This window comes from Enterococcus hirae ATCC 9790, from assembly GCF_000271405.2.
In the GTDB taxonomy this organism is placed as follows: Bacteria; Bacillota; Bacilli; order Lactobacillales; family Enterococcaceae; genus Enterococcus_B; species Enterococcus_B hirae.
Map to the genome: position 1 here is coordinate 2,558,089 of NC_018081.1, position 57,671 is coordinate 2,615,759.

49 protein-coding genes and 1 pseudogene (2 of these 50 only partly in view) are annotated in these 57,671 nt (G+C 36.6%); 9 read left to right on the forward strand and 41 right to left on the reverse strand.

Annotation, left to right across the window (positions count from 1 at the left end; all coding sequences use genetic code 11):
- The 5 genes from EHR_RS12150 to EHR_RS12175 all read right to left on the reverse strand — a co-directional run.
- Positions 1-1,225 carry the 5' portion of an AcpB/EbpR/MafR family transcriptional regulator gene (locus EHR_RS12150; RefSeq protein ID WP_010737406.1) on the reverse strand. The gene continues 260 nt to the left of window position 1, outside the view, so only the first 1,225 of its 1,485 coding nucleotides appear in the window; its start codon is at positions 1,223-1,225; its stop codon lies off the left edge, out of view.
- A 390-nt stretch (positions 1,226-1,615) separates the two neighbouring features.
- The gene (locus tag EHR_RS12155; protein WP_010737405.1) at positions 1,616-2,938 is read right to left on the reverse strand and encodes a dihydrolipoyl dehydrogenase family protein; all 1,323 of its coding nucleotides are present in this window, start codon (positions 2,936-2,938) and stop codon (positions 1,616-1,618) included.
- The gene (locus EHR_RS12160; protein ID WP_010737404.1) at positions 2,925-3,890 is read right to left on the reverse strand and encodes an ABC transporter ATP-binding protein; all 966 of its coding nucleotides are present in this window, start codon (positions 3,888-3,890) and stop codon (positions 2,925-2,927) included. Before EHR_RS12160 ends, EHR_RS12155 begins: the two co-directional genes overlap by 14 nt.
- Entirely contained in the window at positions 3,887-5,425 is a 1,539-nt protein-coding gene (locus tag EHR_RS12165) for an ABC transporter permease/substrate-binding protein (protein WP_010737403.1), read from the reverse strand. Before EHR_RS12165 ends, EHR_RS12160 begins: the two co-directional genes overlap by 4 nt.
- 448 nt (positions 5,426-5,873) lie before the next feature.
- Complete coding sequence (locus EHR_RS12175; RefSeq protein WP_010737402.1) at positions 5,874-6,161, reverse strand: hypothetical protein; 288 nt, start codon at positions 6,159-6,161, stop codon at positions 5,874-5,876.
- Between the two features lie 127 nt (positions 6,162-6,288).
- Here EHR_RS12175 and EHR_RS12180 point away from each other — a divergent pair, with 127 nt between their 5' ends.
- Complete coding sequence (locus tag EHR_RS12180; protein ID WP_010737401.1) at positions 6,289-6,954, forward strand: YitT family protein; 666 nt, start codon at positions 6,289-6,291, stop codon at positions 6,952-6,954.
- Positions 6,955-6,993: 39 nt separating this feature from the next.
- Here EHR_RS12180 and EHR_RS12185 read toward each other — a convergent pair whose 3' ends face one another.
- The 12 genes from EHR_RS12185 to EHR_RS12240 form a co-directional block, all read right to left on the reverse strand.
- Positions 6,994-8,046, reverse strand: coding sequence for a zinc-binding alcohol dehydrogenase family protein (locus tag EHR_RS12185; RefSeq protein WP_010737400.1), 1,053 nt, complete (start codon positions 8,044-8,046; stop codon positions 6,994-6,996).
- Positions 8,047-8,118: 72 nt separating this feature from the next.
- Positions 8,119-8,853, reverse strand: coding sequence for a hypothetical protein (locus EHR_RS12190; protein ID WP_010737399.1), 735 nt, complete (start codon positions 8,851-8,853; stop codon positions 8,119-8,121).
- Between the two features lie 98 nt (positions 8,854-8,951).
- On the reverse strand, positions 8,952-9,899 hold the full coding sequence (locus EHR_RS12195; RefSeq protein WP_010737398.1) for a LacI family DNA-binding transcriptional regulator: 948 nt from the start codon (positions 9,897-9,899) through the stop codon (positions 8,952-8,954).
- A gap of 521 nt (positions 9,900-10,420) precedes the next feature.
- Positions 10,421-11,185 carry an alpha/beta fold hydrolase gene (locus EHR_RS12200; protein ID WP_010737397.1) on the reverse strand — a complete coding sequence of 255 codons (765 nt, stop codon included), beginning with the start codon at positions 11,183-11,185 and terminating at the stop codon, positions 10,421-10,423.
- 4 nt (positions 11,186-11,189) lie between these two features.
- The gene (locus EHR_RS12205) at positions 11,190-11,579 is read right to left on the reverse strand and encodes a hypothetical protein (RefSeq protein WP_010719436.1); all 390 of its coding nucleotides are present in this window, start codon (positions 11,577-11,579) and stop codon (positions 11,190-11,192) included.
- A 1,308-nt stretch (positions 11,580-12,887) separates the two neighbouring features.
- Entirely contained in the window at positions 12,888-13,769 is an 882-nt protein-coding gene (locus EHR_RS12210; RefSeq protein ID WP_010737396.1) for a DUF1803 domain-containing protein, read from the reverse strand.
- Between the two features lie 228 nt (positions 13,770-13,997).
- Positions 13,998-14,924: a manganese-dependent inorganic pyrophosphatase gene (locus EHR_RS12215; protein WP_010719439.1), complete on the reverse strand. Its 927-nt coding sequence runs from the start codon at positions 14,922-14,924 to the stop codon at positions 13,998-14,000.
- Positions 14,925-15,198: 274 nt separating this feature from the next.
- Positions 15,199-16,608, reverse strand: a complete 1,410-nt coding sequence (locus EHR_RS12220; protein ID WP_010737395.1) for a glycoside hydrolase family 1 protein — start codon at positions 16,606-16,608, stop codon at positions 15,199-15,201.
- Positions 16,609-16,910: 302 nt separating this feature from the next.
- Positions 16,911-18,533 (reverse strand): extracellular solute-binding protein, encoded by a 1,623-nt coding sequence (locus EHR_RS12225; RefSeq protein WP_010737394.1) that lies wholly within the window; start codon positions 18,531-18,533, stop codon positions 16,911-16,913.
- Positions 18,534-18,565: 32 nt separating this feature from the next.
- Complete coding sequence (locus tag EHR_RS12230; RefSeq protein ID WP_371196538.1) at positions 18,566-19,477, reverse strand: carbohydrate ABC transporter permease; 912 nt, start codon at positions 19,475-19,477, stop codon at positions 18,566-18,568.
- A 10-nt stretch (positions 19,478-19,487) separates the two neighbouring features.
- Positions 19,488-20,441: an ABC transporter permease gene (locus EHR_RS12235; protein ID WP_010737392.1), complete on the reverse strand. Its 954-nt coding sequence runs from the start codon at positions 20,439-20,441 to the stop codon at positions 19,488-19,490.
- 33 nt (positions 20,442-20,474) lie between these two features.
- A complete protein-coding gene (locus EHR_RS12240; protein ID WP_010737391.1) occupies positions 20,475-21,821 on the reverse strand; it encodes an alpha-L-fucosidase in 1,347 nt (448 codons plus the stop codon).
- 256 nt (positions 21,822-22,077) lie between these two features.
- On the opposite strand from EHR_RS12240, the gene EHR_RS12245 reads away from it, so the two are divergent.
- The 4 genes from EHR_RS12245 (at position 22,078) to EHR_RS12260 (ending at position 26,829) form a co-directional block, all read left to right on the forward strand.
- Entirely contained in the window at positions 22,078-22,722 is a 645-nt protein-coding gene (locus EHR_RS12245) for a DUF624 domain-containing protein (RefSeq protein ID WP_010737390.1), read from the forward strand.
- Between the two features lie 422 nt (positions 22,723-23,144).
- Positions 23,145-25,013, forward strand: coding sequence for a beta-N-acetylhexosaminidase (locus tag EHR_RS12250; RefSeq protein WP_010737389.1), 1,869 nt, complete (start codon positions 23,145-23,147; stop codon positions 25,011-25,013).
- A 15-nt stretch (positions 25,014-25,028) separates the two neighbouring features.
- Positions 25,029-25,514, forward strand: coding sequence for a hypothetical protein (locus tag EHR_RS12255; RefSeq protein WP_010737388.1), 486 nt, complete (start codon positions 25,029-25,031; stop codon positions 25,512-25,514).
- Positions 25,515-25,524: 10 nt separating this feature from the next.
- Entirely contained in the window at positions 25,525-26,829 is a 1,305-nt protein-coding gene (locus EHR_RS12260) for an alpha-L-fucosidase (RefSeq protein ID WP_010737387.1), read from the forward strand.
- Between the two features lie 276 nt (positions 26,830-27,105).
- Here EHR_RS12260 and EHR_RS12265 read toward each other — a convergent pair whose 3' ends face one another.
- Positions 27,106-29,340 carry a helix-turn-helix domain-containing protein gene (locus tag EHR_RS12265; protein ID WP_010737386.1) on the reverse strand — a complete coding sequence of 745 codons (2,235 nt, stop codon included), beginning with the start codon at positions 29,338-29,340 and terminating at the stop codon, positions 27,106-27,108.
- A gap of 465 nt (positions 29,341-29,805) precedes the next feature.
- Here EHR_RS12265 and EHR_RS12270 point away from each other — a divergent pair, with 465 nt between their 5' ends.
- Positions 29,806-30,573, forward strand: a complete 768-nt coding sequence (locus EHR_RS12270; protein WP_010737385.1) for a DeoR/GlpR family DNA-binding transcription regulator — start codon at positions 29,806-29,808, stop codon at positions 30,571-30,573.
- 9 nt (positions 30,574-30,582) lie between these two features.
- Positions 30,583-30,807: a hypothetical protein gene (locus EHR_RS12275; RefSeq protein WP_014834732.1), complete on the forward strand. Its 225-nt coding sequence runs from the start codon at positions 30,583-30,585 to the stop codon at positions 30,805-30,807.
- A gap of 178 nt (positions 30,808-30,985) precedes the next feature.
- Here EHR_RS12275 and pflA read toward each other — a convergent pair whose 3' ends face one another.
- The 5 genes from pflA to EHR_RS12300 form a co-directional block, all read right to left on the reverse strand.
- On the reverse strand, positions 30,986-31,753 hold the full coding sequence (pflA, locus tag EHR_RS12280) for a pyruvate formate-lyase-activating protein (protein ID WP_010737384.1): 768 nt from the start codon (positions 31,751-31,753) through the stop codon (positions 30,986-30,988).
- 151 nt (positions 31,754-31,904) lie between these two features.
- Positions 31,905-34,136: a formate C-acetyltransferase gene (gene pflB / locus EHR_RS12285; protein ID WP_010719453.1), complete on the reverse strand. Its 2,232-nt coding sequence runs from the start codon at positions 34,134-34,136 to the stop codon at positions 31,905-31,907.
- A 273-nt stretch (positions 34,137-34,409) separates the two neighbouring features.
- The gene (gene parC / locus EHR_RS12290; protein ID WP_010719454.1) at positions 34,410-36,860 is read right to left on the reverse strand and encodes a DNA topoisomerase IV subunit A; all 2,451 of its coding nucleotides are present in this window, start codon (positions 36,858-36,860) and stop codon (positions 34,410-34,412) included.
- 11 nt (positions 36,861-36,871) lie between these two features.
- Complete coding sequence (gene parE / locus EHR_RS12295; protein ID WP_010737383.1) at positions 36,872-38,896, reverse strand: DNA topoisomerase IV subunit B; 2,025 nt, start codon at positions 38,894-38,896, stop codon at positions 36,872-36,874.
- 199 nt (positions 38,897-39,095) lie between these two features.
- A complete protein-coding gene (locus EHR_RS12300; RefSeq protein ID WP_010737382.1) occupies positions 39,096-39,530 on the reverse strand; it encodes a CoA-binding protein in 435 nt (144 codons plus the stop codon).
- A 103-nt stretch (positions 39,531-39,633) separates the two neighbouring features.
- Here EHR_RS12300 and plsY point away from each other — a divergent pair, with 103 nt between their 5' ends.
- Entirely contained in the window at positions 39,634-40,272 is a 639-nt protein-coding gene (gene plsY, locus EHR_RS12305; protein ID WP_010719457.1) for a glycerol-3-phosphate 1-O-acyltransferase PlsY, read from the forward strand.
- A gap of 163 nt (positions 40,273-40,435) precedes the next feature.
- Here the strand turns inward: plsY and EHR_RS12310 are convergent, their stop codons facing one another.
- The 12 genes and pseudogenes from EHR_RS12310 to EHR_RS12365 form a co-directional block, all read right to left on the reverse strand.
- The gene (locus tag EHR_RS12310) at positions 40,436-41,311 is read right to left on the reverse strand and encodes an aldose 1-epimerase family protein (protein ID WP_010737381.1); all 876 of its coding nucleotides are present in this window, start codon (positions 41,309-41,311) and stop codon (positions 40,436-40,438) included.
- A gap of 202 nt (positions 41,312-41,513) precedes the next feature.
- Positions 41,514-42,305 (reverse strand): GTP-sensing pleiotropic transcriptional regulator CodY, encoded by a 792-nt coding sequence (codY, locus tag EHR_RS12315; protein WP_010719459.1) that lies wholly within the window; start codon positions 42,303-42,305, stop codon positions 41,514-41,516.
- 15 nt (positions 42,306-42,320) lie between these two features.
- Positions 42,321-43,721: an ATP-dependent protease ATPase subunit HslU gene (gene hslU / locus EHR_RS12320; RefSeq protein ID WP_010719460.1), complete on the reverse strand. Its 1,401-nt coding sequence runs from the start codon at positions 43,719-43,721 to the stop codon at positions 42,321-42,323.
- A 12-nt stretch (positions 43,722-43,733) separates the two neighbouring features.
- Positions 43,734-44,282, reverse strand: coding sequence for an ATP-dependent protease subunit HslV (gene hslV / locus EHR_RS12325; protein WP_010719461.1), 549 nt, complete (start codon positions 44,280-44,282; stop codon positions 43,734-43,736).
- A 39-nt stretch (positions 44,283-44,321) separates the two neighbouring features.
- Positions 44,322-45,221 carry a tyrosine recombinase XerC gene (gene xerC / locus EHR_RS12330; protein ID WP_010737380.1) on the reverse strand — a complete coding sequence of 300 codons (900 nt, stop codon included), beginning with the start codon at positions 45,219-45,221 and terminating at the stop codon, positions 44,322-44,324.
- Between the two features lie 279 nt (positions 45,222-45,500).
- Positions 45,501-46,874: an FADH(2)-oxidizing methylenetetrahydrofolate--tRNA-(uracil(54)-C(5))-methyltransferase TrmFO gene (gene trmFO, locus EHR_RS12335; RefSeq protein WP_051092533.1), complete on the reverse strand. Its 1,374-nt coding sequence runs from the start codon at positions 46,872-46,874 to the stop codon at positions 45,501-45,503.
- Complete coding sequence (topA, locus tag EHR_RS12340; protein ID WP_010719464.1) at positions 46,843-48,921, reverse strand: type I DNA topoisomerase; 2,079 nt, start codon at positions 48,919-48,921, stop codon at positions 46,843-46,845. Before topA ends, trmFO begins: the two co-directional genes overlap by 32 nt.
- A gap of 120 nt (positions 48,922-49,041) precedes the next feature.
- Complete coding sequence (gene dprA, locus EHR_RS12345; RefSeq protein WP_010737379.1) at positions 49,042-49,899, reverse strand: DNA-processing protein DprA; 858 nt, start codon at positions 49,897-49,899, stop codon at positions 49,042-49,044.
- A 61-nt stretch (positions 49,900-49,960) separates the two neighbouring features.
- Positions 49,961-50,727, reverse strand: a pseudogene (locus tag EHR_RS12350) (ribonuclease HII).
- Complete coding sequence (gene ylqF, locus EHR_RS12355; RefSeq protein WP_010737377.1) at positions 50,720-51,580, reverse strand: ribosome biogenesis GTPase YlqF; 861 nt, start codon at positions 51,578-51,580, stop codon at positions 50,720-50,722. The pseudogene EHR_RS12350 and the gene ylqF overlap by 8 nt, the downstream one beginning before the upstream one ends.
- A 668-nt stretch (positions 51,581-52,248) precedes the next feature.
- Positions 52,249-52,680, reverse strand: coding sequence for a hypothetical protein (locus EHR_RS12360; protein WP_010737376.1), 432 nt, complete (start codon positions 52,678-52,680; stop codon positions 52,249-52,251).
- Positions 52,677-53,123: a LytTR family DNA-binding domain-containing protein gene (locus EHR_RS12365; protein ID WP_010737375.1), complete on the reverse strand. Its 447-nt coding sequence runs from the start codon at positions 53,121-53,123 to the stop codon at positions 52,677-52,679. The genes EHR_RS12360 and EHR_RS12365 overlap by 4 nt, the downstream gene beginning before the upstream one ends.
- A 343-nt stretch (positions 53,124-53,466) precedes the next feature.
- Between EHR_RS12365 and EHR_RS12370 the strand changes: the two genes are divergently transcribed.
- Positions 53,467-53,865: a VOC family protein gene (locus tag EHR_RS12370; RefSeq protein WP_010737374.1), complete on the forward strand. Its 399-nt coding sequence runs from the start codon at positions 53,467-53,469 to the stop codon at positions 53,863-53,865.
- A 90-nt stretch (positions 53,866-53,955) separates the two neighbouring features.
- Here EHR_RS12370 and EHR_RS12375 read toward each other — a convergent pair whose 3' ends face one another.
- The 6 genes from EHR_RS12375 to EHR_RS12400 all read right to left on the reverse strand — a co-directional run.
- The gene (locus tag EHR_RS12375) at positions 53,956-54,969 is read right to left on the reverse strand and encodes a lipoate--protein ligase (protein WP_010737373.1); all 1,014 of its coding nucleotides are present in this window, start codon (positions 54,967-54,969) and stop codon (positions 53,956-53,958) included.
- A gap of 224 nt (positions 54,970-55,193) precedes the next feature.
- Positions 55,194-55,745 (reverse strand): signal peptidase I, encoded by a 552-nt coding sequence (gene lepB, locus EHR_RS12380; protein ID WP_010737372.1) that lies wholly within the window; start codon positions 55,743-55,745, stop codon positions 55,194-55,196.
- A 120-nt stretch (positions 55,746-55,865) separates the two neighbouring features.
- Positions 55,866-56,087 (reverse strand): YozE family protein, encoded by a 222-nt coding sequence (locus EHR_RS12385; RefSeq protein WP_010719473.1) that lies wholly within the window; start codon positions 56,085-56,087, stop codon positions 55,866-55,868.
- A complete protein-coding gene (gene msrA / locus EHR_RS12390) occupies positions 56,084-56,602 on the reverse strand; it encodes a peptide-methionine (S)-S-oxide reductase MsrA (protein ID WP_010737371.1) in 519 nt (172 codons plus the stop codon). The genes EHR_RS12385 and msrA overlap by 4 nt, the downstream gene beginning before the upstream one ends.
- Positions 56,603-56,631: 29 nt before the next feature.
- Positions 56,632-57,333, reverse strand: coding sequence for a YpmS family protein (locus EHR_RS12395; protein WP_010737370.1), 702 nt, complete (start codon positions 57,331-57,333; stop codon positions 56,632-56,634).
- On the reverse strand, positions 57,333-57,671 hold the 3' portion of the coding sequence (locus EHR_RS12400) for an SGNH/GDSL hydrolase family protein (protein ID WP_010719544.1). The gene runs 555 nt beyond the window's last position; only the last 339 of its 894 coding nucleotides appear in the window; its start codon lies off the right edge, out of view; the stop codon is at positions 57,333-57,335. The genes EHR_RS12395 and EHR_RS12400 overlap by 1 nt, the downstream gene beginning before the upstream one ends.

Genomic DNA, 57,671 nt, shown 5'->3' on the forward strand with positions numbered 1-57,671 from the left:
TTTTTAAATGCCCGGCTGGTGCATCTAATAGCAATGCAGCGTGGATTTTAATCGTTGGCTTACGTATTTCCGAACGAAATTCAGACCATTGTGAAACTAAAGTATAAATGGATTGATAAATCATATTTTTTTTATCTAGAGAATGAACGGTTAGATCGTCATAAATTTCACTGAATTTAGCTTTCAAATTTAAAACGATATCTTGTCGATCATTCATTAATTCGCAGACAAAATTTTCTTCAACGTTATTTAAAATATGCGTTGGACCGATCGTACGAAATATCCGCCACATAACGGCCTGAAGTAGAGCTGTTTTGTTCTGGCATTTAATCTTAAATTCATAGCTAACTTCCAAAATCAGATTTTCCAGTCTTGTTTGTAAGATCGATTGACTAGTCCCTAGTTGTAAGCATCTTTCATTTAATTTGAATGGAGCATGAAAATACTCAAACAGGTTAAACAAAACTTCTTCTGATAGTTCGATACCAAACACAGCTTGCCACCTTTTGTTTAATTCTCGATCTCCAGTAATCATAGAATAATTAAAATAATCTTCCTCTTGTTTAAAGAATGAGCTAGATTTACAACGATAGGCAGCCACCCATAATCTCATTCGCATTTTATTCAATAAAAAATGATGTTGATCATCCATAACCATCTTCTCTTTATTTTGTTTATAAAAAATATCAAGTACTGTATCAATCAGTTGAAATTCTTCTGTTTTAAAAAGTAAATCGGGTGAAAGGTATTTTTCATAGAACAAACTAGAGAAAAGTTTACGGATATTTTTTTCGTGTCCGATCAATTTCAAATCATTTGTGATTTTTATTTCGTATTTTTTCATTAAAATATTCATTTTATTATGTAATCGATTGAGTTGTGTTTCTGAAATAAAGAGTTGATCGCATAGTTCCCCTCTTTTCATCATGGGATTGATGAATATCATTTCCAACATTTGACATTCGACACTTTTTTGTAAAAAAAGCGAATAAACATATGATTTTGAAACACCTAAGTCTTTACTTAAAAAAACGCCATATTTTACCGAAGTCTCTATTTTTAAAGGTTCAATTATTTCATTCAGTTGTTTGATGTCTGTTCGGATCGTTTTTTCAACCCCACCTATTTTTTTGACGATCTCTGCAATCGTCAGCCATTCGTTGCTCCAGAGTAACTCTAAGAGTGCTAGCTGTCTTAAATTTTGTTTCGTTAGTAATTGCTTCATTTTTCCCTCCTAATCCCTCAAAATTTACAAACGCTTTGTTTTCTCTATTCTCCTCTATTATTAATTTTAATGTACGAAAATAAGTATGTCTACCATTTCATTAAAATATAAGTATAATAATATTAAAAAAGTAGTGATCAACCTATAAGATTCGTGCTTTTCTGCGAGGTAATATTTTAATAAAAATAACACTCAAGATATCTATTATTAAAATATTTACTACCGGATCTTTTAGAGAACTCTATAAAGAGCCTTTCACTAAAATAATCTTTTTATCATTTTCACTACAATAGAAAAAACGCCTAAATTCGAGGACATTTTCAGCCACAGATTTAAGCGTTTATTTTTTATATTTAATCGTTTTTTTACATAATCAATACACTGTATTTTTTATTTCAATAAATAGGATAAATCACTCGCTACCGTTGGATAACCCATGATCCACTGCTCTAATTCTTCTTTTTTTGTATGTTGACTGATCAATAAATTCAAATCATTGATTAAATCATCTGCCTGTTCACTAAGGACACTGGCACCAATCAAATACCCAGCTTTGTCATAGATCATTTGGGATTTAGCAAGTGGTTCATTCACACGATGATAGGTAAACCAATTGGTCATATCAATTTCTACTACTTCTTCTTGTCCAGTGAGTTGTTTTTTTGTTACCCCGACCTGAGCCAATTTCGGACTAGTAAAAACGATCGTAGGGATGGAAGGGTAACTAATTTTTTCTTTAGTATTTCCTAATACATAGTTTGCAACATAATTTCCTTCAAAGGTAGCAACTGGCGTTAATTTTGGCTCTGTCCGTGAGATGATATCCCCGCAAGCAAAAATCATTGGATTACTCGTTTGAAGATAGTCATTAACAACAACACCATGTTTCGTTGTTTCTACCTTCGCCTTTTCCAGGTCTAGTCGCTCAACATTTGGCTGTCTTCCAGTGGCACAAAAAATCGCATCTGCCTGTAGTTCTTGATCGTTTGACTGCAAGGAATAGTGCGTTCCTTCTTGAATGATTCGCTGTGACTCAAAATCAAAAACAAATCGAATCCCGGCTGCTTCCATTTGTTTAACTAATTGTTTGACCAATTGTTCGTCAAATTCTTTTAATGGTCGTTGATTATGGTGAACGATCGTGACATTGCTTCCTGAAGCATGAGCGATCATCGCTAATTCAAATGCAATATAGCCTGCACCAATAAAAATAATGTCCTGAGGCAATTCACTTAATGATAAAAAGTCAGTACTTGTTTGTAAAAATTCATTCCCATCAATAGGTAAAATCGATGGTCGTTGACCAGTAGCAAGAATGAAATGTTCAGCTGAAATTTTTTCTTCTCCTACAATGATCGTATTTTCATTGATAAAGCGTGCTGTTCCAGCTAGATAATCAATGTCAGCTGCTGCTAATTCTTTTTGACGATTCTTTGAAACTGGATCTGTAAAACTGCGCTTAAATGCTTGTAGTTCTTGCCAATCAACAGTTGGTACTTCGCTGAATCCTTTACCCAACAACTGTTCAATTCGTTTTCTTGCTTCCACACTATTTAGTAGAATTTTTTTAGGGTCACATCCTCGATTAGGACAAGTACCACCCCAAAGATTTTCTTCGATGATCAAGACGTTCTTCCCTGCTTTTTTTAACCCATAAGCCACGCTCATACCAGCTACGCCAGAACCAATCACAACTTCATCATATTCTTTCATTTTCCCTTTCCTTTCTAGATAAATAAGTGAAGATATCTTTTCTTGTAATCTCCCCTAGATTTTCCTCATTTTCTCGAATATTTACTGCTTCATGTTGGATCAATAATTCGAATACTTCAGTCAGCGGTGTACTTAAGTAAACATCTGGAAAATCCGATTGATGAAGTCCTTTGCTGTAATCGTCAGCTACGATCAGCTCTTTTACTGTTTGTTGTTTTTGTTGAATCGTTTCATCAAAAAAGCTCCGTACAAATTCATTTTTAGGCTGAGTCAACAACTGGTCGGGTTGGTCACATTGAATTAATTCGCCCTCTTTCATGACAGCGATCCGATCTCCTAATTTTATGGCTTCATCCATATTATGCGTCACAAAGACGATCGTTGTGCCTAATTCTCGATGTAAGGAAAGTACAAGGTCTTGTAAAGAAGCTCGAGACAAAGGATCTAAAGCACTAAATGGTTCGTCCATCAAAATAACTTCTGGGCTAGCTGCCAAAGCACGGACGATACCGATCCGTTGTTGCTCTCCACCGGATAATTCCTGCGGCATTCTATTTCGATAGATTGTAGGATCAAGTCCGACTTTCTCAAGTAATTGGTCAGCTATTTTTTCTCTTTTTCTTCTTTCCCATCCTAGCATTTCTGGAATAACTTCGATATTTTGTTGGACAGTCATAGTTGGAAACAACGCAATTTGTTGTAAAACATAGCCCATTTTCCACCGCATTTTTTGTAAATCATAGTCTTTTAACGATTTACCCTTGAAGAATATCTCCCCTGCGCTCGGCTGAGATAGACCATTGATCATTTTAAGCGAGGTCGTCTTCCCGCTACCAGAGGGACCCACCAAAACAAAGATTTCCCCTTGTTCAATCGATAAGTTTAGTTCTTTAATTGCATATTTTTCGCCAAATTTCTTTTGGACTTGCTTGAATTCTATCAGATTATTCATTTATTCCCCTCCTTCAGTAGTCCTTCTTTTTCCAAGAATGCATGCGCTACTTCCGCAGGTTGTTGTTTTTCTACATTCACTTGATAATTCATTTCAATCATTTGAGATTCTGTTACTTTGCCAGCGAGCTTGTTTAGAGCTGCAACGATTTCTGGATGTTCCTTCGCAAAGGCTTTGGTCATCAAAGGAGCTCCTTGATAATCTGGAAATAATCCCTGATCATCTTCTAAGGTGACAAGGTCATATTGTTTTAGATCACTATCCGTCGAATAAGCATCTACTACATTGACATCTCCGTTATCGATGGCTTGATAGCGTAAACTTGGTTCCATACTTTGGACACTTGGAAAATTAAGCTTGTAAAGTTCTTGGATTCCTTTATAGCCATCCGAACGATCAATAAATTCTAATGTGAAACCGGCTTTTATCTGATCTTCAATCTTTCCCAAATCAGAAATGGTTTTTAGCCCATTTTCTTTGGCAAATGATCGCTTCACCGCTAAAGCATAGGTATTTTGATACGCCATTGGTTGAAGAAGTGTCATTTCAAATTGTTCACCTAATAAGCGATTCGCTTGATTATAGGTTTCTTTTTCATTCAATTCTTTATTTTTTAAGTCATCAGGTACTTTAACTAAGCTTTCTAAAACAGTTCCTGTAAATTCCGGATAAATATCGATCTGTTGATTCTCCAATGCACTAAAAAGAAAACTGGTTTTGCCGAAGTTCGGTTTTAATTCAACTTCAACATCTGAATTATCTTCAATTAATTCTTTATACATTTGAATCAAAATATCTGGTTCTGAACCTAATTTCCCAGCAATTGTCACCTTATCTTCTTTAAAGAGTCCGCTTTGATACAAAGATATTCCACCGATTCCCAAAAAGATAAGCAATAAAGTGATAACTGTATATCGAGGTTTCAAATGTTGAAGAAGTCTGATTAAACTACTGAAAATAATCGCTAACAAAGCTGAACTGATTGCACCGATCAGAGTCAAAACTGGCGTATTTCGATCAATTCCTAATAAGATAAACGTTCCTAAGCCACCGGCACCGATCAATGCTGCTAACGTTGCTGTTCCAATGATCAAGACAAGGGCTGTCCGAATACCTGAAATAATAACAGGTAACGCGATTGGCAATTCCACTTTGATCAACCGTCTCATGCGTGACATACCAAAAGCAACTGCTGCTTCTTCAATGGATGGATCAATTTCACTAAGTCCGATATACGTATTTTGAAAAATTGGTAATAACGCATAGATCACTAATGCGATCAACGCTGGCACTGTTCCGATTCCAACGAAGGGGATCAACAATCCTAATAAAGCTAAAGATGGGATCGTCTGTAAAACACTGGTTATCTGCAACAATACTTCTGCCATTTTTTTATGGTTCACTGCCCAAATAGCTAATGGGATTGCAATAACAATCGCAATCAATAAGGCAATTAATGAAATTGATAAGTGCTGAAATGTTGCGGAGATCAATTCTCCTTTTCGCTCAACAAGCGTTTGAAAAAAATTATTCATAGGATCTTCCTTTCCATTCTAATTTAAGTATAAACATAGACGAAAAAATCCCCAACTAAGTTGTCTGAAAAGAACAAAAAAGATGCATAGTTCATCATTTGTAAATCCAACACCCCGGCAATTCTCTGAATATGCTTCAAACTAGCAATAAAGTCCTTAATCAATAAATGGAAAGAAAATGGAAAGAAAGAAGAAATATATTTCTTCAAACTCTATGTATTTCTTTTATATAAAAAAAGACACATCTCACGAATTTGAACGAGAAATGTGTCTAATTTATTTGAATATAAAAAAACAGCCAGTAAAGCAGAAACCTCGTGGGGGAGATAATTTTTACTGGCTTGTTCATAAATTATTATACTGTAAGTTTTGTCCAAAGATAAAAAAAGTAATAAATGATCGTTTTAGAGTCATAAACGTTCAATTTTTCTCGAAATTCCTATTTTTCTCAAATGACTAGCTGGTTTGCTCTTTCTTTCACTCCGTATAATGGGTAAAATTCTTGACCTTTTTGATACAAAATTTCTTTTTCACGATTTTTCATCAAGAAAATAAGCAACTCTTTCATCGGCAGATTGGGTTTATTTGGTTCAAATAAAAACACACATTGAGTCTCACCTTTTCTTCGAATGCTCGTCAAAGCCTGCAGATTATCATGAAGATCACAATAGATGCCTTTATATTCTCTTTTCGTTGGAGAAGTTGTGATGAGTGTTAATAGATCAGCTGCTCGCATAGTTACTCCTTTCCTTGAACATCCTTTAAATGTTGAAAAAAATTTTCAAATTATCTATTGAAGATTCTTAACTAATAAGTATAATAAAGAAGTTGCTGAAAATTTTCAAAAGAAAAGAGGTTTGAGAATGAAAAAAATAAATCTATTAATTGATCTGGTTGGTATCAGTTTTGGCGCTGCACTTTATGGTTTAGCTGTGACCGGGATCAATATTCCTGCTAAATTAGCAGATGGTGGTGTAACAGGAATTGCCCTTTTACTTAATAATTTATTCGGTTTTGCTCCTTCCATTACATCACTTATTATCAATTTACCATTGCTATTGGTTTCATTATTCATTTTTGGTAAGCAGTCTTTTCTGCGAACGATTGTCGGAACCTTTGCCTTAGTGTTCTTTTTACATTTGTGGGAAGGTTTAAACGTCCATTTTGCTGTCCACAGTCTTTTACTCAATAGCCTGATGACTGGTGTATTATCTGGTATCGGTTGTGGTCTGGTCTTTCGCTTTGGTGGAAGCACTGGCGGAACAGACATTATTTACCAAGCCTTTGAAAAATATTTCCATATCAAGATCGGTAAAAGTCTATTCTTGATTACATTTGGTATCTTGGTTGTTTCTTTATTATATCTGGATGTAACACATTTTGTTTATACCTTACTCAGTTGCTCCATCTTATCTTATACGTTAAACAAAGTGAAATATCTCGAAGTAAAAGGTTCTCTCAATCCTTTTTCTGCAAATCGTTCAAAAGAACCTTTTGATACTCTTGATTCTGCAGAACAATTTGAATAACATTCTTAAATGATTGGTTAGCGACTGAAAAGTATATTTCTACTTTTCAGTCGCTATTTCGTTACTAGCAAAACCTCCAGTAATCACTACTTTACCATGTACTTTTCCAGTCTCTACTTCTTTCGTTGCCTGCTTTAAAGTCTCTTTGCTGATGCCTTCTCTGTATACTTTTCCTAAAGTAGTATGGATTTTTTCTTCTTCTACCAATGCTGTCAAATGTTTTAATATTTCCCCTTGTGTCTCGATTAGTTGACCATAATCCGTTTTAGTAAACATATACTCCCATTCAAATGAAACAGATAAATTTTTAAAACTTGCAATATCGATTGGTCCATCAAGTCCTACGATCATCCCAATTTTCCCCATAGGTTGAATCATTTCTGCCAGCTCAGTTAGATAGGGACGGATATCATGTAAAACCGCTACGACATCGACGGTGCTTATCCCAACCTTTTCTAGTTGAGGCTTTAACTCTTGATGGTAATCAATTGGATGATCGACCCCATTTTCTTTTAACCATTGAAAGTTTTTGGGGCTGGCTGTCGCAACCACCTCTAACCCACTCCATTTTGCTAATTGTGTGAGAATCGAACCGACACCTCCAGCACCGTTGATGACCAATATTTTTTTACCTTTATTCGCTGATTCTTTAGGAATCAATTGAAATTTCTCAAATAAGAGTTCATAGGCGGTGATCGCAGTTAAAGGTAATGCTGCACTAGCTTCGTCCGTGAGATTTTCTGGTGCTTTTGCCACAATTCGTTCATCTACCAACTGATGTTCTTGGTTACTACCTGGTTGTTTTGCTGAACCAGCATAATAAATACGGTCTCCTATCTCAAAGTTTTCAGATTGGGGACCTTTTGCAACTATTCTCCCTACCGCATCAAATCCCAAAACAGTAAAAGACTCTTGTTTTGGCGTCTGCATTCTAAATTTTACATCCACTGGATTCACTGAAACCGCTGAAATCTCCACCAATAACTCCCTTTTTTTAGGAACCGGAGTTTCTGCCAACTTTTCTAAAAAACTATTTTTGTCAGTCAATGGTAATCCCTCATAAAACCCTATTTGCTTCATTTGTTTTTTCATAGAAACCTTTCCTTCTTTCTTTATACAAAAAGACCTGGATCAATCCACGAAAGGAGTTATCCAGGCTTTCCATTATTTAAAATAGCTATTTTCTCCCAAAGAATTCCCTTGTTCTTCTATCAATCCTTTTAATGATCTTTCTAAAACACCATGATTTTTATCTTTTCTTTTTGATGTCGCACTGAGTGGTTCTTTCTCAGCTTTGTTAAAAGGTTGTACAGAAGGAGAGCCGGCTTTTTTTGTTTGGTAAGGTACCGGTTCATTATCAAATAACAAATATGAATCTTTCATTTTTTTCATTGAATCAACTAGTTCTGCGTCAGAAATACTAGATACTTTTGGATCAGGAATAATTGATGCTGGCACATACTTAGGTACAAAGTAAGAACGCCCACGACCATTTTTTTGTTGGTTCGATGTATAGGCTTTGGTACTTGTGTGCTGCTCTTGACTCTTCTGACTATTCATTGAATCAGCCGCTTTTCTCGTCCGCTGATTAGTCAATGGGCGATTACTTGCTTGATGCGTATGATAATCAGGAAGCTGTTCTTTGTGTCTGACTAAATTTTCTTTTGGAATTGTTGATTTTTTTGAATTGCTCAAATTTCGACGTTTGCGTTGTTCTCTAGCATCGCCTTGAGCAAAGTGAAATTCTTGCATTTGCTCAAACATTGGTTGATTATTGTTTTCGGTTAATAGATCATCCTGTCCATCAAATAAAACACGCCTTTGGTTTTTTGCTAGTTTGACGCCAATTTCGTCATCATAGGCAGGAAAACGAAAATGTTTCCGTCTAATTTCATTCATTTTAAACCATCCTTCTCATAAATGGAACTTTTCTCAATCATAGCATAATTTTTTCATTTTCCATAGTAACCATAACTAAATTTAACCTCTTTCGACAGTCATCTGGTCGTTTCTCGAATGACCAATTCAGGGAAAAATCGACGATATCCTTGACTTTCTCCTTTTTCGGTAATTTTTTTTAACAACATTTCACCACAAACTTCACCCATTCGTACGATATCTTGTTTTACCGTAGTTAATTTGGGTGAACTGATTTGGTCTAAAAATACACCATCAAAGCCAATGACTCCAAAATCTTCAGGAATTTTTCCCTTTTCTTTAGCAATACCTCTTACAATCCCTAAAGCTAGTCGGTCAGAGCTGCAAATAAAACAAGTCTTTGGTTTAATAGTTGACCAATGATCGGCAAGATATTTCTCTGCCATTGTCGAATGATTTGGGAAACGTAATATTTGCGGCTTCATGTTGGCTGTTTCCATAACTGAAAGGTAGCCTGCTTCTCTTGATAACTCAAATGGCTCATCCTCGTCAATCCCAATATAAATAATGGTCTCGTAACCGCATTCCATAGCATATTGTGAAGCCTTTGCTGTGCCATAATGATTATCGCTATCTACATAATCATAGCCAAAACGATTTTCACCAAAAAGGACGACTGGTTTTTCCAATCGGTCGATCCAGTCAAAATCTTTTTCTCTCACCCCTGTAATGATGTAGCCGTCGCAAGACCCTACGTCAAATGCATCATTGGTTACCAACTGCAAAGAATAGTGCGCTTTTCCAATACATTTTGCAATTCCCATCAATAAATTCATATAATACGGTTCTGTTGTATCAATCTCTTCAAGGATGGAAAGTTTGATGATTTGTGACCGATTAGAAACGAGTGCTTTTGCTGCAATATTGGGGCGATAATCTAATTCTGCCATCGCAGAAAAAACTAATTCTTTTAACTCATCCGTTACTTGTTCCGGGTGATTGATGACACGAGACACCGTCATTTTGGATACATTTGCTTTTTTAGCAACATCAGCTAATGTTGGCATAGATTGCTCCTTTCACAATAGAAAACTTTTTTCTGTTTTCTATTATTATAGCAAACTTGAAAGCGATAAAATGTAGAAATATCGTAAAAATCATCTGCACGCCAGCATCTTTTTAATAAAAGTTCACTAGAATCGAAAGCCAGTTACTCCATCTTATTAGAAAAATGTACGTTATCTCCATCTATTTTCTAGTTTCAGATATGAACTAGAAAAATAGCAAAGAATGAGACTAAGCCAAAAATAGCCTCCTCTTCTAGTATCTCTAAAACGAATAAACGGTGTTTAAGGAGCAACAACTTCAAAAAATTTGCCGAAATTGACTAAAAATTTGAGAAACACCTAGTAAGTATCCATCAATAACAAAAACCAGTGTTTGTGTTTCTTGTCAATTTTTGGATATTCTTTCGTATTTCTTGATGCTAAACGATTTTTTCTCAACCTCAACTTTGCTTATTTCATAGCATTGTTTACTTCTTTATCTATTTAATTTGTTATAAAAAATCAGAATACACCTGTCTTTTCTATTCTTTGGATTCATTCATCATTTGCACCAAAAATTTGGTTGCTGTATCCATCAATGGGATTTTTACCATATGCTTTTCGGTTTGCGAATAATCAAAAACAATTCCTTGACCATAACGTTCTTTTTGATTATTTTTCACAAAATCATTGGTTTGTTGAAAGGGAATTTTCTCGTCTTTTTCACCGTGCCAAAAATATAAAGGTCGCCCAGCTAGTTTTTCTGGCTGCAAAGATAAATCATATTTTTCGACCCAAGAAATTAAATCAAAATAATCGTTCGGCAGTATGTATTGGTACTGATGAGCTCTTTTGTAAATTTCTTTAGCATACTGTTCAGGCGCAGGGGAACCCATCAGACAAATACCACCAACCAAATGCGGATGTTTTGTTAACAACGCACAAGTCGTCATCCCCCCCATTGAAACGCCACCTACAGCTACTTTTTCATGAAGAACATCTCGTTTTTCTAAGTGCTTCAATAAAGTCTCAAATTCAAATAAATTTCCATAAATACTATTCCAAAAGGTAAAGGAAGGAATAGCAGAAACTACTTGCTTTCTTTCACCATGGTTCATTGCATCTGGTAGTAAGACACGAAATCCTTGTTTAGCAAACTTTCTTCCTTGTGTCAAAACTAATTCTTTACTCGTTTGCCAACCATGATAATAAATAATTATCGGAATTTTTTCAGCTCTTAATTCGGTTAGGACAACTTCTAATAATGGAATATTATTTACTTTACGTTTTAATATAATTGGATTCACTTCTTTAGTCTCCGATCTTCATCAAAATAGTCGAACGAAATATTTCCCATCCACTAACCACAATTTGAAATAAACAAATCGTACCAAACAAAATCAAAAATAAGCTCATCGTTCTTGAAAAGAGCAATAATGCTAAAAGACCAGCTAGTCCTAATCCTAAGGTAAGCAGTGGATAAATTGTGAAATTAAAAAAACTAGCAAAGCTGCCAAAAATATTTCCGATAAAGATCACGGAAAATAAAAAAATACTTAAAAGCAAGCTATCGGTCAATGATATCTGAAAGATATTATTATTGGCTACGATGGGCTGCTGAAGTGAATATAAATCTAAATATCCACAAGAGGCAACACTGAGAACATGAGTGACTCCTATGGCTCGGTTTATTATTTTCATTCGTATCACCAACTCTCTTTATAATTCTATTATAATCGTTTTATCATCATTTAGAACAAAAAAGGCTTAAATTTTAATTTTTCTTTTTTCTAAATAATTGTTCACAATCAAAATGACCTAACAACCTATAAGTACCTCTTGTTTTTTTGTCATGCTCCTCATTTTGTCTGTCTAGTTCTGAAAAAATTTAATTCTTTTTTCAGGCATTTCATGTTCAAACTTCTCCTTTTTTAAAATAGAGAATAAATATACTTTTGGGAAAATCTACATCAAACTGATCTATTATTAACTCATAAGTAATAATCAATGTTTTCACTAAAATTCTTTGTGAATAAAAACATTTAAGTGAGGCACATCATTAGTAAAACCTTTAATTAAATTAGTTTGAAAACTTGTAATTGAAGTTAAAATGAAATTTACCATATAAAAAAAGCCTTTATTTTTATTTCCATTAAAAAGCATCGACATATACTCATCATTTTGTTATCATATATCTGATTAACACTATTTTTATCAGGAGAATATATGAAAACGAAACGACAGACAAGTACATTTTTGCACATAGGGACGCTTTTCGCCCTATTGACACTTTTTTTGTTCTTATGCTATTCCTATTTCAGATCTTCCGATATACCATGTAATGCCTTTGGCTGGTTATTGTTAGATCACCCCGGTTTAAGTCAGGTAGATGAGAGCCTCTTCTTGCTAATTCTTTCATCTTTGTGTGGTTTTATTTTTTCATTGGCTTTTCGAACATATGTGAAAAAACAAATCCCCAAAAAGATGGATGAAGCTGCTACAATTTTTGTTGCATCTAGGTTGCTCGCATTGCTGACCGTTTTATTCTATTCCTTTAACCAAAATTCATTGTTCTTTTTATACTGAATGGACTGGTTATCATTTTATCCATCTTTACTTACTTTATTTTTCACTAATATTCAAAAAGTTACGCTTGCCACTTTTAATGCAACTAATCCCACTATTCTGCTTTGTCTATAGTGTCTTTTCTTTTCTTGTATTAGCGTTAGCGCCAACTTTTGATCCAGCAAATATTCAAATCACTAGTAATTTTCTTGAATTACTCTTCATTTCGTGTTTAGGAATGATGATGTGGCAAATAAGAAAAACAGTTCAGGACAAGTAAGTCTAAGTGCCTTGAACTGTTTTTTATTTTTCGGATGATATTGCTAATAAAGAATCCTTTACAATAGACATAAATGATTGAACTTTACATAAAAAACATCAAAGCTAGTCATTTCTGATAACTTTGATGTCTGAGGATTATTAACAGTTGAGTCTAAAAATTTTTCAGTTGATTTTTTCTATATAAGAAAAATCTGCTAAATTTAGTTCCTTGATAAGACGATCATAGACTTTTCTAGCAATATAAGCATGCTCTTCCACGGTTCTTCCAGCAGCGATTTTGGGTAGTTGTCTTCTGCTGTTTGCCGTTTTAACCAACGGCAATGCTAATTGATAGTTGAGCTGATCATCAGTTTTCACAACTTTAACAGTATTCGACAAGATCAGTGAATCAAAGAAGATACTGGAACGACGATTCTTATATTTTTGAGCTTGGATACGCTCAATGATTACTTCAACTTGATCAAAATAATAAGTTTCGTTGACGTCACCGATCAGTTCTACAAGTTTTAAAAATTCTGATGGCACAGGTAATTGTTTCTTTTGTAAATAAAAATAATTGGCAAGAGAATAAGATAACTTGTTATGATAATTTAAAGAAACAAATCGATAATTCTCATTGCCAGCAACCTGTCTCGTCACAGGAATAAGATCTTCTAAGGTTGCATAAAAATAGGTTGAATTAGACACGAAACATTCTTGCCAACATTCATTTCCCATAACCAACTGTTTTTCCGTTTGCGACAAATGACTAATAGCTTGTAAAATCTGGGCTGCAGCTTCTTCAATTTCTTTTTGATAAGTTTCTTCCTCAAATATTGGAAAATTCAACTTATAACGACGATTTTCCCGCTTGATTAGATTTTCATCAATCAACTGATCAAGAAAAGCTTCAAATTTCGGTTGATCAAAATTTTTTTTCAACTCTCTCAAAATAATGTCTTCTTCTTGATGATGATGCAAATACTCAATCAAAGTTGGAAAAACAGCATTGTTTACTAGTTTGCTAAGCAACTGCTGGTGATTTTGTGAATAAAAATAGTTCATTTTTTCCCCTTCTCGTTTTCCCTAGCTCAATTGGAAATAGGCCGAAGAATCCCAAAAATACGAGCAACTATTTTCGGATTCTTCGGCTTATTTTTTAAAGCTGGATCACTTCTGTTCCAACCTCATTTTGATCGAACAAGCTAGGCTGGCATTGTGAGCCTGGAACAAATAGCTGTCAGGCTCTTTAATAACTATCGAATAAAAGGTGTTAGCAACCCCTTAGCTAGCTTAGTTAAAAACTGCTGTTAGCTGAGGAACGACTTGTTTCTTACGAGAAACAACTCCTTTTAATAAGGCACGATTGTTCGTTAATTTAACTTGGAAAGCTTCTTCGACTTTATCTAATCCTTGACCTGCCACTAATAATTCCGAATCGCTATCTAGGATATTCGTTACCACTAGGACAAAGAGGTCATATCCATTTTTAGCCATTTCTTCAGTCATCGCTTCTTCCAGTTCCGTTTGACGAGCCATTACTTCGCTTAAATCGACTGTATTCACTTGTGCAATACGAACATTAGCTTCTCCCATTGGGAAGCTTTTGGCATCAAGATCAAGTAAGGTTGCAGCTGATTTATCGCTAAGATTTGTACCGGCCTTTAACATATCTAACCCATAGCTTGTCAAATCAACGCCTGCAATTGTTGCAAGTTCTTTTGCAGCTGCCTCATCTTCTGATGTGCATGTTGGTGATTTGAATAGCAATGTATCAGATAAAATTGCAGAAAGCATAATGCCAGCAATCTCTTTAGGAAGTTCTACTTGGTTTTCTTTATATAACTTCAAAATGATTGTACTTGTACAACCTACTGGTTCAGCTCGGTAATAAAGTGGATTTGCTGTTTCAAAATTTGCAATCCGATGATGATCAACGACCGCTAAAATTTCTACTTCTGCAATATCAGAAATACTTTGTTGAAATTCATTATGGTCCACTAGCATCACTTGTGTTGCTTCTTCTTTTGCTGATTGAACGACACGTGGGGCAGATAACTTAAAGTAATCTAATGCATATTGTGTTTCTTCGTTAGGTGTACCTAAAGCTACAGCTTCAGTTTCTTTTCCTAGTTGATTTTGCAAGTGCGAAAAGGCGATTGCCGCTCCAATTGCATCTGTATCTGGATTTTGGTGACCAAAAACTAAAATTTTTGACATTTGTCTCGCTCCTTTATGGTTTCTCCTACTTAATAATAGCAAAAAAACCGAAAGAAGCAATACTGACGCTATAATTTCTAGAATGGAAGATATTCCGATCCACCTTACTTTTATATCAAACAATCGTAAACAAAATTTTTGATAGCGCGAAGTACCATGGAACAGTCATTTAAAAAGTTGGCCATGCCATTACTTATTTCATTGCAGAACTCTTCGCACTGAAAGAAAAAGTTGGAAAAAGTAAATCATTTATCGTTTTTTTCTTTACTAGCCTTTAATGACTACTTGAGTTTTGAGCAAACGGTTCAACTAAGCGGTTTTCAGCGATTACCTGTGCCATCCATAAACTTGATTGTTTCGGTAACCGTTTATAGCCATTGTCCAGATCGACACGATAAAAACCATATCTATTTTTATAGGCATTCAACCAACTCCAACAGTCAGCAAATGTCCACATATGATACCCAAAGCAAGGAGAACCTTCTGAAATTGCCTGCTGCAGTTGCGTCAAATGTTCAAATAAAAAATCAATTCGGTAGTTGTCGTCAATCATATTCTCTTTATTGTTGAACCGTTCTTCTTGCGACACACCTATCCCGTTTTCTGAAATATACCAAGGGATATTGCTATAACTGTTTTTTAACCGCATCGCAATATCATAGATTCCCCGCGGATAGATCTCCCAGCCACGATGTGGGTTAATTCGTTTCTCCGGCCAATCATAACCTCGGAATAAATCTCTTAGTCCTGTGATTGGTCGTTTCTTTTCTTGAGGTGCTTGAACACGTAATGGCTGGTAATAATTACAACCAATAAAGTCTACTGTATTCTCCGCAAAAATTTCTTTATCACCTGTTTCTGTTTTAGGAAGCAAATCACTTTCTCGTAATACCTCTACCAGCTCTTCTGGAAAAGTACCTCGTACCGCACAGTCCAGAAAGCTGCGAATATAAAACAGGTCTGCCCACTTTGCAGCAGCCACGTCTTCAGCTTCTTCGCTTTTAGAGTAAACGGGTGCTAAATTGAGAATGATAGAAATTTGTCCGTCATTAAAAGAAGAGCGCCGGTACTCCTTTACAGCTTTCGCATGCGCTAGTAGTGTGTGATAGGCAACTTGTATAGCTCGTTTAAAATCATGCACCTTGGGCCAATGTGCATCTCCCATATACCCACATTCGATGTGTACAAGAGACTCATTGAACGTCGCCCATTTTTTTACTAAATCGCCAAAAGCTTCAAACGCAGTCTTTGCGTAAAATGCAAAATGATCAACTGACTCACGAACTTCCCAGCCACCTTTTTCCATCAGCCACCAAGGCATATCAAAATGGAACAAATTGATGATCGGCTCAATGCCATTATCCAGCATTTCCTGAAAATAGGCTCGGTAAAAATCAACAGCTTGCGGATTTAATGTCTTGCCATCCGGTAAAAGACGCGTCCAAGCAATCGATGTCCGATAGGAATTTAAATTCATTGCCTTCATACAGGCAACATCTTCTTTGTATTGATAATACGTATTAGAGGTATTTTCTGGTCCTGTTCCGTTATAAAACAATTCTGGTTCTATTTCAAACCACTTATCCCAAGTTGATGGGCTCTTGCCATCAACCAAAGCAGCTCCTTCTGTCTGAGGGGCAGAAGCCGCTGCTCCCCACAGAAAGTTTTGTGGAAATGTATCCATTTAAAATTTCCTTCCTTTTCTATCGTTTTATCCACTGATTCCCTTCAGTCAGTGAACCCAATGATCATCGTTTATGTTGGTTCATTCTTTTTCTCATTTATATTTACCATGATTTGGCAAAATTATTTAGTCAGTGTGATACTCGTTCTCTTTGATCTTTATCATGAAACCATTTGTTTGACCATCATCGCTATGCTAGTTGCTAATGATCTCATTTTGGTTTCTCCAAACTCTTGATATTTTGTTCAAACAAAGCTGGACGCTAGGAACATCCCAAACGTCCACTTTGATGTTAAAGATGATTATTCGGTTTTAGCCCAACGATCATATGCATTTTGATAAGTGCTGACAAAGTCATTTAATCCCATTGATTTTAATGTACTGACATATTCATCCCATTTAGCCAAACTTTCCACACCTGTAATAAATTTAGCTTCCATTTGCTCTACATAAGTCCGAATGTCCGTCGCGTTGATCGCAATTTGATCTGCTTCATCTTTCGTCATATAAACAATTGGGAAAGGTACCTCGGTATTGGGCATGATTTTCTCATTGATTTCTTTCATGCGAAATTCCGTCCATACACTAGGATCAGGATCGTTGACATTAGCTAAAACACTTTGGGCATAATCGTCTTCTAATCCCGGTACGACTAAGCCATAATCCATTGCAATTTTCCCACGGTCTTCTTCCATCTTTTGTTTATTTTCACCTGTATATACCCGAACTTTTTCTCCAGAATCGTTTGTTTCATATTTCCAAAATGCCCCTTCTGGACCTTTTGTCATTAAATCTTGGCCTTCTTCTGTGTAAAGATAGTCCGCCCATCGCATTGCTGCCTCTGGACTTTTACATTTATTGGTAATCGCAAACGTTCCAGTTGTTACACGAGGATGACCCGGTGCTAAAGGTGTATTTTGAATACTTGAAGTAACTGGTGAAAACATTGGATCTGATAAAGAATCCTCAGGCATTTTACCAGTAGCCATGTATGAAGCATACGCGCCAAATAAACCGACTTTATCTGTTTGTGTGTTTCCTTGATACTTTTCTTCTGACTGCGAGAAGACTTCTGGGTCCAGCAATCCTTCAGAATAAAGTTTATTCATATACGTTAAATATTCCTTATAGTTAGCCGATGCAGCAGCATAACGCACTTTTCCGTTAACTTCTTCGATTCCTAGAGATTTCATACCAAAAGCAGGTAGCAACCACGTACGAATAATGGCCAACTTGTTGCCGTCTGATAACGGAATCTCATCTTGTTTGCCATTACCGTTGGGGTCTTCTTCTTTGAATCGCTTCAACAATTTATATAACTCATCCGTGTTTTTTGGCAATTCGGTTACCCCTAATTTTTCTAGCCACTCGCCGTTATACCATAAAGGTGAGATATAAAGAGGGCTAGAGGTATCTTCTGGATATAATCGTGGTAAAGAATAAATGTGACCATCTGGTGCAGTAATTGATTTTTTGAACTCTGGGTTCTCATCAAGGATTTTCTTTAAATTTGGCTCATAGTCATCAATCAAATCCTCCAAGGCAATTAAAATTCCTTGTGATCCATAATCTGATTGTTTGGCATTTGAAAGACCACTTCCTGCACCAAAAATAACATCAGGTAACTCACCAGAAGCAAAAGCCAAATTCAATTTCGCTTCAAAATCTGTACTTGGCGGAGTAATATAATCAAAATTGATTCCAGTTAATTCCGCTAACGCTTTAGCCGAAGCTAACTCATCCCATTCTGCTTCTCCACCAGGAGCCATCATCGTCATGTTGATTTTTTCTTTGACGATTGGCATTCCGGTTTTTTCAACGGCAATAGTTTCTTCTTTTCCAGCAGTATTTCCCTTGTTCCCACAAGCACCCAAAAGAGTTGTTGTCAACACTAATGATGCAATTACTAAATAACATTTTTTCATTCATTCCACTCACTCTCTTATTTATTTTTTAGTTAGCCTTTCAAAGAACCAACCATGACACCTTTAACAAAGTACTTTTGTAAAAACGGATAGATCATAATGATTGGTAATGTCGAAACGATCATTACTCCATATTTAATGACTTGTGCAAGCTGTTGTTTACTATAAGCTACTTCTGCTACCGCTGCTGTCATCTCTGTTGTTCCTTTTGTTAAATCTTGATTCACTAAAATCTCTCGCAGGATTAATTGAAGCGAATACATTGATTTGTTTGTTAAATAGATTAACGCACTAAAATAACTATTCCAATGGGCCACTCCGCAAAATAGTCCCATTACTGCAATAATTGGCATTGATAAAGGTAAAACAATCTTCATAAATATCTGAAAGTCAGAACATCCATCAATCAATGCCGCTTCCTCCATTTCTCTAGGAATGGTGGATTGAAAGAAAGTACGTGTAATTGCAATATTATAAACTGAAACGGCCCCTGGAATAACTAACGCCCAAATCGAATCATTCATCCCTAGATTTTTAATCAATAAATAAGTAGGTACCAAACCGCCACTGATAAACATAGGAACCATCAAAAACTTCATAAATAGATTTTTCCCATAAAATTCTGCTCTTCCTAGAGCATATGCACAAGGAAGTGTACATAATAAATTGATAAATGTTCCTAGTAATGTGTAATAAATCGTGTTCCGGTAACCTTGCCAGATACTTTTATACGTAAAAATCGTTTTGTAACCATCCCAAGTGATCTTTTTTGGCAATAACCACATTTCTCCAGAATTGACGGAGGTCGGACTAGATATAGATGCGCTTATAACATAAATCAATGGATAAATAACCAACAAAAGGGCAATGGCAATAAACAAGTAGATGAGAAACATGAAAAATTTGTCACCTTTCGATGATCGGATCGCTTTTGAATACATTATTTTCCCTCCATTACCATAAACTTGTTTCGCTGACTTTACGCGAAATTTTATTTACTGTGATCAATAAAAATGCGTTGATTGCTGCATTGAACAGTCCGACAGCTGATGCATAGCTGTACTGTGCATCAAGCAACCCTTGTTTGTAAACAAACGTGGCAATCACATTTGAAGAATCCATATTCAACGCATTTTGCATCAACAGGATTTTTTCATAACCTAATGACATCAAACTCCCCACATTCATGATCAGTAAAATAACAATAGTAGGAATGATAGTCGGTAGGTTGATATACCAGATTCTTTGCCATCTCGTTGCACCATCAACAGTTGCAGCTTCATGAAGCTGTGTATCAACACCAGATAATGCAGCTAAATAAATCACTGAACCCCATCCTGTTCCTTGCCAAACCCCAGATAATACGTAGATCGTTTTAAACCAACGAGGATCTGTCATGAAACTAATTCGCTCAAAACCTAGAAAAACCAATAGATGGTTAATAATACCGGTGGAAGGCGTCAAAAAAGCAATTAACATACCGCATACGACAACGACTGAAATAAAATTAGGTGCATAAGTCACTGTCTGCGTAAACTTTTTAAATTTTCCATCTTTCAACTCATTTAGTGCTAATGCTAAAATAATCGGTAGCGGAAATCCTACGACCAAAGAATATATACTGATACCTAACGTGTTTTTAATTAGATCCCAGAAATAGTAGGAATCAAAAAAACGTTGGAAATGCTTAAATCCTACCCAAGGACTTCCAAAAATTCCTAATGATGGGATATAATCCTTGAATGCTATAATCACGCCGTACATGGGACCGTAAGAAAAAACAGCAACCACCACCAATGCTGGAATGACAAAAGCATACAGCTGTCGGCTTTTATATAATTTTTTTTTGATCTCTGACCATTTTGTTTTCTCTTTCTCTTTATTGACATCAAGTAATGCATCAGCCATTTTTTAACCTCCTTTTATGAAGTTCACTCATCTCTATCCTTGTGGCTTTTTTAAAATTTCAAGACCAATCAGCCCAATTGCTGGTTTCTCTAATTCACTGCTGAGGATATATATTTGATCTTCTTCCGTATATACTTCTAATTCTTTTTTTGTAGATAAATCTTTAATCACATGATGTTTATCGGCCTCAATGTCAGCTAAAAATATTTTTTCTTGTGTAAAGCGAATACTTTGAAAGGCATAATGTATGGTTTGATCTTTGCTGTATGTCAATTTCCACTGATTTTGCCATTCTTTAGGTTGTGAGCGAGTTTCATAGATTCCTTCTCCATAGATATTTAGCCAATTCCCAATTTCCTGTAAGATTTTGGTTTCTTCATCAGTAAAGGTACCATCTGGTTTTGGCCCAACTCCTAAGATCAAATTCCCACCTTTGCTGACCACATCGACAAAAGTTTCCAATAGTTCTTGGGAACTCTTAAAGCGATCATTTGGTACATAGCCCCAATCATCACCAATCGGGATATTACTTTCCCAAACTTTCTTGGGAATTTCAGCTAGTTCTGGCACCTTTCGTTCAGGGGTCACATAGTTCTCATGTCTGCCCCCCATCATACGATCCACAATAATTAATTCCGGTTGCTTCTCACGAGCGATTTCTGCTAATCGATCCATTTCCAGGTCTTCTTTTTTCTGTCCACACCAACCAGCATCTAACCATAAAAGATCCACATGACCATAGTTATGCGTGATTTCTTTAATCTGATTATGAACAAAACTTACGTAACGTTGCCAAATTTCTGGGTAACGTTCCGTATCATAGCTCGCATGACGCCCCTTGATCGTATCGTCATCTAACCAATAAAACGACGAATACCAATTGGCTTTTGAATAGTAGGCTCCTGTTGCTATTTCTTCTTTACGAAAAGCCTCAAAAACTTCTTTTAAAATATCTCTTTTAAACGGGCTTTGTTTACCGCCAACCTTATATTCTGTTTCAAGAGTATTGTACATATTAAACCCATCGTGATGTTTCGTTGTAAAAATACAATACTTAAAGCCTGCTTCTTTACATATACTTGCCCATTTCTTTGCCTGTAATTTTTCTGGGTTAAACTCTTTAATCAAATTCCAGTAGTCTAGTTGCAGTTGTTTAAAATCTTTCCGAAACTCACGCCCTTCTCTTGCCCAAAGGTCTTTTTCAGAAAGTTGCCAAGATTCTACGATTCCTGCTTGAGCATAAAGTCCGTAGTGAAAAATCACGCCAAGTTTTAAATCTTGAAACCATTCTAATCGTTCTTTTAGCATTTCTGTTTCTGGATAAGTCCTATGATCTAATTCAACCTCTTTAGGTACCTCGATATCTCCGCGTATCGCCATTTATGAAACCCCTTTCATGTTTGTGCTTTAAATTTACAAAAAAAGCAAGGCAACAGCAATATGTAAAAAGCATAAGCTATGTAAAAACAGCATAAAGCGTAACTTATTTAGAGGATATCTATATCTTATCTCTTAGTCGGAAAGTAACTATGTAAAAGTAGAAAAAGCTATGTAATAATCGCATACTGATAGAAAACATAAATAAACCTAACTATAATAAAAAGAGCTGTATGACTAATACAAGGAGGTTTTAGCTATGAATCAACATAAACGATCACCACATTCTATTTTTGATTTCACCTATTCTTTAGGAAAATTCTTGCTTTTTCTCATCAAGCTCCAAGTATTTTGGTTTTTATCGGTATTAAAAGGTTGTATTCTACTAGGAACTTTTCCCGCAAGTGTTACCGTTCTCAAATTTTTCTATCATTTATTTGAAGAAAAACAAATTCCGCAAGTCTTATATTCAGATTTTCAAACAAGCTTCAATAATCTGTTTATTTCAACAAATCAACTAGGCTATGCTGCTGGCATGTTACTAGGATTTCTATGGATGGATCTGAGAATTGCAGCTGTGTATTTACAAAACCCTTTCATTCATATGGGGATCTTATTATTATTTATCGCAACTGTCATAGTCATTCTTTATTTATTCCCAGTATTTTTACGTTATGATTTGTCATTCACACAATATTTCAAACAAGCATTATTTCTATCTTTGTGTAGCTTGATTGAAACCGTAGCGATTATTCTGGGGATCTTTGTCGTGACGGCTGTCTCTACCTTTTTCCCAATTTTGACAATCGTGGCTTTTGTGCCTTTATTCTGTTTGCCATTAAGTTGGTTCTCTTTGCAATCAATGATTAAAATTGAAGAAAAAAATCGTACGTTAACGCAATAACAAAAAACAAACCTTAAATCAAACAAACAGCTAAAAGCTGTAACAGAACTGCGAGGAGATTTTACAAGGAAACCTCAATAATAGCTCTTTTTTTAACTTACAATCTACAATGCGATTCGTCAGCCCTTTAGGTAAAAGTCAAATGTCTGTTTCACTCCTTATTCATAATTGTCGCCATCAAAGGGAACCTTCTGCCAATCGTTGACTCAAGCCTTTTTTCAATTTTTGCTAAGGCTACTACCTGTTACTTATCCCTTTAGCTTTTTCTTTCATTTATTATTTTCCAGAAGCTGATTGGCTATGTATATTCATCAACTTTCACTATGTCAAATAAACAGATTATGTACTTTCAAGCTAGTTATTTTCTTTTTTTACAAGTGCTATATACTGAAAATGAAAACGATTACTTCAAGGAGGTTATTATGCAAGTTTCAATCGAACTTACAGATGTCATGCGTGATTTTTTTGAAATTGCGACAAACGAATTAGCGTTAACTATTTCAGATAATGGAAAACCACTCCAACTGATTCAGCGTAACGGTTCATTAAAAATTGAAAATAAAGAAAACGAAACGTTTATCTATTTTCAGGAAAAAGCCCATCTTTTTCGAGCGCTGTCACTCTGGTTAGATCGCTGTGAAGAAGAATTTGTTTATGAAGAGTTTCCGCAATTTGAAAAAATTGGGCCCATGGTAGATCTTTCTAGAAATGCTGTGATGACTGTTGATCAGCTGAAACACTTTTTTGTTCTTTGTAGCAAGATGGGATTAAATAGCTGCATGCTTTATATGGAAGATACGTATCAAATCCCTGATTATCCTTATTTTGGTTATTGTCGTGGTGCCTATTCTCTTGAGGAATTAAAGGCGTTGGATGCTTTTGCAGACACAATAGGAATCGAGCTGATTCCTTGTATTCAAACGCTGGCTCATTTAACTAATCCGCTAAAATGGGGATTTGCCAATGGCATGAGAGATACAAGTGATATTCTCCTTGTGGAAGAGGAAAAAACATATCAATTTTTAGATCGTGCAATTTCTGTGATCGCAGCCGCTTTTAAAACGTCAAAAATTCATATCGGGATGGACGAAGCTCATGATCTGGGACGTGGTCATTATTTAACCCAGCATGGTTTGATCGATCGCTTTGATATTATGGAAAAGCATCTGAAAAAAGTAATGGAAATCTGCAGGAACTATCAGTTACAGCCCATGATGTGGAGCGATATGTTTTTTAGAATCGGTTCAAAGTCAGGAGACTATTACGATAAAGACGTATATTTTCCAGAAGATTTGATTGCAAAGATTCCTGAAATTAGTATGGTTTATTGGGATTATTACCATCATTCAAAAGAAGAATACCAATTGCATTTTTCAAATCATAAAAAATTGCAACGACCGATCGTTTTTGCGGGCGGTATCTGGACGTGGAATGGTCTTGCACCAAATTATGGAAAATCGTTTGAAACGACCAGTGCTAGCCTTTCTGTCGCAAAAGAGGAAAAAATCAACGAAGTTTATGCTACTTTATGGGGCGATGATAGTGCTGAAACACCGATCATCGCAAGTTTGTTAGGATTACAACAATTCAGCGAGGAACAATTTGCTCCTGAAGTAAGCATGGAACTGATTAAAGAGCGTTTCCGTCTCTTCCACCATCTTGAGGCTGATGATTTTTTACTGCTAGATGCTTTTGATCAGACGAAAGGTGTAGCAAAAAATAACCCTGATGGATCAAATAGTAGTAAGTTGGCACTTTATCAAGATCTATTATACGGTCTTTACGATGTTGATCTGCAAAATTTAGAACTTCCTTCGCATTATAAGGACTTAAGTGAGAAACTATCTAGCATAACAGCTAATGAGGACACACAAACGATGTTTACTTTTTATCAGAAATTAGCACAAGTCCTTTTTGTAAAAACAAATTTGATCGGTCGCTCTTATCGAGCCTACCAATCAAAAAGGAATGACCAGTTACAACTAATCCTTCACGAACTGGAAGTTCTCACCAAAAAGATCAATGAGTTGCAACACCTCCATCGCCAGCTATGGTTTGAATGGAATAAACCCTTTGGCTATGAAATTATCGATCTTCGTTACGGTGCCTTAAAAAGTCGGATAGAAACAACCGTTTGGCGACTGAAGAAATTTTTAACAGGAGAAATCAAGCAATTGCCTGAGCTTGAGCAAACGCCTTTACCCTTCGATGCTCCTTTCAAAACAGCAAGCGGTGTCGGGCGAAACTTGTTCCATGGAATTTATAGTGCTAGTAAACTATCAGATATCTAAAGGCAGGGATAAAAAATGAAAAAGAGAACTCTTTTTTTGGTCATTCTGAGTATTTTTTTGTTGGTCACTGCTGCTTCTCAGCTTGTCAGAAACGTGCCTCGTGTCGAAGCAAAACAGACATCTACTAAAATCACTGGGAAAATCAATAATCAAAGAACTGCGAACATCTGCCATCAGATTTTACAACAAAATTTAAAGGCTGCAACGGATAAAAATCTGAACGACTATTTAGCAACACTAGTCAAAGATGCACATAAAGCGACCACAAAAGAAATGCAGCAATTTTTTAAAGACTATGATGTCAGTCATGAACTGCTTTCTTTCGAAGTAATCAAACAAGCACCTCAATCGATGTTAGTAGTGGCAGAACAAAAAACAGTGAATCATGGGAAGAAGGCATATCGAGATCATATCACAACGGCATATCACACCTTTATTTTTGAAGAGAATAAATGGAAAATCAAAGAAACAACAATGACAAATACACAATTTTTAAATTAGGAGTGTTCATATGAAAAAATTCAATAATTGGCCTACCGACTATCCTGATCCTAACTGGTTTATCCATGATCGTTTTGGTTTGTTTATCCATTTTGGCTTGTTCAGTGTGGGAGCTAGACACGAATGGTTTATGACCACAGAACAAGTCTCTTTAAAGGAATATTCAAAAAAATATTTTCAGCATTTTAACCCTGATTTGTTTGATGCAGATGCTTGGGCAAAAGAAGCCGCTCGCTGTGGGGTGAAATACATGGTATTCACGACAAAACATCATGAAGGCTTTGCCTTATGGGATACGAAACAAACTGATTACAAAATCACCAATACTGCTTTTGGACGAGATCTTCTGGCAGAGCTACTCCCGGCTTTTCGCAAAGTCGGGATCAAAATCGGGTTATACCACTCACTGATCGATTGGCGCCATGAACATTTCCCACTGGACGGACTGCATCCTGAAAGAGAGAACCAGAAACTGCGAGAAAAAAATTCCGAAAGAGATATCAAGATTTATCAACGCTATCTTCGCGAACAAGTCAAAGAACTACTGACAGAATATGGAAAAATCGATTATTTATGGTTCGATTTTTCTTACAGCCACCGCGATTGGGGTTGGTCAAAAGGAAAAGGGCACATTGATTGGGATAGCGAAGCACTAGAAAAGCTCTGCTTAGAACTGCAACCCCATCTCCTATTGAATGATCGGCTTGATTTAGGCCATGGCATCACTACTCCAGAACAGTTTCAACCTGATAAACCATTAGAGAAAAACGGCATGCCTGTTATCTGGGAAGCCTGTCAGACAATGTATGGCACTTGGGGGTATGACCGTGACAATATGGAATGGAAAAGTAGTGAGATGCTTTTGAAAATGCTGATTGATACCGTTTCAAAAAATGGGAATTTCTTGATGAATATTGGTCCTAATCCACGAGGAATGATTGATACGAAAACGTTGGAACGGCTTCATGCTATCGGGGATTGGATGACCCTTCACAAAGCATCTGTCATTGGCTGTTCATATAGCGCCTTTGAAGCTCCTGACGATTGCCGATATACACAAAATGGAAACAAGCTTTATCTGCATCTCTTTTCTTATCCTTACCGCAACCTTCATCTTAAAGGATTAGCAGGTAAAGTTGAGTTTATTCGTCTGCTCAATGATGGCTCGGAAATTTTTTATCGAGGATTTGATCCGGACGAAGTGATTACTTCTACAGAAGCAGTCATTGCTCCAGAAGATCTTGTCATCACCTTGCCAATCATCAAGCCTGATGTGCTGATCCCAGTAATTGAAATTACCTTGAAAGACGATTAAAGAACAAATATAAAGCAGATGATACTTCCTTCGTCGATTCACAAAAAATACTGGCATCGAAAGCTTGTAAAAACATACTTTTAGTGAGAAATATAGTAAAACATTTGAATAACTACCCAAGTTATATGCTGAAAAAGCAACAATTTGGGTAGTTATTTCAGTCTTTTACAATTATTTGCTTTTGTTTTTTTAGTTAGAAGCTCAAAACTGGAAATAAAATGACTTCTTCGTCCTGCTCCAGTTCGATGCCCCCCTTAGTTTACTCCTATTTATTGCTTATAAAGTTCCTTCTCTATTCATTGTTCGGTATTGACCTGGAGTCACACCAACGTTCGTCCTGAATTTTCTCGTATAGTTTGAAACATCATAATAACCATTCTTTTGAATAATCGTTTTTATTGGCAAATCAGTTTCTATTAAGTCTTGCTTGATTTTTTCTAGCCGCAATTCTTGCAGATATTTTGAAAAAGTAGTACCTGTTTCTTTTTTGATAAAACGGCTAAGGTATGAAACTGAAAGTTGAAATTCATCTGCCAACTTTTCCATAGATAATTGGGAAGAAGCATAGTTTTTGTGAAGATATTCGAACAATTCTTTTTTCAGCACAGACTCTTGATTTTGTGGCTTAACTTGCATAACCTCACAGATCATTTTTGCGAGCATTAATAGTTGTTGCTTCAATTCGAGTAAATTACTAAACTTGGCACTTTTTTCTGCTTTTTTCAAAATTGTTTTATTTTGCAAATTACTACTTACTTTAGCAACTGCATTTAATAGATAAAAACCATACATTTTTTGTCCACTATAAGAAAAATGTTCTTTAATCCCCCGCTCAATCAACGATTCTATCGTTTCCGCAGCGATCGTTAAGTCTCCTTGACGCAGACTTTGAATCAATTTCAGTTTTTCTCCATCTGGGTAATTAATGCTGGTTGAAGACTCTTCACCTGGAATTTCATTATAGAAAACAAAGTTATTTTCTACTGTTGAATAGTCTAATGCGGCCAAACCTTCAATATAAGAAGCATTGATCTTCGTAAGGTTTTCAGTACTATTTCCTACTCCTATCCTAAAAGTACCGTAACACGCTTTTTTTAGTTGCTGAATCATCTCTATTACAACTTTCTTGTGACTAGTTTTTTCATAGGTACTAAAGATATAGGCGGTCACTCCTGCAGATAGGATCTCTGTACCATATCCCGAAAAGTTCTTTCCACTTACTTTCAGCGGTAACTCATTAGCTGTGTCGTCAATGCTCTGGATAGGATAATCAACTACGACGACAAAATAGCAAGTACCGGTAAAATGTACTTGGACAGAGTTCAGTAGAACTAATGAATCTTCTGGAGACTTAAATTTCCCTCCTAAAATTTTTCTAAGGACCTGTTCTCTCGCATGGGGAGTCTGTCGTTTAATTTCTTTATGTAGCTCTTCATGTTCGTTCAAAAATTGCGCCAACGTTTCATAGACATTCCCGTTGGAAACAGCTACACCGATTTTATTTCGATAATATTGATCAATCAATTTTTCAATGTTGCGGATTGGCTGTGAAAAACGAGTACCTATAATCACTACAAGCACTAGACCAAACACAAATATCACAAAAAAAAGTTTTAAAAACTTTTGGTGGATGGTATTGATCTTTGTCAAAGCTTGTGATGGATCCATTACAGAAACAAATGACATATTCAAATCCCTGCTATTCAAAGACTGGACAAGATAGTTTCGATGGTTGTAGTAAAAATTATCCTGTTGCAAGATCATTTGAATTTGCTTCGGCTGATGCAAATGCGCCGTTAGTTTGTTATTACTGGTATCTGCTGCTAGAATACGATACGAGTCATCAATCAGATAGTTGGTACTGATACCATCACTATTGGAAAGATTCAACAGCTTATTCAAAATCGAAAGATTGATTGAATAGATTGCTGCGCCATAAAAATGCATTTCTGCATCTTTAATTGGAACAATGTAAAAAAGTTGTGTGGAATTAGGTTCTTTTTTCAGGGTTAGTCCAGTTGGAATATCGTTATCAAGATGTGAAAGCAGCTCTTTTTTATCAAGCGAATGATTATTGATTTTTCGTTGCAAAAAATTGTCCACTGACAAGCTACCGGTAGATGAAAACAATGTATTTGGTTTTTCTTTGTAGTAAAGATAAATTTCCTCAACAAAATCATTACTTAGCTTATATTGTTGCAAGCTAAGCTGTCCTTCACGAGCATAATAACTATGGGAAAGCCTTCCAGGTGAAAGATTAGTGTTATAAGGAATATGTTGAGTGATATTATCCAATTGCAAAAACTTATTTTCAGATGAGTACTTCAATTGGAGTAACTGATTTTTGGCTGTCAAAACAACTTGCTGATTAATGCTTTCTTTAGCCGTATGAAACCAAATTAACGATACCATAAAAAATGGCACTAGAAAGACAAAAAGATAAGATAAAATCGACTTAGAAAGCTGTCTGTGCTGTTTATTTTTCCCGTTAGTAGCAACTTCTCGTACCATATGTCCCTCCTTGATTCTTTAGCTAATCCTGTCGTGTTATCTAGGGCTTTAGTTATAAATAGCAACTTTTCATTTCTATAATTACTCCTCACAATTCCATCCGCACTGGTCAATGAATAGATATCTACAGGCTGCTGATCCCGATGAAAATACCTAAAAAAGCTGATCCATCAACTTCATAGAACCATTTTCATTATCCTGACACCCCAGCTTTTTGCCGCCACATTTTATTTACATATATCACAAATCTAATTTTTATCTGTTATTCTTCCATCGTTTCCTTTTATTCCAACGTATGTATGCCTCGATTATAAAGCGCTTTCTAAACAAAGGAAATCCTTGCTTAAAATTTTGATCATTGTTCAAAAATTAGCAAGATTTTTGTTCAACTCATTCATTTTTATTCAAAAGCATTTTATTCGCAAAAAGAAAGCGCTATAATAAAAGAAAAACTTGGAGAAAAAAATGGAGACTAGACGTACAAGCGATCTTTTAAGCTATTTGGTAAAAAAGAAACAAGCAACTTCCAAAGAACTTTGTACTCACCTTCACTGTAGTATAAGTACACTTCGCAGAGAATTACTTGAGCTAGAAAAACGAAAATTGATCCGCAGAACTTGGGGCGGAGCGATCTTGAACGAAACGACAAACATGGAATATACTTATCTTCAAAGAGAAGCCAGTAATATCCCGGAAAAAAAGATCATCAGTGAATTAGCACGAGATTTTATTGCACCAGGTATGTGTATTTTTTTAGATTCCAGCAGTACGGTTCTACACCTTATTCCACTACTTGTTAAGATACCTAACTTAATTATCATTACCAATGGTTTGCGTACAGCTTTAAAGTTAAGTGAATGTCAGAACGAATCTTTAAAAATTTATTTGACTGGCGGTGAAGTCAAACTTAATGCTAGTACAGTTATTTCAAATACACTTGATCCCATTACCAGTTCCTTTCGTTTCAATGCTGCCTTTTTATCTTGTCGCGGGCTCGACCATGAAGGGATTTATGAAGCAAACTTCAATCAAGCACAAATCAAAAAAGAAATGATGAATAAAGCACAAGAGATTGTTTTATTGGCTGACGAAACGAAATTTGACTCTACTCATTTTTTCAAGATAGGTGATTATTATGATTATGATGCGATTGTTACCAATAAAAAACCGCCTAAGATTTATCATAGAATCATTGAAAAAAATGACATTCACTTGGTGTATCCCACTGAATGAGAAATATAAATGGACAAAAAACGATTGGAGCATCCAATATTTCTCATTGTCCAACTTGTTGATAGAACTTTTGCAACCAGCCAAATAAACGCCCTTGTTACTCACCCTTTTTCTTCTCAAAAAGCAGGTGAATCAAACAGCACTTATTTGCTTCATCAAAAGAAACAGCACACCTACATCAAGCTATTGGTTGACCTGAAATCACAGATCCTCAAACAAGACAATCCGCTATAAAAAGTGTTTTGGTATCACTAAAAAATGAACATACAGTATTGAGGCCATTGCTTAATTGTCTCTATCATTTATGTGACTGGAGGATTCTTCAGTCACATTTTCGTGCGCTTTGTGCGAAACAAAAAATCTGAGACAGAATATGATTCATTCTGACCCAGATTTGATTTTACACAGCTACTCAGTTCTTATTGCTGAGATATCCTCGATAGTCTTCTGTGTGAAGTAGTCGTTTGGCATTCTCGACTCTTTCTTTTGTTGGCGGTTCAATACCTTCTAGTGGATAATCTAAGCCAAGTGTTTCCCACTTATATTTCCCCATCGTATGGTAAGGTAGAATCTCTACTTTAGCTACATTGTTCAATGTCTTGATAAAGTCATCTAGCCGAATCAAGTATTCATCATAGTCACTGCGTTCAGGAACTAATACGTGTCTGATCCACACTGGCTTATTGATTTCAGAAAGATATTGCGCCATCTCCAGAATATTTTCATTATCCCAACGTGTTAACTTTTTATGCTCTTCGTTGTCGATGTGTTTGATATCAAACAGTAACAATTCAGTATACTTCATCAATTCTTGAAAACGAGAAAAGAATGGTTCGTCACGCGTGAAAGGCTTCCCACAAGTATCTAGCGTAGTATGCATACCACGCTCTTTCGCTTTCTTGAACAGTTCGATCAAAAAATCGATCTGTAATAAAGGTTCGCCTCCACTAACAGTGATACCGCCTTCTGAACCCCAATAGGAACGATAGCGCTCTGCTTGGTCTAATAGTTCATCCGCCGTATATTCTTTTCCTCCGCCTATATTCCATGTATCAGGATTATGACAAAATTCACAACGCATGCGACAACCTTGCATAAAAACGACGAATCTAACGCCTGGTCCATCTACAGAACCAAACGTTTCGATCGAATGAACATAGCCAATTGTTTTTTCTTCCATAAGGATCACTTCTTTTCTTTGATTTCATTTTATTTCAAAAGACACTTGAATCAACCGATTGCTAGGAAAAGACGAGGGCAAAGACCTCCGCCTTGCCCTCAACCTTTTTCAATCGTTCTTTTTAATGATAGATCGTATTATTTATTCCGCTTTACATTCTATCGTGTGATGTTCTCATCAATACGTCTAATTGTTGTTCTCTCGTTAGATCACGGAATTTAACAGCATAACCTGAGACACGGATCGTCAAGTTAGGGTATTTCATTGGATTTTCCATAGCATCACGTAATAGATCATTACTAAATACATTGACGTTCAAATGGTACGCTCCTTTAGAGAAGTAACCATCTAATACATTACGCAAGTTGCCGATACGTGTTTCTTCATCTTTTCCAAGACCGGAAGGATTGATCGTTTGCGTATTAGAGATCCCGTCACGTGCATACCCATAATTGATTTTAGCAGTTGAGTTAAGACTTGCCAACAATCCATTTTGTTCTGCATTGTAACTTGGGTTTGCCCCAGGAGCAAGAGGTTTACCTGCTTCACGTCCATCAGGTGTGTTACCAGTGTTTTTACCATAAACCACGTTTGATGTGATTGTTAATAATGACGTTGTTGGTGTGGAGTTACGGTATGTTTTATGACGTTTGATTTGTGTCATAAAGTATTCTAAGATCCATTCTGCTAACTCATCTGCTGCATCATCGTCATTTCCGTATTTAGGGAAGTCGCCAGTTACTTCGAAATCAACGGCAATTCCTTTTTCGTTACGGATTGGTTTCACATCTGCATATTTGATTGCTGACAAGCTATCCGCTGCATGAGAGATTCCAGCAATCCCTGTTGCAAATGTACGTTTCAAATCTGAATCCATCAATGCCAGTTGAGCTGCTTCATAAGAATATTTATCATGCATATAATGGATGATGTTTAATGTATTCACATATAACTCAGCTAACCAGTCCATCACATTCATAAATTTGTGTTTTACTTCTTCAAAGTCTAATACATCAGCTGTGATTGGACGATATTCAGGAGCAACTTGGGCACCAGTTACTTCATCAACCCCACCGTTGATTGCGTATAATAATGCTTTTGCTAAGTTCGCACGAGCCCCGAAGAACTGCATATCTTTTCCAACAACTGTTCCAGATACGCAACATGCAATAGCGCAATCATCTGAACCCCATTGTTCGCGAAGAAGATTGTCATTTTCAAATTGGATAGATGAGCTTTCGATCGCAATTTTACTTGCATAAGTTCTGAAGCCTTCTGGTAAATGTTCTGAATATAAAACTGTTAAGTTTGGTTCAGGAGAAGGACCCATGTTAGTCAATGTGTGCAATAGACGGAAATCATTCTTAGTTACTAATGAGCGTCCATCTAAGCCCATTCCAGCGATTGAAAGAGTCGCCCAGATTGGGAATCCTGAGAATAATTGATTGTATTCTGGTGTACGGGCAAATTTCACCATACGTAATTTCATGACTAAGTGATCGATCAATTCTTGTGCTTCTTGTTCGGTGATCACGCCATTATCTAAGTCACGTTGGATATAGATATCTAGGAAAGCAGAGATACGTCCGATTGACATTGCTGCACCATTTTGTGATTTGATGGCTGCTAAATAACCGAAGTATAACCATTGTACTGCTTCTTTTGCATTAGCAGCTGGTTTAGAGATATCATAGCCATATTTTGCAGCCATTTCTTTCATTTGTGCTAAAGCACGATATTGTTCTGTGATTTCTTCACGAAGACGAATGACTTCTTCATCCATTGTATGGAAACCTGTCATATCATGGTCTTTTTTCTTTTGTTCCATCAAATAGTCAATACCATACAATGCGATACGACGGTAGTCACCAATGATTCGTCCACGTCCATAAGCATCTGGAAGGCCTGTAATGATTTTGTTTTTACGTGCTGCACGCATTTCAGCTGTATAGGCATCAAATACACCTTGGTTATGTGTTTTACGCCAATCGCTAAAGATATGTGTCAACTCATCATTAGGTGTGTAACCATTACTTGTTAATGCATTGTTAGCCATATTGATACCACCAAATGGCATAAATGCTTGTTTCAATGGTTTATCTGTTTGTAAACCAACGATTTTTTCAAGATCTTTGTCTAAATAACCTGCATCATGTGAGGTAATCGTTGAAACGATTTCTGTGTCCATGTCATAAACGCCATTGCGTTCAAATTGAATATCATTTAGTTTTTGTAATTCTGCCCAAAGCTTTTCTGTTGCTTCAGTTGGTTTTTCTAAAAAGCTGTCGTCTCCACGGTATTCAGTGTAGTTATTTTGGATGAAGTCTCTTGTATCTACGCCTTCTTTCCATTTCGTTCCTTTAAATCCATTCCATTGCTCCATTGTATGGACCTCCCGTTATCTGTTTTATGTAACAGTTTTTACGTGATTAGTATAACACAGACGAGCATCTTTGCAAGGGTTTTCTTGTTTTTTATTTAACAAAAGATGGCGTTTTTATTCGCTTATATCAACAAACGCTAATATACCAAGATTTAGCAATTGTGAACACTTTCATATTTTTTATCTTAATATTTATAATTTTTTAATAATCAGAAAAAAGAAGGTAGTTCTGTATTAAAACAGATCTACCTTCTTTCAAAAAAACTATAACAGTTAATCGGTAATGGCTACTTCAGGTGGCTCAATGACTTTGATCACTTCGCCACCTTTTTTCTCGTCAACTGCAAATGAGCCATTAGAGGTTCGATCGCCAATCGGATAATCCGTTGGGTCAATCATTAGCTCTTGACCTTTTTGATTGATGATCATTATTTCTTTGGCGTTTCCTTCAGACATATGAATAACTCGATGTGGGTTTTTCTTTAGTTCACGTAGAACCGTAACACCACGTTTTGCTCGAGAGGTTTGACTAATTTCTTGCGCAAGCATCCGTTTTACCGCACCACGTTGAGTGACGATGATGATTGGCGTATCTCCTTCTGTCAAAACGAGTAACCCGTTAACGACAGTATCTTCGTCTTTGAGGTTGATTGAACGAACGCCAGCAGCTTTTGCTCCTACCACAGGTACTTCTTCTAATGGATATCGTAACCCCATCCCTTGGTAGGTGACTAAAAAGAGATCTAAATCTGTTTGACCTTCTACCAAGTAAGACGCAACTAATTCATCATCGTCACTTTTGAGTTTCATGCCACTTAACGGACGACTCTTATAAGTACGCCATGGTTCAAATTCAGTCATTCGAGTTTGTTTTACCCAGCCATTTTTACTGATGAAGACCAATGTTTTTTCTGCTTCGATTTTTTTGTATGGAAAAACAGCTAGAATCGATTCATCAACCGAAAGATTGACAATCGTTTGTGAAATATGTTCTCCAGCATCTTTCCATTTTAAATCTGGCAATTCATGGACAGGACGATAAATGACATTTGCCTTATTGGTGATCAACAACACATGATCCAAGGTATTTAGTTCACCAGAATACAAGAGATAGTCCCCTTCTCTCATGCCGATTTCCTCTGGTTTAGAAGCACTATATGAACGTAGACTAGTCCGTTTCACATAACCTTCCTTCGTTACGCTGACAATCACATCTTCTTGTGCTACTAACACTTTTGTATCAATTTTGATTTCTTCGATTTCGTCTTCAATTGTCGTTAAACGTGCATTAGCATACTTTTTCTTGACCTCACGAAGTTCTTTCTTCATGACTGAGAATAATTCTTTATCATTAGATAGAATTTTGTTTAATTCAGTGATTTGTGCTATTAAGCTTTCTGATTCTTTACGTAATTCCGTAATATCCGTATTTGTTAGACGATATAGTTGCAACGTCACGATTGCTTCAGCTTGTTCTTCCGTAAACTGAAAAACTTCGACTAAATTTTGCTTCGCGTTTTTCTTATCTTTACTTTCTCGAATCGTGGCAATGACTTCATCCAAGATCGACAAAGCTTTCATTAAACCTTCTACGATATGCTGGCGCTTTTGTGCTTTTTCTAAATCAAATTGACTTCGTTTCGTGATTACTTGTTTTCGATGATCAATATAACTACTTAAAATATCTTTTAACCCCACTTGATGCGGTGTCATGTGATCAATAGCTACCATATTGAAGTTGTAATTGATTTGTAGTTCAGTATTTTTAAACAGGTAATTGAGGATACCTTGTGCGTTAGCATCTTTTTTCAATTCAACCACGATCTGTAATCCAGTGCGGTCACTTTCATCTCTAACTTCAGCAATGCCATCGATTTTTTTATTTAAACGGATTTCATCCATTTTCTTCACTAATGTGGCTTTATTTACTTCATAAGGGATCTCGGAAATCACGATTTGCTGCTTGTTCCCTTTAATCGCTTCAATTTTAGTCTTTGATCGCAGAATGACTTTTCCACGTCCAGTTTCATAAGCTTTTTTGATCTCTGCTTTTCCTTGTAAGATTCCCCCAGTAGGAAAATCAGGACCAGGGATATAATCCATTAGTTTCTCTAAACTCGCTTGGGGATGATCAATGAGGTAAATCGTACCATCAATGACTTCTGCTAAGTTATGGGTAGGGATCTCCGTAGCATAACCAGCGGAAATTCCCGTTGAACCATTGACTAATAGGTTTGGATATCTCGCTGGCAACACAGTTGGTTCTTTTTCAGTATCATCAAAGTTCCATACAAGATCAACCGTATTTTTTTCAATATCTGCCAACATTTCACCACTCAATTGGGAGAGCCGTGCTTCTGTATAACGCATAGCAGCTGGTGGGTCACCATCCATACTACCGTTATTTCCGTGCATCTCTATAAGTACTTCTCTTAGCTTCCAATCCTGACTCATCCGAACCATGGCTTCATAAATACTACTGTCCCCATGAGGATGATAATTCCCCATGATATTTCCGACAGATTTGGCAGATTTACGGAATCCTTTATCAAAAGTATTGCCATCTTTATTCATCGCAAATAAAATTCGTCTTTGAACGGGTTTCAATCCATCTCGGATGTCTGGCAATGCTCTTTCTTGAATAATATATTTTGAGTAACGTCCAAAGCGGTCACCCATCACTTCTTCTAGGGTTAGTTCTTGGACTTCTTGACGTTCTTCCATTAGGTGACCTCCTATTCTTCTACTAATTCAGATTGTTTCTCTTCATCGAACAATTCATTGGACGTAGCTGTATTTTCAATATCTTCTTTTTTATCTAAGATACTACCATCTTCTTCTAACGTGAATTGCACATGATTTTCGATCCATTTTCGGCGAGGTTCAACTTTGTCCCCCATTAATGTCGTCACGCGACGTTCCGCTTGAGCAGCATCATCTATCCTCACGCGAATCAACGTTCGAGAGGCTGGGTCCATGGTAGTTTCCCACAATTGTTCTGCATTCATTTCTCCAAGACCTTTATAGCGTTGCAACATATAGCCTTTACCAATTTTTTTGATGGTCGCTGCTAATTCATCATCTGTCCAAGCATATTCGACCACTTGTTTTTTTCCTTGACCTTTAGAAACCTTATAAAGCGGTGGTAATGCGATATACACTTTTCCTGCTTCAATCAATGGTTTCATGTAACGATAAAAGAACGTCAGTAATAGCACTTGAATATGTGCACCATCGGTATCCGCATCGGTCATGATAATAATTTTGTCATAATTGCAATCTTCAATTGAAAACTCAGGTCCAACACCTGAACCGATCGTATAGATCATCGTATTGATTTCTTCGTTTTTCAAGATGTCTTGCATTTTTGCTTTTTCAGTGTTGATCACTTTCCCACGAAGAGGCAAGATGGCTTGGAATTTACGGTCTCTTCCTTGTTTTGCTGAACCACCAGCAGAGTCTCCCTCCACGAGGTATAATTCATTCTTTTTCGGATTTCGTGATTGAGCAGGTGTCAGTTTTCCTGAGAGTAATGATTCACCTTTTTTACGTTTTTTCCCATTACGGCTTTCTTCTCGAGCTTTTCGGGCAGCTTCACGAGCTTCTCGGGCTTTGATTGCTTTTCGCACTAACATTTGGCTCATTTCACTGTTTTCCTGTAAATAAAAGCCCATTTGTTCTCCAATGACATTATCTACTGCCGTACGGGCAATTGGTGTACCCAATTTTTCTTTTGTCTGTCCTTCAAATTGTAAGAGATTCTCAGGTACTCGAATGGAGAGAACAGCTGCTAAACCTTCTCTAAAATCACTACCTTCGAGATTCTTATCTCGTTCCTTCAGCAAGCCCACTTTTCGGGCATATTCATTGTAGGCTTTCGTCATCGCTGACTTCATACCGACTTCATGGGTGCCTCCATCTTTCGTTCGGACATTATTCACAAATGACAACACGTTTTCTGAATATCCATCATTATATTGGTAAGCAACTTCGACTTCGATACCGTCTTTTTCACCAGAAAAATAAACAACTGGTGTCAACGTATCTTTTTCTTCGTTTAGGTAGTCAACAAATTCTTTGATTCCTTCTTCGTAGTGAAAAACTTCCTTGATTGGTTCTTCACCACGCAGATCAGAAAGTGTGATTTTTACTCCTCTTAAAAGAAAAGCTGATTCTCGCAAACGTTCAGATAAAATATCATAAGAAAATTTAGTAGTGGAAAAGATCGTGTCATCTGGCAAGAAATGAACTGTCGTTCCATTGGATTTCTTGGTTTTCCCGATTTTTTTCAGTGTACCATCAGGCTTACCACCATTGCTGAATTTTTGTTGGTATTCAATCCCATCACGGACGATTGTAACAACCAACCATTTTGATAAAGCATTGACCACACTTGCTCCGACACCGTGTAGTCCCCCTGAGGTCTTGTATCCTCCTTGACCGAACTTTCCGCCGGCATGTAGTACAGTAAAAATCACTTCAACTGTGGGGATACCAGAAGCATGCATCCCAACTGGCATACCACGACCGCTATCTGTCACAGTGATACTATTGTCTTCATGAATGGTTACATCAATTTCATTTCCATATCCAGATAAAGCTTCATCAACCGCATTGTCAACGATCTCATAGACTAAATGATGTAAGCCCCGGCTATCCGTTGACCCGATATACATTCCTGGTCGTTTTCTAACTGCCTCTAATCCTTCAAGAACCTGGATCGATGCATCATTATATTCGTTCTTTACTTTTTTTGCCAAGGCAAACGCTCCTTCAATAATACTTTACGGTTAAAACCGCATCACGATAATCATACTAGAAATACGCATGAAAAAAAAGAGGTTAGGAAAGAATTAAAACTTAATTACTAACTAACCTTTGAGAATACCATCTTTTTTATTCTATTGTTCGCTTTTGTCTTGCCGATTAAATATTTCACGTTATTTAAAATGCAAACATTTAGTTATCTTTTTCGTTCATATTGTTCCACTCGATTTTTATACAACGATCCATGATGATGTCTTTGCGATTTGCTGATTGAAGCTTGTTTGCTGCTTCTTCATTTGCGATACCTAATTGCGCCCAAAATACTTTTGCTTGAGTCTGTAAAAAGTCAGCAGCTACCTCTGGCAAAAATTCACTACGCCGAAAAATATCCACGATATCGATCGGTTCTTGGATTTCCTGTAGCGATGCATAGACCTTTTCGCCTAAAATGATCTCTCCTGCTAATAATGGGTTCACTGGAATGATACGATATCCCCGTTCTTGCAGAAATCGAGCAATTTGGTAACTTGTTCGTTCTTCCTTGTTACTCAAACCAACAATTGCAATCGTTTTTGCTGTTTTTAAATAATCGAAGATTTTTTCTTGTGTTGGATTTTCAAATGACATAAATAATACTCCCTTTCCTTCACTCTTTCAAGTATTTCCAATTGTTCACGTACTTTATTCATGATAAAATAAATATTAGTTTCAAATTGAAAGAGGTAGAACAATGAAATTAATTTTATTATTGGTACTTGCCTATCTTCTAGGCTCGATTCCTTCGGGGGTTTGGATAGGTAAATTATTTTTCAAAAAAGACATCCGCCAACATGGTAGCGGAAATACTGGCACCACCAATACTTTTAGAGTTTTAGGAAAAACAGCAGGTACAATTGTGTTGTTCATGGATATCTTGAAAGGAACCTTGGCAACTTGCTTACCAGTTATTTTCCACGTTACAACCATTAATCCCCTATGGTTTGGTGTTTGTGCGATCTTAGGTCATACATTCCCTATTTTCGCTGGCTTCAAAGGAGGCAAAGCAGTTGCAACAAGTGCTGGAATGTTACTTGGATTCAATCCTCTATTTTTTATCTATTCCAGTATCATCTTCGTTGTTACGCTCTTTTGTACTAGTATGGTAAGTTTAACAAGTATGATCAGTGCAACTTTGATCACTTTATCAACGATTATCCTTCCTTACATCGCACCTGGTATCTTACCTAAGCAAAACTGGCTATTGACGATCATTGCATTTTTAGTTTCTGCCTTTATTTTCTATCGCCATAAAGAGAATATCCTACGAATCAAAAACCATACAGAAAGTCGTATCCCCTTCGGATTGAATAGTAGTAAGAAAAAAAATTGACCTGAGAGAAAAACAGTTGACTAATCAGCCAACTGTTTTTTTAGCTTTTAAATGATTGATTCGTTAAGAAGCGAAAAGAAACGATTAGCAAAATAAAGGGAACATGAATCATTATACCTGATTTCCTCTGATTAATTGAAATCAAACAACTTTAGGATAACCACTATTTTACCGTAATCGAATATTTTGTTTGAAAAATTTCATGTGCGCCTAGTTGATTGATTCCAGCTTTTTCCATCAATTCTCCCGAGCTGCTTACTGTATCTGCGATACCACACCAAGGTTCGATACAAACAAAAGGCGCTTCTTTTGGATAAGGTGACCAAATCCCAACATATGGCATATCTTTATAACTCAATGTCACACTGTGGCTAGATTTTTCACTACGGATGGCATAAGCGTTCAATCCTTTCGTTTCAAATACTAGTGCATCATTTTCAAAAAGATCGTGTACTAATGCAAGGTTGGTATTTGTTTGTCCAAGTGTTTTTTGTTCCATATCGATATATGGCCCACTTAAAGGTAAACGCAAACGTGATTTTTTAGGTGAAAACGCAAGATAAAAATCATCAAAAGTCAATCCTTCTTCCAGAGGAACATTAAAGGCTGGGTGACCCCCAATCGAAAAGAACATTTCTTCTTCTCCAGTATTAGCCACTTGATAATGAACAGTGATCCCATCTCCACCTAATTCATAAGAAATCACTAATTCAAAATCAAAAGGATAATTTTTTTTGGTCTCGGGTGTACTTCTTAACAAAAAGCTGGCTAATTCTTGACCATGTTCGATTACTTCAAAATCCATATCTCTCGCAAAGCCATGTTGCCCCATTGAATAAGTCTTTCCTTGGTACGTGTATTGGTCATCCTTTAATCTTCCAACAAATGGAAATAAAACGGGCGCATGTCTTCCCCAATACGCTGGATCAGCTTGCCAAATATACTCAAGATTATTATCCTTTGATTTTAAACTGACCAATTCTGCTCCATGTTCAGCAATTTCAGCAATCAATTGATCATTTTGAATGATTACAGTCATTATAATTCCTCCACCGTTAAATCTTAGGACCTGAGATAGCTAGTCTCAGGTCCTAAGCTATTCTTATTTTTTCCAACAAGAAGTATCCGAATCATCCTTGGCATTACTCGTGTGTTTCAGCGAAAAGAAAACCCAAAGGAGACTCTTTTTGTTTACTTCGTTCCTACTGAATAGATTCATCTAATCAATCGGTCATAGATTTTTAGTAACTGTGTTTTGTTAATTCTTCTTTGAATCTGGAATTTAGAACTTTTAAATACGTCCCTTTCATCCCAAGGGAGCGTGATTCAATGATCCCAGCTGACTCTAATTTACGTAATGCATTGACGATCACTGAGCGAGTGATCCCAATTTTATCCGCAATATTGGATGCTGTTAAACGTCCTTCATCGCCTTCTAAGGCATCAAAAATCGCTTGAACTGCCTTCAATTCGCTATAAGACAAAGTATTGATCGCCATTTGGACAGCTGTTGCACTTCTGACATCCGCTTCAATACTACGTGATTTTTGATAAAGGATCTGCATGCCGACTACCGTCGCACCATATTCAGCTAACACTAGGTCTTCATCGGTAAAGGCTTGTTCCATCCTTGATAAAATAATGGTTCCTAACCGCTCGCCAGCACCAAAAATAGGGACTACTGTCGTCAAACCAAATGGGTATTTTTCTCTTGCTTCAAAAGGAAAAGCAGTCATTTCACTACTGATCGGAATATTGGCTTCCGTTTTGTTCAATTGATCAACTGTGTCAGTATAAGAATCGGGAAATTGCTTTTCAACAAACATCATTTTTATCCGTTCATTGTTGACATCATGACGTTCATCATAGCCTAATAAAACTCCTTCACTGCTAATGATATAGACATTACTATCTAAAATAGCACCTAATGTCACAGCCATTTTATCGTAAGGTAAATCAGCTCGCAGATCGAAAGTATTTTTTTGTTGTAATAATTTGTTGATATTGCGGGTTTTTGTTAATAAATCCGTCATTTTCTTCCTCCGATTTTATAAAATAAAACGACTTAAATCTTCATTTGCTACAATCGAACCTAATTTTTCTTCTACATAAGCTTCCGTAATCGTGATTTCTCCCATTTGCATGTCAGGTGCTTCAAACAATAAGTCTTCTAACAATTTTTCTAAGATCGTGTGCAAACGTCTAGCTCCGATATTGTCTGTATCGCGGTTCACATCATAAGCGATTTGAGCGATTTTCTCAATTGCTTCTTTCGTAAAGATAACTGAAACATTTTCTGTACCAATTAATGCTACGTATTGTTTGATTAGTGCATTGTTTGGTTCAGTCAAGATTTTAATAAAGTCATCTGCAGTTAAATCATCTAATTCTACACGTATTGGAAAACGTCCTTGCAATTCTGGAATCAAATCACTTGGTTTTGATAAATGGAAGGCACCAGAAGCAATAAATAAGACGTGATCCGTTTGGATAACTCCATACTTCGTGTTCACTTGTGAACCTTCAACGATTGGCAGGATATCTCTTTGGACGCCTTCACGTGATACTTCACCAGATTGTTGTGATTTTGAAGTGATTTTATCGATTTCATCAATAAAAATGATCCCGCTTGATTGTGCTAATTGAATGGCTTCACTATGGATGTCAGCATCTTTGACTAGTTTACTTGATTCTTCTTTGATCAACAGTTCAAGTGCATCTTTTACTGCTAACGTGCGCTCAACCTTTTTCTTCGGTGTTAGCGCCCCTAATGTTTCATTTAAATCAATGCCCATCTGTTCCAAACCATTGTTCATCATTGGAGCTGGTTTCTTTTGTTCTTCTATTTCGATTGTTACTTGACGGTTATCAAGTAAACCTTTTTGTAATTGTTCTAGAACCGTTTTCCGATTGACACGGATTTCTTCAGTCACTTCTTCTTGCGGTTCTGCTGTATTTTGTTGCGCAACATTGAACATGTTCATCATTTGTTCAAATTGATTTCCTGTTTGTTTTTGTTCTTTTTTAATTCCAGGAACCAGCACTTTTACTAATCGTTTTTCTGCTCTTTTCTTAGCTTCAGTATATACACGACTATATTGTTCTTTTTCAACGATCTGGATCGCATTTTCTACTAGATCACGAACCATCGACTCCACATCTCGACCAACATAACCTACTTCTGTAAATTTCGTTGCTTCTACTTTCACGAAAGGAGCGTTGACGATTTTTGCCAATCGGCGAGCGATCTCTGTTTTCCCTACCCCTGTTGGTCCGATCATCAGCATATTTTTAGGTGTGATATCTTGTTGCATTTTTTCATCTAATTGTAAACGGCGATAGCGATTGCGCAAAGCAACCGCAACTGATTTTTTAGCTGCTTGTTGTCCAATGATATATTGATCTAATTCATTAACGATTTGTCTTGGTGTTTGTTTTAATTCATACATTCTTCTTCACCTCTATAATTCTTCCACAATAATATTATGATTTGTAAAGATACAAATGTCTGCTGCAATATTCAATGCATTCTCTGCGATTTCTTTGGCACTCATGTCGTTTTGTGCGTAGTTCTTCATTGCTCGAGCAGCAGCTAATGCAAAATTCCCTCCTGAACCAATAGCCAAAATTCCATCATCTGGTGCAATCACTTCCCCAGTACCTGAAACTAATAACATTTCTTTTTCATTCATTACGATCAACATTGCTTCTAGTTTTTGCATGGACTGTTGTGTCCGCCATTCTTGCGCTAATTCCACTGCAGCTCGCTGTAAATTACCATTGTATTCATTTAATTTGCCTTCAAATTTTTCTTCCAATGTAAATGCGTCTGCGACACTTCCAGCAAATCCTACGATGACTTCATCATTATAGATTCGACGGACTTTTCTTGCGCTTCCTTTCATCACCACGGATTCGCCCATTGTAACTTGACCGTCACCTGCCATTGCAAATTTTCCATCTTTTTCAACGGCACAAATCGTCGTTGAATGAAATTGTGATTCTACCATAGTTATTTCCTCCCAATTAAGATTACTGATCCTTTTCTATTACGCTCTTGGATGAAACGAGCGATAATTTTTTTGTAAACTTTCTTTTGTCACGTGAGCATAGATCTGTGTAGTAGATAGATTAGCATGACCCAACAGCTCTTGAACTGTCCGCATATCTGCACCATTATTCAGCAAGTGTGTAGCAAAGGTATGCCGCAGCATATGTGGATGGATCGAACTATCTAAACTACTCTTTTTAATCACTTGATTCAATACATACTCGATCCCTGTTGGCGTAATTGGTTCACCATGATGGTTCACAAAAACATAGTCATGACTCTTGTGGTATTTATCCATCAGCACCTTTCGCCCTTTTTCAAAATACTCTTGTAAGGCATCTTGTGCGAATGAACCAAGTGGTGCATACCGTTCTTTATTCCCTTTACCATGAATCAACATGACTTCGGAGTCGAAATCGATTTCTGCTAGTTTCAAATTACTGCACTCGCTTAATCGAATCCCCGAACCGTAAAGAACTTCTAATAGCGCTTGGTTCCTCAAATCTAAAGGTTTTTCTCCTTTGACACTGTCAAATAATACTTGCATTTCATTCTCATAAAAAAAGCGAGGTAGTTTCAAATTTTTCTTTTTTAGGTGGACATAAGAAAAAGGATTTTCTTTGATCACTTCTTCTTTTAAAAGGTATTGATAAAAAGAGCGCAGACTTGCAATCTTACGACTGATCGAATTTCTGCTATATCTTTCATCAGTTAGGTAACTTAAATACACTCGAACATCTAAGTGATTGATTTTTAATAAATCATCCTCTCCTGATTCTGTAAGAAATCTTTCAAAATTAGTGAGGTCTTCCTCGTATGCTTCTCGTGTTTTTTCAGAGTAACCACGTTCCACGATTAAATAACGCAAAAACTTATCTTTCCACGTTTGTTCTAGCATTTTATCACCTTCCTTTTAATCCCAGAGATAAATTTAGCATAGCAAAATTAAAAAACAAATAAATTGTCAGAATTTAATCAATATTTCTAAGTTTGTTCACAATTGAAACAATTAATTTGACAAATTTCTTAGATTACGACCTTTTTTTAATCTGATATTTACTCATTTTTTACCAAAAGAAAAAATCCTTTTGGAACACTGCAAATAAAAGATGCGTTGTATATTTGTTTTATGCCTAGTAAAGAGCCCGGAACACCTTTGTCCCGGGCTCACTTCATGTTACTGAGCTGTTACTTCATCAATTAATTCTTTTTTTATTTGTTCATTTGCCTGAAGTGCTCTTTGAGCAATCGCTTCATAACGTGTTTTTTTGTCACGAATGCGCTCTGGTAATTCAGGGAACAAACCATAATTCGCATTCATTGGTTGGAAATGTTTTCCTTCAGCATGTGTAATATAATACGCCATACTCCCAATCGCTGTTTCTCGTGGAAACTCAATCGGCTCACTTTCTTTAGCTAAACGAGCAGCATTGATCCCTGCAAGCAAACCACTAGCTGCACTTTCAACATAACCTTCCACACCAGTCATTTGTCCTGCAAAGAACAAGTCTTCACGCTTCGTTGATTGATAAGTTGGTTTCAATAATTCTGGTGAATTCATAAAACTGTTGCGGTGCATTACACCATAACGGACAAATTCTGCGTTTTCTAAACCTGGGATCATACGGAAAACCCGTTTTTGTTCTCCCCATTTTAAGTGCGTTTGGAAACCAACGATGTTATACAATGAGGCAGCGGCATTGTCCTGACGTAACTGGATCACCGCATAAGGGCGTTTACCGGTTTTTGGATCTTCTAATCCAACTGGTTTCATTGGACCAAACAGCATTGTTTTAAAGCCACGCTGAGCCATCACTTCGATCGGCATACAGCCTTCAAAGTATTTTTCTTTTTCAAATGATTTAAGTTCGGCTACTTCAGCTGTTGTTAAAGCTTCGTGGAATGCTTTAAACTCTTCTTCAGTCATTGGACAGTTTAGATAAGCTGCTTCCCCTTTATCATAGCGTGATTTTAAATAGACTTTATCCATATCGATCGTTGCTTTGTCTACGATCGGTGCTGCTGCATCATAAAAATAGAATCCGTCAGAACCATTGAATGCTTTAATACTTTCAGCTAACGGGTGAGAGGTTAAGGGACCAGTAGCAATGATCGTGATCCCTTCTGGAATTTCAGTGATTTCTTCATTGATGACTGTTACTAGCGGGTGTTCTTTGACTTTACGTGTGATCGTCTCAGAAAAAGAATCCCGATCCACTGCTAAGGCACCGCCAGCTGGAACAGCTGTTTCATCAGCTGAAGTGATCACGACTGAATTTAACCGTCGCATTTCTTCTTTTAATAAACCTACTGCATTTGCTAAACTATTCCCTCTCAAGGAGTTGGAACAGACTAACTCTGCAAAATTACTTGTATGGTGTGCTTCTGTTGATTTCACTGGGCGCATCTCGTATAGACGAACAGGAACACCTGCTTGAGCGACTTGCCAAGCTGCTTCACTTCCAGCTAATCCTGCACCTATTACATTAACAGTTTTCAAATAAAGACCTCTTCTCATTTTATTTTTGAATGTCTTCTTCATAGTCGCCATTGATACATACGACTTGTTTTCCGCCTTTGACTTTCTTTTCAACTAAATACTGGTCACATTTCGGACAATTTCGTCCTACTGGTTTGTCCCAAGAAGTAAAGTCACAGTCTGGAAAACGTGAACACCCGTAAAAGATTCGGTTTTTCTTAGACTTGCGTTCAATCACCTGACCCTCATGACAAACTGGACAAGTCACACCGATCTCTTTAACAATTGGTTTCGTATTTCGACAATCAGGAAAATTACTACATGCATAAAATTTACCATACTTTCCTAATTTTATAACCATCGGATGCCCACAAATATCACAGTCAAATCCAGCCGGTTCATCTTTGATTTGAATTTTTTCGATTTTTTCTTCTGCATTGGTCAATTCTTTTTCAAATGGTTTGTAGAAACGATCCACCACTTCGATCCATGCTTCTTTTCCTTCTTCAATTTTATCCAAATCACCTTCCATTTCAGCGGTAAAATGGATATCGACGATTTGGGGGAAGAAATCACAAATCAAAGAATTGACGATTTCACCCAATTCAGTTGGTTCGAAGCGTTTTTGTGTCAATTTGACATAGTAACGTCGTTGGATCGTATCCAGCGTTGGCGCATAAGTGGAAGGACGTCCCACACCATTTTCTTCCAAAGCACGGATTAAAGTTGCTTCACTGAATCTTGCTGGCGGTTGTGTGAAATGTTGCTTCGGTTCAATGTCCACTGATTGAACAATGTCCCCTTGTGCTAGTTCTGGTAAGATATTTTCTTTATCTTCTTTCCCATCATCTCTGCCTTCAACATAGACTTGCATGAACCCTTTAAATTTAACTTTAGAGCCATTCGCAATAAAAAGTACGCCATTTTGTTCTAAGGTAACTTTCATGGTATCTAATATCGCTGGTGTCATTTGACTAGCAACAAATCGTGACCAGATAAGGGTGTAGAGTTTTAATTGGTCCTTGTCTAAATATTGTTTGATTTCCTCAGGAGTACGTAGGACACTTGTCGGGCGAACTGCTTCATGGGCGTCTTGCGCACCTTGCGCATTTTTGATTTTACGTTGTGCATGACTAGAAAATTCTTTCCCGTAAGTTTCTTCGATGAAGGTAGCCGCTTCTGCTTTCGCAGTCTCAGCGATCCGTGTTGAATCGGTACGCATATATGTGATCAAACCTACAGTCCCTTGCTTACCTAAGGAGATCCCTTCATATAATTGTTGCGCAACCATCATCGTTTTCCGTGTTCTAAAATTCAATTTTCTAGCAGCTTCTTGTTGTAGGCTACTCGTAGTAAATGGGTTTGCTGGATTTCGTTTCCGTTCTTTCTTTTCGACTTTTTGAACGGTGAAATCTGGTCCATCAATACGATCAGTAACTTCTTTTACGGATTGGGCATCAGGCAATTTCTTTTTCTTGCCATCAATTCCCCAAAAGTTTGCTTTAAATTTTTTACGTGTTTTTTTGAAATTACCGTCAATGCTCCAGTATTCTTCTGGAATGAAATCACGGATTTCTTTTTCACGATCAATGATAATTTTTAATGCAATAGACTGTACTCTTCCAGCACTTAATCCTTTTTTGACTTTGCGCCATAGGATTGGACTGATGGAGTAGCCCACCAAGCGGTCTAACGCCCGTCTTGCTTGTTGGGCATCCACTAAATCCACGTCGATCGTTCTTGGTTCCTTGAAAGCTGCTTTTACCGCTTCCTTAGTAATTTCGTTAAAAACCACACGATTTTTTTCTGATAAATCTAAACCTAGTAAATAGGCTAAATGCCAAGCAATTGCTTCCCCTTCTCTATCCGGGTCACTTGCAAGATAAACTTTTTGCGCTTTTTTTGCTGCTGATTTTAAACTTTTGATCACATCGCCTTTTCCGCGAATTGAAATATAATGGGGTTCATAGTTGTTTTCGACATCAATTCCCATTTTACTTTTAGGTAAATCACGTATATGACCGACACTGGCCATTACTTTATAATTACGACCAAGATATTTTTCAATGGTTTTGGCCTTTGCAGGTGATTCCACAATCACTAAATATTTATATGCCATTACTGAATGGACTCCTTTCCATTGACATGTTCCTACTATATTAAGCGGACTCATACAAATCGTAGCTTATCATATCCATTCAGAAAACGTTTGTCAAGAAAATCAAATGAGAAGTTCCTGTTATTCTTTCAACTCGAACAATAAATCTTCACCAGAAATCACACAAACAGCACCATCTTGAATTAGTTGATGGGAGCCAGTTGAGTATTGTGTCAAAATATTTCCAGGTACAGAAAAAACAGTTCGACCGATTTCTAACGCTTGTTGTGCTGTTATCAAAGAACCACTCTTTTGCTTTGCTTCAATGACACAAGTGCCTTGTGACAAAGCAGCAATGATTCGATTTCTCATGGGAAAGCGGTATTGTTTTGGTCCTTCATATGGTGGATATTCACTAAGTAAAAGATGATTCTTTCCAATTTCTGCTTGAAGAAATTGGTTTTCCTTTGGGTAGGCTTTTTTAATTCCTGTACCGATTACCGCAATCGTCTTTCCAGTATTTTTAATCGCAGCCAAATGTGCGTATGTATCGATTCCTTTGGCACAGCCACTAACGATGACATAGTTAGCATCTATGACCGGAGTTAAAAGTTCATGTACAACTTTTTTTGCCAAGACCGAGGTTTTCCTGCCCCCAACCACACTGAGCATCTTTTGTTTTAGTAGAGAAAGATCACCAGAATAAAATAAAAGAATCGGTGGTGTCGCAAGATGAAAAAGTTGCGGGGGATAGCACGGGTCAAGACAAGTAATGAATGACTGAGCTGTTTTAAATTTCGCAAAATTTTGATTGATTTGCCGCCAACTTTCTTGAAATTTTTCTCGATGACGAACAATTTTTGCGATTTCAATGATTTCATAAGAAGACAACTCGCTTGTTTGAGCTTCCAATAAAGCCTGGACAACCGCCCATTTTCCTTGACTGCTAATTCCTTTCGCATAAGCTAATTTAAGTAAAAATCCTTCAATCTGATCCATGAACGAAAACCGCCTCTCGAAGTTACTTTTAAATAAAATACGCAAGAGACGGTCAAACATCTTAAGATAAATAATTTTTTATCGGTGCAAAAGAGCGTCGATGAATAGGGGTAATTCCTTGTGTTGCTAAGCCTTGTAGATGTTCTTTCGTTCCATAACCAGCATTATGGCCAAAACCATAACCTGGATATAGTTCATCATATTTTTTCATTAAATCATCACGATAAACTTTTGCAATGATACTTGCTGCCGCAATAGAAACTGAACGAGCATCTCCCTTGATCAATTTTTCTTGCTGGATTGGCAAATCCAGTGTCATGGCATCAATTAAGAGATAATTTGGACGTATCGCCAGCTTTTCTACAGCTTGAATCATTGCTAGTTTACTTGCCTCATAAATATTGACCTCATCAATCTTTTTTTCATCAATGATGCCGATACCGATAGCAAGTGCTTTTTGTTGGATTTGGTCATAAAGCAGTTCTCGTTTTTTTTCTGATAATTGTTTCGAGTCATTTAATCCAAGGATCGGTTCGTCTTTAGGTAGGATGACAGCGGCCGCTACTACTGGCCCTGCTAAAGGCCCACGCCCTACTTCATCAATCCCCGCAATCCATTCATATCCTTGTTCATATGCCTGCTTCTCAAATAATGACATTTCCAAATATTTTTCTTGGATCAATGCCGTTTTTTTACTTGTTTCTCAAAGGATCGAAGCGCTTGTTGTACCCCTTTTCGCTGATCTTGCTTTAGTTCGGCAATGAAGGGATCAGTTAACGACGTCACTGTTTTTAATCGTTCCTTGATACTTTGGATCGATTCACTCATCGCTTGTTTTCCCCATTTCTTCACATCGATCTAACGTGTAGCGCCCAAGTTTTCCTTGACGGATATCGAAGACTACCACTTCACTACCACGATCATAATCATCTTTATAGCCACGCTTTGCAGTAATCGTCATCAATAATTCAGGTGCTAATTGTTGTTCTGCTTCTTCTGGCAACTGATAGCGCTCCGCAATTCTTCCTGGATAGTAACGAGCGAAAAAATCTAAGCCATAGATAGCGAGATCATCTAAATGAACTAACTGGTCTTTAATGGCTCCGGTTAGTGCTAGTTTTTTACCGATCTCTTCATCTTCAAATTTAGGCCATAAGATTCCTGGCGTATCTAATAACTCTAATTCGCTACCTAGGCGCAACCATTGTTGTCCTTTTGTCACACCAGGTTTATTACCTGTTTGCGCAATTTTTTTCCCAACTAAGCGGTTCATCAATGTTGACTTCCCGACATTTGGAATACCTAAAACCATGGCTCTGATTGCTCGTGGTTTGATCCCTCGAGCGGCATCACGTGCTCTTTTTTCTTTCAGTGCTTCTTTGGCTTCTGGAATCAACGCTTTGATCCCTTTACTCTCTTGAGCGGTAATCGCTAATGCTTGATGACCTTGTTGTTGAAAATACGTTTGCCATAACTTCGTTTGTTGGGGGTCTGCTAGATCAGCTTTATTTAATAATACCAACCTTGGCTTTTGTTGGATGATCTGATCAAGCATTGGATTACGTGAAGACAAAGGTAATCGTGCATCGACTAATTCAAAGACGATATCGACATATTTCATTTTCTCAGAAACTTCACGACGGGCTTTTGCCATGTGCCCTGGAAACCATTGGATCGTCATAGAATAAATTCATTCCTTTCATATAAGGATTTCAAACCTTATTCTTACATTATCATATTTAACCTTAGTAAATCTATGCATACAAGTCTACTACCATCAAGTAAGTTGATTAGGCTCATTTTCCTTATATTATTCAAAACAATTATTGGGTAGACTCTTTCAAAAGCAGCTCTGCAACTATCCATACTACCATGAACCTAAGATCAGCGATTATTTTTATGCATTTATCCTGACTTTACAATTTTTTAAAGTGGATACCGCTTTTTATTCATCAGTGGTTCGGCAGAATAATCCTTCTATCATGATACTAAATCTCAACGCCTTAGGGTATTTTTCTTTATCAAACATGTTTTGTACTTTTATTACTATTAATAAAAAGAAAATACATCATTATAAATAACAAAAAGGCGCCTGTTCCGTATTTTATCATATTTCCCTACTAATCGCACTCTCATTTTGGCATTTTCCGTTCTCTGGGTTCTTAATTCCTCCATGCTACAAATTGATGAGATAACACATCCTTTAAGACTTCTTTGTGATCCATTACTCAATATAATTTTAGATATTTTTTCACTTTATTATCGATTCTGAATTTTGGAATCATCAACTATCGATTATCCTTTTTCAGTTAAAAATGAGTGGAAAACTTCCAACTTGCTTTCTAACGTTTAATCGATTGAGTTATTTATTTTTTTATTTAACGCTCTTGCTTGCTTTTTGCTCTCATTTTTTGCGTATAGATAAAAAGCAATGGTGTGTAAGATCAAATTTAAAATAAGATAAATTGCCAAAAGATTAATTGGTGAAATTGCCAAAGGCAGTTTGAATGAAAGCAAATTGAAAATCGCTAAACCCGCAACTGTATTTCCAACAGTCGCAATCAAAATATTACTGACTGGTTTCAGCGTAAGATGATTCCAAAGCACATCATACATCACACCAAAGACTAATGCACAAACTAGACTAACACCCATTACGTGCCAAAGAAAATAAACATGGATCATCTGTCCTTTCGCAAAGAAGCTTGTTATTATAAATATCAACCAGATGCTGCTTAACGAGAACGTTTGAAAAAAATTATGTTTTATCTGTTTACTCATACCCACATCTCCTTAAATTTTTTTACATAGTGACGATTCACAATAAATTTAGAACCATTTTTCATTTCAATTTCAACCCGTGCATTATCCGTAGAACGAAAAGCTTTAATAAAAGATCGATTAACCAGCGTACTAATGTTGATCCGCACAAATCCGTAACTTGTAAATTGCTTCTCAACTATTTTTAACCGTACAGCTAATAGATACCTCTCATTTGATGTAAAAACGACATGACACATCTGTTCTTTTGACTCGATTGAGGAGACATCACTTAATAGCCTGGAAACTTTCTTATTTGTTTTTGCATCAATTACTACGATTGTTTGCTCCGTAGTCAGAATAGCTTCTTTTATTCTCCCCCACGTTTTTTCGCAAGAAGAATGGGCAGTTACCTTCACTGTATCCTGTGCAATGTGATTATCAATTCCAAATTTTATTCTCAAATTTTCTCCTCCTTGCTTTGATACTCTCAGTTTAAGCCGTACGCATACCATATTCAATTCCTTTCCATGAGGTTGCACTTTTTCGCAAGAAGATTGCAAGAGATAGGAAACATTTCAATACTTCCTCCCTATTCAGGTGTACCCTGCTTCTTCAAATGAAGAATGTTCCTGTCTTTAATGATGAACGACATTCGATTGGGTTTAATCGTTTTTTCTAGTATTCTGCCGATAAATATATTCAATGAACGTTTATAAAACTGTAAAGAAGAATTCTTTCAGCACGCATCTTTTGACGACGTTTACATTTTAATAGATGATAGGATAAAAGAAAGGAGAGGTACAAATGAACAGTATGGTTTTTGTTAATTTCCCCGTTGAAGATGTAGACAAGTCTGTTGCTTTTTATGAAAAATTGGGCTTTAAGAAAAATGAAGAATTTTCAACTGACGAAGCAAGCGCTGTGGTTTGGGACGACACATTTTGGATCATGTTACTCTCTCACGGTTTTTACAAAAAATTCTTAAAAGACAAAGAAATCGCAGATAATAAAAAAACAAGTGGCGCCTTGATTTCTTTCAGTGTAGCAAATGCGGATGAAGTTAAAAAGTTTGCGAATACGGCGAAAGAAAATGGCGGAAGCTATCATGAAGTCGATATGGGCATGTCTGAAGAAGAAATGTTTTCACTTGAAGTCCAAGATTTAGATGGAAATACATTAGAGCCTGTCTGGATGAAAATGTAAATTTTTTAAAGCCCTCCATTAGAAAAACAGATGGAAGGCTTTTTAGATAAATTATCTTGGTCTCCTATGCACTTATTTTGGCTTGTTTGACTAAAATAGTAGTGCTAGTAGATCTTCGTTATTAAAATGAAAGATATAATCTGAAACAGTCATATCATTTAATGCGTTTTTTATTTCTTCATAAATAAATTTTTGACCAAGTAATTGTTGTTCAAGAATACTTACATCTTTTTGTCCAAAAAAATCACCATAAAAACGAATCTCATTGATTCTCCCATGCAGTGTCGACAAACGGACGTCCACAATTCCAACTTTGGGGAGCCTGATTCTGCGTTTCACCGAAAACCTTGGTGTTTCACCATAGACCCAATCATCATTAGCATAACGATTCTGGACGATTTGTTCAATGTTTTGTTCATCTTTCTTCGTCAAATCTACCCTTTTATCTTCAATTTCTTGCAGATCATCGACCTGATAGACTTCACAAATCAGTGCATCTCTAAAGTCAGCGGTTTTTTCAAATTGATATTTTTCTTTTAAAAATGGTTTCAGATTCGTCACACTTTTTTTTACTGATTTCGTTGCTTTAGACTCAATTTTCTCTTTGGAAACCGTCAAAATTTTATCAAGAACGGACAAATCAACATCATACATTAATGTACCATGTGAGTATAACCGATTTTTTTTAGTATACATGGCATTACCAGAAAATTTCATTCCTTCGATATACATATCATTACGTCCACCAACTTCTGCTTTGGTTGCGCCCATTTTTCTTAATGCTGTGATAATAGGCGAGGTAATGGATTCATATTCACCAAATTTCATTGCATTTTTGCTGGTCACAAAGCTAAAGCTTAGATTTCCTAAGTCATCATATACAGCTCCTCCACCTGAGGTTCGCCGAGTGAGTGTCACGTTTTTTTCCCTTAAATACTTGAGATCGATTTCTTCATAACTATTTTGGTTTCGTCCAATAATCACACAAGGTTTTTGAATATATAATAAAAACAAAGGTTCATCACTGTCAAAATTGTTCATAAGATATTCCTCTGTTGCTAGATTTCTCCGAATATCTAAACTTTCCATGATATGATAGCGCACTTTTATCCCTTCTTACTTTTTCTCCTATCATCTCTTTTAGAACATAAAATGGCAAGAAATTAGTTCATTTTATATCTTAATTGTACTATTTTAATCAAGTAAAAAAGCGACCTCCAAAAGTTAGAACAGAAAATCTAACTTTTGGAGGTCGCTTCCCTCTTCACTCTAAAACAAATTAGCGGTGGCATTAGCGCCTTGAAATCATCCTGAATGATCTCTTTTCTTTACCCAATCCATTTTATCTCGTTCAAAGGATAGTAAACAAAGCGAGCCTTACCCAATATTTCGCTTCCTGTAATCATACCAAAGGAGCGACTGTCTTTCGAAACACGTCGATTGTCCCCTAAAACAAAGTAACTGTCGGCTGGCAGCTTTGTCTTATTCGTTAATTCTTCCAGAGTAAAGTCCGTTGTATAAGGACTACTTTCATGATCTGACTTTCTATTTTTCGTTAGAAAAGGTTCTTCGACCACTTTTCCATTCACTTTCAGCTGATCATTCTCATAGCTAATTGTCTCTCCTGGCAACCCGATCACTCGTTTGATATAAATCGTTCCATCAGCCAATTGAAAAACAACTACGTCAAACCGTCTGATTTCAGAAAATTTTTCCATTACAACCATGTCACCTTGTTTCAAGACGTTTTCCATCGAATTACCTTCCACTGGCACTGGAATAAGAAGAAATCCTCTTAAAATAAAAACGATCAAGATGGAGCAAAGTACATATTTGATTATAAGCCAAAAACGGTCGATATAGCGTTGTTTTTTTGTCAATATCCATCATTCCACTCTCAAGGTTATCGTTCTTTCTCTATTATAGAAAAAAAACCAAAAAATGCGACTAGATGTTTTCTCTTTGATCTTTTCTAAAAAATGAAGAAAACAAACGCAGAATCAATGGCTGTTTTCTAAATATTTTTCCCACACCTCATCAAATATATCCATAGATGACAAATAATCCACATTCAATTCTAGATAATCGGAAATTTCTTCATAACTCGTACTATGTTTAGGAAACTGGATATCTTTTCCTGCTTCTGTGGCGAAAACAGACTGTTGATCTGCTTGTTTACCGCCACGAAGAGTCATTAAATAATGATAGAAGCTTTGATTCACATTCTTTCCTCCCAGTTTTCTTTGACGAAAGCCGCTCTTCTTGCATGGTTTCGCTCAAAATTTTCAGGATTTTTTTTATAATAATCTTGATGCTCTGGCTCAGCCAAATAAAATGGTTGTGCTTTTTCAATCGTGGTCACGATCGGTTTTGTAAACCGACCACTAGCCGCTAATCGATTTTTACTTTCTTCCGCGATTCTCTTCTGTTCATTTGTCGTAAAGTAAATAACCGGCCGATAATTCTCGCCACGATCTTCAAATTGTCCAAATGCATCCGTTGGATCGGTTTGCTGCCAATAAATTTCCACTAATTCTTGATATGATATTTTCTCTGGATCATAGATGATCTCTACCGCTTCTGTATGACCAGTCGTTTTAGATTTGACTTGTTCATAGGTTGGAGATGGCACATGTCCACCTGTATAGCCAGACATGATCGTATGAATCCCTGGTAGCGTATCAAAGGGCTGAATCATACACCAAAAGCATCCTCCAGCAAAAATTGCTCTTTCCATCCTTCTCTCTCCCGTCAATGACCCACTGTTTACTTCGTTACACTCGTGTCGGTGGTATCAGTATTCTTTGTCGTTTTATTGCTCGTTGTCTTTTCCCCAGTTTCTTTAGGTAGATATAGACTAAAACGAATGTCATCATTCACTAAATCAATTTTATCTGCTTTGATGTACATACCATTTTGCATACGGAAGCGATCTAAACGTAGCATGATCGTCAAATCATCCGTATTGATTTCAATCCAATCAGGCAACTTATAATTTCGCTTGATCATATTCATGATATCTTTGATCGGTAAACTCAATGTGCCGATCGAAAGACTTTTCGCTTTTAATTGGACATTTCCATTTTCCATCACATATGGATCAAAGTACAGATAAAAGTTGATTGGAAATCCTAATACTTCAAACGTACCATTCAACATCGCTTCATTTTCAAGATAAAATTTATATTGAATACCTTGGTCTTTTTGATAATCTGTCAAGAAAAAACTGATCATTTGATTGACCTTTTCTTTATTGGTGTTGATGGTCAAGACTGGATCTCCTTGTCTTTGGGTGATCGCTGGCACCTTAGCAAAATCCGGTTCTCGATTCGCAAAAATCCGAGTGCCTAAAAAGATGCTTGATCCAAGAACAACCCCTAAAAGGATCAAAAAAGCCCATTTCCAATAATTTTTCTTTTGAATTTCAGTATTCGTTTGTGTCGAAACCTTTTTTGAGCGTTTTTCCATTATTTCTGATCCTCCCTTGGCAACCATTGGTCTTGCGTTTCAATTAATTCATCTCGTACAGCATTTGCCATCAATTGATAGCCTAAGTTATTAGGATGAAAATGATCTTCTTCATACAATACATTATTTTTGCTATTTGACGTACTTTCGCTAGTACTTGACTGATTCGTTCCTTCTTCAGTTACGCCAACTTTTTGGTTTAACCCTTGATATAGCAAATCATTGATTGGGATAAAATAGCAGTTGTCCGCATTTTTGACAACAGACTCAGTCCCAGCATTCCAGTTGTTCACAATCGTCTGCATGTCTTTAATCTCAGGGAAATTCAAATAGAATGG

What these genes read in the sequence shown, in the direction of transcription:
- EHR_RS12235 (WP_010737392.1), bottom strand. Translation starts at nt 20,441, where the DNA reads ATGGCTGATGCATTACTTGATGTCAATAAAGAGAAAGAGAAAACAAAA.
- EHR_RS12370 (WP_010737374.1), top strand. Translation starts at nt 53,467, where the DNA reads ATGAACAGTATGGTTTTTGTTAATTTCCCCGTTGAAGATGTAGACAAG.
- topA (WP_010719464.1), bottom strand. Translation starts at nt 48,921, where the DNA reads ATGGCATATAAATATTTAGTGATTGTGGAATCACCTGCAAAGGCCAAA.
- ylqF (WP_010737377.1), bottom strand. Translation starts at nt 51,580, where the DNA reads ATGACGATCCAATGGTTTCCAGGGCACATGGCAAAAGCCCGTCGTGAA.
- EHR_RS12270 (WP_010737385.1), top strand. Translation starts at nt 29,806, where the DNA reads ATGGAGACTAGACGTACAAGCGATCTTTTAAGCTATTTGGTAAAAAAG.
- EHR_RS12180 (WP_010737401.1), top strand. Translation starts at nt 6,289, where the DNA reads ATGAAAAAAATAAATCTATTAATTGATCTGGTTGGTATCAGTTTTGGC.
- pflB (WP_010719453.1), bottom strand. Translation starts at nt 34,136, where the DNA reads ATGGAGCAATGGAATGGATTTAAAGGAACGAAATGGAAAGAAGGCGTA.
- EHR_RS12255 (WP_010737388.1), top strand. Translation starts at nt 25,029, where the DNA reads ATGAAAAAGAGAACTCTTTTTTTGGTCATTCTGAGTATTTTTTTGTTG.
- hslV (WP_010719461.1), bottom strand. Translation starts at nt 44,282, where the DNA reads ATGGTAGAATCACAATTTCATTCAACGACGATTTGTGCCGTTGAAAAA.
- EHR_RS12300 (WP_010737382.1), bottom strand. Translation starts at nt 39,530, where the DNA reads ATGTCATTTGAAAATCCAACACAAGAAAAAATCTTCGATTATTTAAAA.
- trmFO (WP_051092533.1), bottom strand. Translation starts at nt 46,874, where the DNA reads ATGGCGACTATGAAGAAGACATTCAAAAATAAAATGAGAAGAGGTCTT.
- plsY (WP_010719457.1), top strand. Translation starts at nt 39,634, where the DNA reads ATGAAATTAATTTTATTATTGGTACTTGCCTATCTTCTAGGCTCGATT.
- EHR_RS12265 (WP_010737386.1), bottom strand. Translation starts at nt 29,340, where the DNA reads ATGGTACGAGAAGTTGCTACTAACGGGAAAAATAAACAGCACAGACAG.
- codY (WP_010719459.1), bottom strand. Translation starts at nt 42,305, where the DNA reads ATGACGGATTTATTAACAAAAACCCGCAATATCAACAAATTATTACAA.
- EHR_RS12220 (WP_010737395.1), bottom strand. Translation starts at nt 16,608, where the DNA reads ATGGATACATTTCCACAAAACTTTCTGTGGGGAGCAGCGGCTTCTGCC.
- EHR_RS12195 (WP_010737398.1), bottom strand. Translation starts at nt 9,899, where the DNA reads ATGCCAACATTAGCTGATGTTGCTAAAAAAGCAAATGTATCCAAAATG.
- EHR_RS12225 (WP_010737394.1), bottom strand. Translation starts at nt 18,533, where the DNA reads ATGAAAAAATGTTATTTAGTAATTGCATCATTAGTGTTGACAACAACT.
- EHR_RS12175 (WP_010737402.1), bottom strand. Translation starts at nt 6,161, where the DNA reads ATGCGAGCAGCTGATCTATTAACACTCATCACAACTTCTCCAACGAAA.
- dprA (WP_010737379.1), bottom strand. Translation starts at nt 49,899, where the DNA reads ATGGATCAGATTGAAGGATTTTTACTTAAATTAGCTTATGCGAAAGGA.
- EHR_RS12205 (WP_010719436.1), bottom strand. Translation starts at nt 11,579, where the DNA reads ATGAAAATAATAAACCGAGCCATAGGAGTCACTCATGTTCTCAGTGTT.
- EHR_RS12275 (WP_014834732.1), top strand. Translation starts at nt 30,583, where the DNA reads ATGGACAAAAAACGATTGGAGCATCCAATATTTCTCATTGTCCAACTT.
- EHR_RS12185 (WP_010737400.1), bottom strand. Translation starts at nt 8,046, where the DNA reads ATGAAAAAACAAATGAAGCAAATAGGGTTTTATGAGGGATTACCATTG.
- EHR_RS12395 (WP_010737370.1), bottom strand. Translation starts at nt 57,333, where the DNA reads ATGGAAAAACGCTCAAAAAAGGTTTCGACACAAACGAATACTGAAATT.
- parC (WP_010719454.1), bottom strand. Translation starts at nt 36,860, where the DNA reads ATGGAAGAACGTCAAGAAGTCCAAGAACTAACCCTAGAAGAAGTGATG.
- EHR_RS12310 (WP_010737381.1), bottom strand. Translation starts at nt 41,311, where the DNA reads ATGACTGTAATCATTCAAAATGATCAATTGATTGCTGAAATTGCTGAA.
- EHR_RS12155 (WP_010737405.1), bottom strand. Translation starts at nt 2,938, where the DNA reads ATGAAAGAATATGATGAAGTTGTGATTGGTTCTGGCGTAGCTGGTATG.
- EHR_RS12245 (WP_010737390.1), top strand. Translation starts at nt 22,078, where the DNA reads ATGAATCAACATAAACGATCACCACATTCTATTTTTGATTTCACCTAT.
- EHR_RS12160 (WP_010737404.1), bottom strand. Translation starts at nt 3,890, where the DNA reads ATGAATAATCTGATAGAATTCAAGCAAGTCCAAAAGAAATTTGGCGAA.
- msrA (WP_010737371.1), bottom strand. Translation starts at nt 56,602, where the DNA reads ATGGAAAGAGCAATTTTTGCTGGAGGATGCTTTTGGTGTATGATTCAG.
- EHR_RS12210 (WP_010737396.1), bottom strand. Translation starts at nt 13,769, where the DNA reads ATGAACTATTTTTATTCACAAAATCACCAGCAGTTGCTTAGCAAACTA.
- EHR_RS12250 (WP_010737389.1), top strand. Translation starts at nt 23,145, where the DNA reads ATGCAAGTTTCAATCGAACTTACAGATGTCATGCGTGATTTTTTTGAA.
- EHR_RS12215 (WP_010719439.1), bottom strand. Translation starts at nt 14,924, where the DNA reads ATGTCAAAAATTTTAGTTTTTGGTCACCAAAATCCAGATACAGATGCA.
- EHR_RS12165 (WP_010737403.1), bottom strand. Translation starts at nt 5,425, where the DNA reads ATGAATAATTTTTTTCAAACGCTTGTTGAGCGAAAAGGAGAATTGATC.
- EHR_RS12190 (WP_010737399.1), bottom strand. Translation starts at nt 8,853, where the DNA reads ATGAATGAAATTAGACGGAAACATTTTCGTTTTCCTGCCTATGATGAC.
- EHR_RS12360 (WP_010737376.1), bottom strand. Translation starts at nt 52,680, where the DNA reads ATGAGTAAACAGATAAAACATAATTTTTTTCAAACGTTCTCGTTAAGC.
- hslU (WP_010719460.1), bottom strand. Translation starts at nt 43,721, where the DNA reads ATGTATGAATTAAAACAAACACCAAGACAAATCGTTAATGAATTAGAT.
- EHR_RS12260 (WP_010737387.1), top strand. Translation starts at nt 25,525, where the DNA reads ATGAAAAAATTCAATAATTGGCCTACCGACTATCCTGATCCTAACTGG.
- EHR_RS12240 (WP_010737391.1), bottom strand. Translation starts at nt 21,821, where the DNA reads ATGGCGATACGCGGAGATATCGAGGTACCTAAAGAGGTTGAATTAGAT.
- xerC (WP_010737380.1), bottom strand. Translation starts at nt 45,221, where the DNA reads ATGCTAGAACAAACGTGGAAAGATAAGTTTTTGCGTTATTTAATCGTG.
- pflA (WP_010737384.1), bottom strand. Translation starts at nt 31,753, where the DNA reads ATGGAAGAAAAAACAATTGGCTATGTTCATTCGATCGAAACGTTTGGT.